54 protein-coding genes and 3 tRNA genes (1 of these 57 running past the window's edge) are annotated in these 57,671 nt (G+C 56.4%); 9 read left to right on the top strand and 48 right to left on the bottom strand.

Going from position 1 to position 57,671, the window contains the following annotated elements; all coding sequences use genetic code 11:
- The 14 genes from rpoB to AB1644_00730 form a co-directional block, all read right to left on the bottom strand.
- On the bottom strand, positions 1-1,800 hold the beginning of the coding sequence (gene rpoB, locus AB1644_00795; GenBank protein MEW6049593.1) for a DNA-directed RNA polymerase subunit beta. It extends 1,968 nt beyond the left edge of the window; 1,800 of the gene's 3,768 nt are visible here — the first part of the coding sequence; the start codon lies at positions 1,798-1,800; its stop codon lies beyond the left edge, outside the window.
- Between the two features lie 269 nt (positions 1,801-2,069).
- Positions 2,070-2,444, bottom strand: a complete 375-nt coding sequence (gene rplL, locus AB1644_00790) for a 50S ribosomal protein L7/L12 (protein ID MEW6049592.1) — start codon at positions 2,442-2,444, stop codon at positions 2,070-2,072.
- A 152-nt stretch (positions 2,445-2,596) separates the two neighbouring features.
- Complete coding sequence (gene rplJ / locus AB1644_00785) at positions 2,597-3,121, bottom strand: 50S ribosomal protein L10 (protein MEW6049591.1); 525 nt, start codon at positions 3,119-3,121, stop codon at positions 2,597-2,599.
- 16 nt (positions 3,122-3,137) lie between these two features.
- Positions 3,138-3,842, bottom strand: coding sequence for a 50S ribosomal protein L1 (gene rplA / locus AB1644_00780; protein MEW6049590.1), 705 nt, complete (start codon positions 3,840-3,842; stop codon positions 3,138-3,140).
- 68 nt (positions 3,843-3,910) lie between these two features.
- On the bottom strand, positions 3,911-4,333 hold the full coding sequence (rplK, locus tag AB1644_00775; protein MEW6049589.1) for a 50S ribosomal protein L11: 423 nt from the start codon (positions 4,331-4,333) through the stop codon (positions 3,911-3,913).
- A gap of 32 nt (positions 4,334-4,365) precedes the next feature.
- Complete coding sequence (gene nusG, locus AB1644_00770; protein MEW6049588.1) at positions 4,366-4,908, bottom strand: transcription termination/antitermination protein NusG; 543 nt, start codon at positions 4,906-4,908, stop codon at positions 4,366-4,368.
- Complete coding sequence (gene secE, locus AB1644_00765) at positions 4,909-5,109, bottom strand: preprotein translocase subunit SecE (GenBank protein ID MEW6049587.1); 201 nt, start codon at positions 5,107-5,109, stop codon at positions 4,909-4,911.
- An 18-nt stretch (positions 5,110-5,127) separates the two neighbouring features.
- Positions 5,128-5,204 (bottom strand) — tRNA-Trp (locus AB1644_00760).
- A gap of 17 nt (positions 5,205-5,221) precedes the next feature.
- On the bottom strand, positions 5,222-5,374 hold the full coding sequence (gene rpmG, locus AB1644_00755; protein MEW6049586.1) for a 50S ribosomal protein L33: 153 nt from the start codon (positions 5,372-5,374) through the stop codon (positions 5,222-5,224).
- Positions 5,375-5,405: 31 nt separating this feature from the next.
- The gene (tuf, locus tag AB1644_00750) at positions 5,406-6,614 is read right to left on the bottom strand and encodes an elongation factor Tu (protein ID MEW6049585.1); all 1,209 of its coding nucleotides are present in this window, start codon (positions 6,612-6,614) and stop codon (positions 5,406-5,408) included.
- 39 nt (positions 6,615-6,653) lie between these two features.
- Positions 6,654-6,726, bottom strand: a tRNA-Thr gene (locus tag AB1644_00745).
- Between the two features lie 178 nt (positions 6,727-6,904).
- A complete protein-coding gene (locus AB1644_00740) occupies positions 6,905-7,498 on the bottom strand; it encodes a hypothetical protein (protein MEW6049584.1) in 594 nt (197 codons plus the stop codon).
- A gap of 19 nt (positions 7,499-7,517) precedes the next feature.
- A tRNA-Gly gene (locus tag AB1644_00735) sits at positions 7,518-7,590 on the bottom strand.
- Between the two features lie 70 nt (positions 7,591-7,660).
- On the bottom strand, positions 7,661-8,527 hold the full coding sequence (locus AB1644_00730; protein MEW6049583.1) for an NAD(+)/NADH kinase: 867 nt from the start codon (positions 8,525-8,527) through the stop codon (positions 7,661-7,663).
- Positions 8,528-8,688: 161 nt separating this feature from the next.
- On the opposite strand from AB1644_00730, the gene AB1644_00725 reads away from it, so the two are divergent.
- Positions 8,689-10,722 (top strand): tetratricopeptide repeat protein, encoded by a 2,034-nt coding sequence (locus tag AB1644_00725; GenBank protein MEW6049582.1) that lies wholly within the window; start codon positions 8,689-8,691, stop codon positions 10,720-10,722.
- A 37-nt stretch (positions 10,723-10,759) separates the two neighbouring features.
- Positions 10,760-12,814, top strand: a complete 2,055-nt coding sequence (locus AB1644_00720) for a hypothetical protein (protein MEW6049581.1) — start codon at positions 10,760-10,762, stop codon at positions 12,812-12,814.
- 13 nt (positions 12,815-12,827) lie between these two features.
- On the opposite strand, the gene AB1644_00715 is transcribed toward AB1644_00720, so the two are convergent.
- From AB1644_00715 to AB1644_00665, 11 genes are all read right to left on the bottom strand, one after another.
- Positions 12,828-14,399 (bottom strand): OmpA family protein, encoded by a 1,572-nt coding sequence (locus AB1644_00715; protein ID MEW6049580.1) that lies wholly within the window; start codon positions 14,397-14,399, stop codon positions 12,828-12,830.
- Positions 14,400-14,504: 105 nt separating this feature from the next.
- Positions 14,505-16,472: a 1-deoxy-D-xylulose-5-phosphate synthase gene (dxs, locus tag AB1644_00710; GenBank protein MEW6049579.1), complete on the bottom strand. Its 1,968-nt coding sequence runs from the start codon at positions 16,470-16,472 to the stop codon at positions 14,505-14,507.
- Positions 16,473-16,490: 18 nt separating this feature from the next.
- Complete coding sequence (locus tag AB1644_00705; protein MEW6049578.1) at positions 16,491-17,375, bottom strand: polyprenyl synthetase family protein; 885 nt, start codon at positions 17,373-17,375, stop codon at positions 16,491-16,493.
- Positions 17,375-17,623: an exodeoxyribonuclease VII small subunit gene (xseB, locus tag AB1644_00700; GenBank protein ID MEW6049577.1), complete on the bottom strand. Its 249-nt coding sequence runs from the start codon at positions 17,621-17,623 to the stop codon at positions 17,375-17,377. Before xseB ends, AB1644_00705 begins: the two co-directional genes overlap by 1 nt.
- Before the next feature lie 4 nt (positions 17,624-17,627).
- Complete coding sequence (gene xseA / locus AB1644_00695) at positions 17,628-18,881, bottom strand: exodeoxyribonuclease VII large subunit (GenBank protein ID MEW6049576.1); 1,254 nt, start codon at positions 18,879-18,881, stop codon at positions 17,628-17,630.
- 32 nt (positions 18,882-18,913) lie between these two features.
- Entirely contained in the window at positions 18,914-20,755 is a 1,842-nt protein-coding gene (uvrC, locus tag AB1644_00690) for an excinuclease ABC subunit UvrC (GenBank protein MEW6049575.1), read from the bottom strand.
- A 22-nt stretch (positions 20,756-20,777) separates the two neighbouring features.
- Positions 20,778-21,287 carry an NlpC/P60 family protein gene (locus tag AB1644_00685; GenBank protein MEW6049574.1) on the bottom strand — a complete coding sequence of 170 codons (510 nt, stop codon included), beginning with the start codon at positions 21,285-21,287 and terminating at the stop codon, positions 20,778-20,780.
- Positions 21,288-21,290: 3 nt separating this feature from the next.
- Positions 21,291-22,202 (bottom strand): UbiA family prenyltransferase, encoded by a 912-nt coding sequence (locus tag AB1644_00680; GenBank protein ID MEW6049573.1) that lies wholly within the window; start codon positions 22,200-22,202, stop codon positions 21,291-21,293.
- Complete coding sequence (locus AB1644_00675; protein MEW6049572.1) at positions 22,199-23,080, bottom strand: phosphatidate cytidylyltransferase; 882 nt, start codon at positions 23,078-23,080, stop codon at positions 22,199-22,201. Before AB1644_00675 ends, AB1644_00680 begins: the two co-directional genes overlap by 4 nt.
- A complete protein-coding gene (locus AB1644_00670) occupies positions 23,077-23,841 on the bottom strand; it encodes an isoprenyl transferase (GenBank protein ID MEW6049571.1) in 765 nt (254 codons plus the stop codon). Before AB1644_00670 ends, AB1644_00675 begins: the two co-directional genes overlap by 4 nt.
- A gap of 56 nt (positions 23,842-23,897) precedes the next feature.
- The gene (locus AB1644_00665) at positions 23,898-24,527 is read right to left on the bottom strand and encodes a hypothetical protein (protein ID MEW6049570.1); all 630 of its coding nucleotides are present in this window, start codon (positions 24,525-24,527) and stop codon (positions 23,898-23,900) included.
- Between the two features lie 180 nt (positions 24,528-24,707).
- On the opposite strand from AB1644_00665, the gene AB1644_00660 reads away from it, so the two are divergent.
- From AB1644_00660 to AB1644_00640, 5 genes are all read left to right on the top strand, one after another.
- On the top strand, positions 24,708-25,148 hold the full coding sequence (locus AB1644_00660) for a CBS domain-containing protein (GenBank protein MEW6049569.1): 441 nt from the start codon (positions 24,708-24,710) through the stop codon (positions 25,146-25,148).
- 111 nt (positions 25,149-25,259) lie between these two features.
- Positions 25,260-26,156, top strand: a complete 897-nt coding sequence (locus tag AB1644_00655) for a hypothetical protein (protein MEW6049568.1) — start codon at positions 25,260-25,262, stop codon at positions 26,154-26,156.
- 83 nt (positions 26,157-26,239) lie between these two features.
- Positions 26,240-27,136 carry a hypothetical protein gene (locus tag AB1644_00650; GenBank protein ID MEW6049567.1) on the top strand — a complete coding sequence of 299 codons (897 nt, stop codon included), beginning with the start codon at positions 26,240-26,242 and terminating at the stop codon, positions 27,134-27,136.
- A 47-nt stretch (positions 27,137-27,183) separates the two neighbouring features.
- Complete coding sequence (locus tag AB1644_00645) at positions 27,184-29,487, top strand: S8 family serine peptidase (protein ID MEW6049566.1); 2,304 nt, start codon at positions 27,184-27,186, stop codon at positions 29,485-29,487.
- An 8-nt stretch (positions 29,488-29,495) separates the two neighbouring features.
- Positions 29,496-29,921, top strand: a complete 426-nt coding sequence (locus AB1644_00640) for a T9SS type A sorting domain-containing protein (GenBank protein ID MEW6049565.1) — start codon at positions 29,496-29,498, stop codon at positions 29,919-29,921.
- Between the two features lie 99 nt (positions 29,922-30,020).
- Here AB1644_00640 and frr read toward each other — a convergent pair whose 3' ends face one another.
- The 16 genes from frr to AB1644_00560 all read right to left on the bottom strand — a co-directional run bounded on the left by frr (position 30,021) and on the right by AB1644_00560 (position 46,426).
- Positions 30,021-30,578 (bottom strand): ribosome recycling factor, encoded by a 558-nt coding sequence (gene frr, locus AB1644_00635; protein ID MEW6049564.1) that lies wholly within the window; start codon positions 30,576-30,578, stop codon positions 30,021-30,023.
- A gap of 35 nt (positions 30,579-30,613) precedes the next feature.
- The gene (gene pyrH, locus AB1644_00630) at positions 30,614-31,339 is read right to left on the bottom strand and encodes a UMP kinase (protein MEW6049563.1); all 726 of its coding nucleotides are present in this window, start codon (positions 31,337-31,339) and stop codon (positions 30,614-30,616) included.
- 3 nt (positions 31,340-31,342) lie between these two features.
- Positions 31,343-32,212 carry a translation elongation factor Ts gene (gene tsf / locus AB1644_00625; protein MEW6049562.1) on the bottom strand — a complete coding sequence of 290 codons (870 nt, stop codon included), beginning with the start codon at positions 32,210-32,212 and terminating at the stop codon, positions 31,343-31,345.
- An 18-nt stretch (positions 32,213-32,230) separates the two neighbouring features.
- Positions 32,231-33,007, bottom strand: coding sequence for a 30S ribosomal protein S2 (rpsB, locus tag AB1644_00620; GenBank protein ID MEW6049561.1), 777 nt, complete (start codon positions 33,005-33,007; stop codon positions 32,231-32,233).
- 132 nt (positions 33,008-33,139) lie between these two features.
- Positions 33,140-33,532 (bottom strand): 30S ribosomal protein S9, encoded by a 393-nt coding sequence (gene rpsI, locus AB1644_00615; GenBank protein MEW6049560.1) that lies wholly within the window; start codon positions 33,530-33,532, stop codon positions 33,140-33,142.
- 11 nt (positions 33,533-33,543) lie between these two features.
- Positions 33,544-33,981: a 50S ribosomal protein L13 gene (gene rplM / locus AB1644_00610; GenBank protein MEW6049559.1), complete on the bottom strand. Its 438-nt coding sequence runs from the start codon at positions 33,979-33,981 to the stop codon at positions 33,544-33,546.
- A gap of 191 nt (positions 33,982-34,172) precedes the next feature.
- Positions 34,173-34,793 carry a SprT-like domain-containing protein gene (locus AB1644_00605; GenBank protein ID MEW6049558.1) on the bottom strand — a complete coding sequence of 207 codons (621 nt, stop codon included), beginning with the start codon at positions 34,791-34,793 and terminating at the stop codon, positions 34,173-34,175.
- A gap of 70 nt (positions 34,794-34,863) precedes the next feature.
- On the bottom strand, positions 34,864-35,880 hold the full coding sequence (gene mtnA, locus AB1644_00600) for an S-methyl-5-thioribose-1-phosphate isomerase (protein ID MEW6049557.1): 1,017 nt from the start codon (positions 35,878-35,880) through the stop codon (positions 34,864-34,866).
- A complete protein-coding gene (locus AB1644_00595) occupies positions 35,877-37,601 on the bottom strand; it encodes an AMP-dependent synthetase/ligase (GenBank protein ID MEW6049556.1) in 1,725 nt (574 codons plus the stop codon). Before AB1644_00595 ends, mtnA begins: the two co-directional genes overlap by 4 nt.
- 115 nt (positions 37,602-37,716) lie before the next feature.
- Positions 37,717-39,813, bottom strand: coding sequence for a hypothetical protein (locus tag AB1644_00590; GenBank protein MEW6049555.1), 2,097 nt, complete (start codon positions 39,811-39,813; stop codon positions 37,717-37,719).
- A 156-nt stretch (positions 39,814-39,969) separates the two neighbouring features.
- The gene (gene pilQ / locus AB1644_00585) at positions 39,970-41,241 is read right to left on the bottom strand and encodes a type IV pilus secretin PilQ (GenBank protein MEW6049554.1); all 1,272 of its coding nucleotides are present in this window, start codon (positions 41,239-41,241) and stop codon (positions 39,970-39,972) included.
- Between the two features lie 30 nt (positions 41,242-41,271).
- Positions 41,272-43,092 (bottom strand): hypothetical protein, encoded by a 1,821-nt coding sequence (locus tag AB1644_00580; GenBank protein MEW6049553.1) that lies wholly within the window; start codon positions 43,090-43,092, stop codon positions 41,272-41,274.
- 19 nt (positions 43,093-43,111) lie between these two features.
- Positions 43,112-43,741 carry a type 4a pilus biogenesis protein PilO gene (gene pilO, locus AB1644_00575; GenBank protein ID MEW6049552.1) on the bottom strand — a complete coding sequence of 210 codons (630 nt, stop codon included), beginning with the start codon at positions 43,739-43,741 and terminating at the stop codon, positions 43,112-43,114.
- A gap of 12 nt (positions 43,742-43,753) precedes the next feature.
- Positions 43,754-44,548: a PilN domain-containing protein gene (locus AB1644_00570; GenBank protein MEW6049551.1), complete on the bottom strand. Its 795-nt coding sequence runs from the start codon at positions 44,546-44,548 to the stop codon at positions 43,754-43,756.
- Between the two features lie 7 nt (positions 44,549-44,555).
- Complete coding sequence (gene pilM, locus AB1644_00565; GenBank protein MEW6049550.1) at positions 44,556-45,608, bottom strand: type IV pilus assembly protein PilM; 1,053 nt, start codon at positions 45,606-45,608, stop codon at positions 44,556-44,558.
- 305 nt (positions 45,609-45,913) lie between these two features.
- A complete protein-coding gene (locus AB1644_00560) occupies positions 45,914-46,426 on the bottom strand; it encodes a prepilin-type N-terminal cleavage/methylation domain-containing protein (protein MEW6049549.1) in 513 nt (170 codons plus the stop codon).
- A 360-nt stretch (positions 46,427-46,786) separates the two neighbouring features.
- Between AB1644_00560 and AB1644_00555 the strand changes: the two genes are divergently transcribed.
- Positions 46,787-49,186, top strand: coding sequence for a S8 family serine peptidase (locus AB1644_00555; GenBank protein ID MEW6049548.1), 2,400 nt, complete (start codon positions 46,787-46,789; stop codon positions 49,184-49,186).
- 67 nt (positions 49,187-49,253) lie between these two features.
- On the opposite strand, the gene AB1644_00550 is transcribed toward AB1644_00555, so the two are convergent.
- The 4 genes from AB1644_00550 to AB1644_00535 are packed head-to-tail and all read right to left on the bottom strand — an operon-like array spanning position 49,254 to position 52,350.
- A complete protein-coding gene (locus tag AB1644_00550) occupies positions 49,254-50,354 on the bottom strand; it encodes an aminopeptidase (GenBank protein MEW6049547.1) in 1,101 nt (366 codons plus the stop codon).
- Between the two features lie 37 nt (positions 50,355-50,391).
- On the bottom strand, positions 50,392-50,904 hold the full coding sequence (locus AB1644_00545) for a methylated-DNA--[protein]-cysteine S-methyltransferase (GenBank protein MEW6049546.1): 513 nt from the start codon (positions 50,902-50,904) through the stop codon (positions 50,392-50,394).
- A 4-nt stretch (positions 50,905-50,908) separates the two neighbouring features.
- Positions 50,909-51,568 carry an HAD family hydrolase gene (locus tag AB1644_00540; GenBank protein ID MEW6049545.1) on the bottom strand — a complete coding sequence of 220 codons (660 nt, stop codon included), beginning with the start codon at positions 51,566-51,568 and terminating at the stop codon, positions 50,909-50,911.
- Positions 51,565-52,350: a hypothetical protein gene (locus tag AB1644_00535; GenBank protein ID MEW6049544.1), complete on the bottom strand. Its 786-nt coding sequence runs from the start codon at positions 52,348-52,350 to the stop codon at positions 51,565-51,567. The genes AB1644_00540 and AB1644_00535 overlap by 4 nt, the downstream gene beginning before the upstream one ends.
- A gap of 342 nt (positions 52,351-52,692) precedes the next feature.
- Here AB1644_00535 and AB1644_00530 point away from each other — a divergent pair, with 342 nt between their 5' ends.
- Positions 52,693-54,498 carry a S41 family peptidase gene (locus tag AB1644_00530; protein MEW6049543.1) on the top strand — a complete coding sequence of 602 codons (1,806 nt, stop codon included), beginning with the start codon at positions 52,693-52,695 and terminating at the stop codon, positions 54,496-54,498.
- 85 nt (positions 54,499-54,583) lie between these two features.
- Here the strand turns inward: AB1644_00530 and AB1644_00525 are convergent, their stop codons facing one another.
- From AB1644_00525 to rlmN, 3 genes are read right to left on the bottom strand one after another with little or no spacing between them, the layout of a single operon-like run.
- Positions 54,584-54,997 (bottom strand): hypothetical protein, encoded by a 414-nt coding sequence (locus AB1644_00525; protein MEW6049542.1) that lies wholly within the window; start codon positions 54,995-54,997, stop codon positions 54,584-54,586.
- Positions 54,994-56,400: a hypothetical protein gene (locus AB1644_00520; GenBank protein MEW6049541.1), complete on the bottom strand. Its 1,407-nt coding sequence runs from the start codon at positions 56,398-56,400 to the stop codon at positions 54,994-54,996. The genes AB1644_00525 and AB1644_00520 overlap by 4 nt, the downstream gene beginning before the upstream one ends.
- Complete coding sequence (gene rlmN / locus AB1644_00515; protein MEW6049540.1) at positions 56,401-57,441, bottom strand: 23S rRNA (adenine(2503)-C(2))-methyltransferase RlmN; 1,041 nt, start codon at positions 57,439-57,441, stop codon at positions 56,401-56,403.
- Positions 57,442-57,671 lie beyond the last annotated feature (230 nt).

Here is a 57,671-nt window from a genome sequence, read left to right as displayed (position 1 = left end):
ATCCATGTATTGCACTTCGTCGCGAGCTATCAGCGGATAGTCGGAGCGACGGCGCGCCACCACCATGTCGCTGGCGAACTTGCCGTCTTTGCCGAGCGGCTCGTTGGCACCCGCGATATAATACCGGTCTTCCTGGTCGGCGGACAGATACTCGATGTCATTGGTCACTTTGCCGTGAACCACTTTGCGATACGGTGTCTCCAGGAAACCGTACTTGTTGATGCGGGCAAACGTGGCCATGGAAGTGATCAGCCCGATATTCGGACCTTCCGGCGTCTCGATCGGACACATGCGACCGTAATGGGTATGGTGCACGTCGCGCACTTCAAACCCGGCACGCTCCCTGGTGAGACCACCCGGACCAAGAGCCGACAGGCGGCGCTTGTGCGTCAACTCAGACAATGGATTCGTCTGGTCCATGAACTGTGACAGCTGCGACGAACCGAAGAAGGTCTCGATAACGGACGATACCGTCCGGGCATTCACCAGCAACTGTGGGGTAACGTTTTCCTGGTCTTTCAGCGACAGCCGCTCACGAATGGTCCGGGCGATACGCGACAAGCCCACTGAGAACAGATTGGCCAGAAGCTCCCCAACCGTGCGCGCCCGCCGATTCCCCAGGTGATCGATATCATCGGTGAAACCGGCGTCGTTGCGCAGACCGATAAGATAGCGCGTGATCGCAAAGAAGTCCTCGGGGTCGAACACCGTCTTGTCGAGTGGGATCGAAAGGCCGAGACGCTGGTTGATCATGTACCGGCCAACTTCGCCGAGATCATACCGCTTAGTATTGAAGAACAGTTTGTCGAGGAGCGATTCGGCCATCTCAAGCGTCGGCGGTTCGCCGGGGCGGACCATGGAATAGATCTTGATCAGCGCTTCTTCCCGTGACTTGGTGGGGTCCTTGCGCAGTGAGTTCAATATGATGCGGGCGTCGTTTTTCTCGTCGGGCGGCACGATATGGACACTCTTGTAACCGGCGTCGATCAACTTGTCGACTATCTTCTCGGTCAGCGGCTCGGCAGCCGGGTACAGCACTTCTCCGGTCTCTTTGTTGATGACATTCTCGGCGAGGTGCGCCCCCTCAACATCCTTGGCCTTCTTGCCGCTCAGGTTTAGTTTCTCGGTTTTGTAGAAGAGATTGATCAGCTCTTCATCGGACGAACGTCCAATGGCCCGCAAGAGCATGGTTACGGGCAACTTGCGCTTGGAATCGACATACACGTACATGATGTCGTTGATGTCGAGCGAAAATTCCAGCCAGCTTCCCCGGTAGGGAATGACGCGCGCTGAGTACAACTTCTTGCCGTTGGGATGGATTTCCTCGTCGAACGAAACACCGGGGCTGCGGTGCAGCTGGCTCACGATCACGCGCTCGGCGCCGTTGATAATGAACGTACCCCACTCGGTGATCAAGGGGAGTTCGCCAAGGTACACATCCTGTTCGATGATGTCCTTGACTTCCTTTTTGTCTCCTTCGCCCTGACGTGTCACCAGTCGCATGGTCACTTTCAGGGGAGCGGCAAAGGTCATGTTCCGCTCGCGGCATTCGTCGATGCTGTAGCGAGTCGGTCCGAGATAGTAATTGACGTATTCCAGCGAGTAGTTCTCGTGGATGTCCGTCACCGGGAAGATCTCGGAGAAAATCTGGTGCAGTCCCTTTACGGCCCGCTTGTGCGGCGGGACATAGGCCTGCAGGAATTCTTCGTATGCCGCGACCTGGACCTCGAGGAAGTTGGGCATGTCGCACGCGTCCGGGATCGTCGCGTAGCTCTTTCTGTTCACATCTGGTTCGGCCAAGACAGAACCCTCCTACAATACAGAACGCCCGCGCCAAGCAGGGCATTCCCGCTCCGGGCTGACGCCATTCGCACTATGTTCGAAACGACTGGTGATCCTGCCATTTATTTCATGAGTCTCCCCGGCGGTCACGCCATCAGGGGAGCCAGTTCATGCAGTCAATCAACCATCACAAAAACAACAAACCGGGAAATTGTAACTACCTTCGCTCTCGTGCTGTACAACCGGCCGGGAACCGGTTGGTTCCCGGCGCGGCGTTATCAACAAGACTACTTGATCTCGACAGTCCCGCCAACCTCTTCGAGCTTGGCTTTGGCGGCCTCGGCCTCCTGTTTGGAGACTCCTTCCTTGACCTTCGCCGGAGCTGCCTCGACCAGGTCTTTGGCCTCTTTCAGACCCAGGCTGGTCAGCTCGCGGACCACTTTGATGACCTGGATCTTCTTCTCGCCGGCTGAGGTCAGGACGACCGCAAACTCGGTCTGCTCCTCAACCTTGGCAGCGGCAGCGCCGCCGCCGGCCATCATGCCCGGCATCATAGCCATCGGGGCAGCCGCTTTGACGCCGAACTTATCCTGAATCGCCTTGGACAACTCCGCCAGGTCCATTGCGCTCAGACCGGCGATCTTGTCAACAATCTCTACAATCGCTGCGTTTGACACGTCGCATTCCTCTCACTCTACGTTCAACTATTGCTCGTCGTTTTAACTTTTCTATCGGGACCAGGCCTGCCCAAACGGTGAGACGAAACCGCTTAGAAGCAAGGGAGGCATCTGTCCCCAACGTCTCGGTCAGTTCATCACGCGGCCGTCTTTTTCTTTTCGGCAAGGGCGTCGATCGTGCCGATCAATTCGGTGAAGACGGCATCGACGGCTCCGACTAGCGCCGAGAGCGGCGATTCGACCGCCGCCACCACCTGCGACAGAAGCACCTCGCGCGACGGCAGATCGGCCAGGCGCTGTATGTCCGCGCCATCGTGCACGTGGTTGTCCACCACGAACACCTTCACGCGGGGGAGCTGTTTTTCCTTGAAGGAGTCGTTGAGGATCTTGGCTGCGACCGACGCATCCTTTCGGACAAAGGCAACTGCTGTCGGACCGGTGAAAAACTGGTCCAGGTTCGGTGCCCCCGCCTCTTTGGCCGCCAGCTTGAACAGCGTGTTCTTGGCAACCAGATACCGGACACTCCCTTCACGGAGGTTCTTCCGAAGCACCGTCATATCGGCCACGTTCAGGCCCTGATACTCGGTCACAAAATAGGAACTCGACTCGCCGAAGAGCTGCTTGATCTCGGTGACGGCGTCTACTTTTTCCTGTTTGGGCATGTCTCGCTCGTCCTTTCTACTTCTTCGTCGCCGCGGTCAGTTCCGAAATGTCCAGCTTGATACCCGGGCTCATGGTCGAACAAATCGACGCGCTGAGCACATAGGTCCCTTTGGCCGATGCCGGTTTGGCCCGCATGATTGCCTCCAGGAACGCGTGAACATTCTCGACGATCTGAGGTTCGCCGAACGACAGCTTGCCGACCGAGACGGCCACGTTTGACTGGCGGTCGACACGGAATTCAATACGTCCGCCGCGAAGCTCTTTGACGGTACGGGCGATGTCCATGGTCACTGTCCCGGTCTTGGGATTCGGCATCAGGCCGCGCGGCCCCAACACCTTTCCCAATGGGCCGAGCACCCGCATCATGTCGGGCGTGGCCACCGCCACATCGAAATCGGTCCAGCCTCCCTTGATCTTTTCGGCCAGGTCATCGGAGCCGACAAAATCGGCGCCCGCCTCTTTGGCCTCGGCCGCCTTCTCGCCCTGTGCGAACACAGCTACGCGAACACTTTTGCCGGTGCCGTTGGGCAATGCCACTGTGCCGCGTACCATCTGATCCGCATGCTTGGGGTCCACCCCAAGCCGCATGGCCACCTCGACCGATTCGTCGAATTTGGCGTACTTGTTCTCCTTGAGCATCTTGACCGCGTCCGGCAACTGGTACCGCTTTCGCCGGTCAACCTTCTCACGAAACGACAAGTATTTCTTAGAGTGTTTCATGTTCTCCTATTCTCCCTGGAACCGGACATGCCGCACCAGGTGATAGCGAATGTGAACCTTTGCGTGTACTATACGATCTCAATTCCCATCGAGCGGGCGGTCCCCTCGACCATCTTGATGGCGGTATCCACGTTGGCGGCGTTCAGATCCGCCATCTTGGACTGTGCAATCTCGCGCACCTGGTCACGGGTGACCGAGCCGATCTTGTCTTTGTTGGGGACGCTTGACCCCTTGGGCACTTTGGCCGCCATTTTCAACAGGGTCGACGCCGGCGGCGTCTTGGTAATGAACGTAAACGACTTGTCCGAATACACCGTGATAATCACGGGAGTCAGCAGGCCGTTGCCGCTCTGCGTCTTGGCGTTGAACGCCTTGCAGAACTCCATGATGTTGACGCCGCGCTGGCCAAGCGCCGGCCCCACCGGCGGCGCCGGATTGGCCTGACCGGCCGGTATCTGCAATTTCACTAACGCTGCAACTTTCTTTGCCACGTGTCTCTATTCTCCGAAAATACGATCTTATCCTATACCTTGACCTTGGCCAACTCTACCTGCAAATAATCCAGTTCCACCGGTGTGGGACGGCCGAAAATCGATACCATCACCTTCACCTTGCGCCGCTCCATATTGACCTCGGCGACGGTGCCCGAGAAATCCATGAAGGGACCATCTTTCACTTTAACAGGGTCGCCCGCCTGGAACGGCACTTCCTGCACTTCCTCAGTGCGACTGCGGTCGATCTGACCCACAATGCGCTGCACCTCGTCGTCTTTTAGCGGCGTCGGTTTGCCGCTCGGCCCCACAAAATTGGTAATCCCAGGCGTGTTGGTCACCAGGTTCTGCGTTTCCTTGTCCAGATCCATCTGCACCAGAATGTAGCTGGGAAGGAACTTTTTCGTGCTGGTGGCACGTTTCCCCTGCTTCATCTCCGTCACCTGCTCGGTGGGAATGAGGATCTGGCCGAATCTCTCCTGCAGGCCGGCGTTCACCACCGCCGACTCCAGATACCGCTTGGCCTTCTGCTCGTGACCCGAATAGGTGTGCGCGACGTACCAGCGTAACGCCACTTAGCCTCCGATCCCGCCACCAAAAATGGTACGGACAAGCAAGGTCAGTCCCCGGTCAACTGCGCCGATGAACACCGCGACAATGAGTGAGACGACGATCACGATGATTGTGGAACCGACCAGTTCGTCTTTTGTGGGCCAGGTCATTTTCTGAAGCTCGGCCAGCGTTTCTTTCAGATACTTTTTCAGTTTCTCTATCATAGTCCGTACCAGTCGATTTGGCAGGCCAGGAGGGACTCGAACCCCCAACCACCGGTTTTGGAGACCGGCGCTCTACCAATTAGAGCTACTGGCCTACTCGGGCAGTTTGCGACTATCTGGTCTCCTTGTGCGCCGTGTGCTTGTTGCAGAACGGACAGAACTTGCGAAACTCCACCCGCTCCGGGTGCAACCGCTTGTTCTTGGTCGTGTCGTAGTTGCGACGTTTGCACTCGCCGCAGGCCAGGGTGATTCTGTCTCTTGGCACTGTCGTATCGCCTTCTTGTTAGCTCTTTCGTCTATTCCAGGATCTCGTGGATGACGCCGGCGCCGATGGTCCGCCCACCCTCACGGATGGCGAACCGCAGCTCCTTCTCCATCGCTATCGGCGTGATCAACTCGATCTCCATCGTCACATTGTCCCCAGGCATCGTCATCTCCACCCCCGACGGCAACTGCACCACCCCCGTCACATCCGTCGTCCGAAAATAAAACTGCGGCCGGTACCCGTTGAAAAACGGCGTGTGACGACCCCCCTCCTCTTTCGTCAACACGTACACCTCCGCCTTAAACTTCTTGTGCGGCGTGATACTCCCCGGCGCCGCCAACACCATCCCTCGCTCCAGATCATCCTTGTCCACCCCACGCAGCAACAACCCCACATTATCACCCGCCTGCGCCTCATCCAACAACTTCCGGAACATCTCCACCCCCGTCACCACCGTCTTCCGCGTCTCCCGTATCCCCACTACCTCCACCTCCTGTCCCTGCTTGATCACCCCACGCTCCACACGACCCGTCCCCACCGTCCCACGACCCGTGATCGAAAATACATCCTCCACCGGCATCAAAAACGGCTTGTCTATCTCTCGCTTCGGCTCCGGGATGTACGTGTCGCACGCCTCCACCAAATCCAAAATCGGCTTGAACACCGCATCCTGCGGATTGAACGTCCCCGTCGCTCCCGCCACCATCGCCTGCAACGCCGACCCACGTATGATCGGTATATCATCCCCGGGGAACTGGTACGTCGTCAACAAATCCCTCACCTCAAGCTCCACCAGATCCAGCAACTCCGGGTCATCCACCATGTCCACCTTGTTCAAAAACACGATGATGTACGGCACCCCCACCTGACGAGCCAGCAAAATGTGCTCCCGCGTCTGCGGCATCGGGCCATCCGCCGCACTCACCACCAGGATCGCTCCGTCCATCTGCGCCGCCCCCGTGATCATGTTCTTCACGTAATCAGCGTGACCCGGACAGTCCACATGCGCATAATGTCGCTTCCCCGACTCGTACTCCACGTGCGCCGTCGCTATCGTGATCCCACGCTCCCGCTCCTCCGGCGCATTATCTATCGAATCAAACGTCCGGATCGCACTCCCCGTCAACTTGTTCATCACCATCGTGATCGCCGCCGTCAACGTCGTCTTCCCATGATCCACGTGACCTATCGTCCCCACATTCACATGCGGCTTCTTCCGTATGAACTTCTCTTTTGCCATCGCCGGACTGCCTTTCCTTCACACCCTTATCACAACACAAGCCCAGAACCAGGATCGAACTGGTGACCTCATCCTTACCAAGGATGTGCTCTACCAACTGAGCTATCTGGGCTTCCGTTAATCATTTATTATCAACAAAAAGCCAAGAACGCGCAAAAAGAGACAGACCTCTCCTTTGAGCGAACCCTGAAAATATGCCCCCTCCTCCGGGCTGTCAAGCCTATTTTTGATACTCTAAGTCAAATCCCGGCAAGCTCTAACAACGGTACCCAGCGCCCACCAGCGAGCCTTTATTTGTTCTTAATGGAAACAAGCAGTTTGAGGCTGTCCAGCGGTGGTACTCCCCAAATGGCGCGTTCCGAATCGCCCGTCAAAGTGTCGAAAAATGGTATGAACCACCGCCCAAATCTATCCCTATCGCATTGCGTACCATACTTTTGGGCAAGTCCCTGTCGCACCAGATAGCGGTCCAGGGTGGCGGCCGCAAGATGCCTGGCAGCATCGTATCCCTTCCGTGCAGACTCCATGGCGAGCAAATGAGCCAGCAAAAGTGTTTCTGTCTCGCTCGGCCGACTCGTTTCATAAAGCACCAATGAAGCACGGTACAGGTCGACCGGTTCGACCAGCAGAGACTGAGCGAGAAACTGGTAGATCGTGCGGCGAAACTCCATCTCCTGACGAATGCGAACTTCTTGCGACAACAGTGTGTCGGCGGGCATGGCCTCAAGCTGCCGAACCATGGACGCCAGTTCGCCTGTAACCGGCGATTCGCGCTTGGTGAGGCGCTCCGGTTTTCTCTCGATGCAACTCGCGAACAGGAGAAGTAACGCCCACAGCGTGGCTAGGGCGTGATATCTGAGCGGAGCAAGGTAACGGATATTCATGCCAACCGGTCGCAATAAAAGCGGGAGACGGGACTCGAACCCGCGACCAACAGCTTGGAAGGCTGTGACTCTACCACCTGAGTTACTCCCGCGTGTCGCGTCGAAATAGTACCGGATACGGCGGTCGGTCGCAAGGGGTTTTTGCGAGACGCTGAACCACTATCAAATGTGGTAGTTGGCCGGTCGGCCCCAGTGCAGCTTGTTGCGAAGCAACTTATAGAAGGAACGGTCAGGAAACGTGATCAGCTTAAGGCGAAAATCCGCACGCCTGATGGTGACCGTCTCGCGCGCGTTTACAGCCACGCCGACCTGGCCATCGAGCGTCAGGTTCGCTTCTTCGTTTCTGTTGAGCACCGACAACTGCAATACATCAGCGCCATCGAAGATCATCGGGCGGGTGGTAAGAGAAAACGCGGCGATCGGCGCCGCGATCATTGCCTCCATTTTTGGGTGCATGATCGGTCCGCCAACGGCCAGCGCATAGGCGGTGGAACCGGTCGGTGTGGCTATGATCAAACCGTCCGACTTGTATGTGACCACATCCTCGTCGTTCACCCGCAAGTTGATATCCAGGATGCGACTGCCAGGTCCCCGGTCCAGAACTATGTCGTTTAGCGCGAATGGTTCCGTCAGGCGATATCGACCATCTGTCTCCGCTTTCAGCAGCATCCGTTCTTCGATCTGGAAGTTACCGGCCACAACCGCTTCAAGACTCGAGATCAGTTCCTCCGGCGTTTGCTGAGTGAGAAAGCCAAGTGATCCGAGATTGATACCCAGTACCGGTTTACCCGATGCCCCGACCGCCCGTGCCGTGGACAGCAGTGTGCCGTCGCCACCCATTGAAATGACGATCTCCGACTGTGCGGCCAAGTGACTTAGCTTGAAAAGTCGGAACCGTTCCGGCGCCGCCGACCTGAGGGAATCACTGAGAACCAGATCGTGACCATGTTTGTCCGCCCAACCGACTACTGCGTCGATTGCCTCACGGGCGCCGATTCTATGAAGGTTGGCTGTCAGGCCGAATCGCATAATATCCTCGTCGCGATCAACATAAGGGACTTGTCCCGACAAAGGCAAGCGCCTTGTGTGACAGTTCCCAAGAAGGATCGGAAAACGCTTTGAGCCTTAGTGCCAAGCTCTTATCTTCCAACTGCCAGGTGCATCCAACTGGTGTTTCGGATTCACGTACTATGACACACCCCGCGCCCCGCCGGACAGTATCTACAGGCATCGTGGCGTACGTCTGCACCGTGGCACTGTTTGCCGGTGCATCTTTTCTCCCCGACCAGCGCCTTTGGGGAATAGCCGTTTGGGCCTATTCCCCGCTGTGGTCGAGGATCGTTCTCCTGACATGCGGTCTGGTTGGTCTGTACGCTGCGATGCGTGTGGTCGGTAGAACGGATCGGGCGGCGGAGTCTTCCCGATCCGATTCGCAATACTGGCTTATCAGTGCGTCGATTCTCGTGGCGCTTGGAGTCTGTTTTATCCTGCTTCGAAATCGGACACACTTTTTAGGTGATGGGTACACGCTGTTGGCCAATCTGGCGGACCAGAATCCAGTCGCAAAAGGACGCAATCTGGGAGAGCATATGGTGCATGTATGGCTGAAAGACTTGCTGGGCGGAGACCCCAAAGCCGCCGCACTCTCCAGTTTTCGGATGATCTCAATCGGCTCTGGTTTGTTATTCGTGGCCGCATCAGCGATAACGGCGCGATTCCTTTACACCTCGAATCTCAAGCGCGTACTGTTTACGCTTGGCCTGGCCGGCGGGGGATGGGCGCTTCTGTTTTTCGGCTACGCGGAGAATTACTCGCTGTTCACGCTCTCGATCGCTCTGTTCCTGCTTGCGGGAGTGCTTCATACTCGCGGCCGGATATCCCGGTGGTGGATCCTGTTGCCATTGGCACTGGCGCTGTTTTTCCACAGCCTCGGCGCGACCCTGCTGCCGGCGGCCGCCTACCTCCTCATGAAGGATACATCGTTGGGCCTGGCGATCGGACAGATAAGCCGACAAACTCGAACCGGTGTGATCGTGATTTGCGGCGTGATCGGCGTCGCGATCTTCATACAATTGTACACGACCGACTATTTCTTCCGATTTGCCTTCGTGCCATTTATTGCCAACCGCTTCACGATCGATGGGTACACCCTGCTGTCCGCGCGACACCTGATCGACTACCTCAATCTGCTGATGCTCCTCTTTCCCGGCCTGCTTGTGCTGCTCTCCCTGCTACCGGAGGTTTCTTTAGGGAAAATCCTGCACCACGCTGAGATCCGGTTCGTACTAATCACAGTTGCCGTTACGATGGGGACGATGTTCGTACTCGACCCCAAGCTGGGCATGCCGCGTGACTGGGATCTGTTCTCGCTTCCAGGAATACCGATTGTCCTCTTTGCCCTGCTCGTCTTGTTGGCATCGTCCAGGCGTAATCTTATCGGCGCGACCGTGCTGATCGTGTTCCTTGGATTTCTCTCCCTTGGTCCGAGAGTAATCGGGCAGGTGCAGGCGGACATGGCTATCGCGCAGTTCACCGATTATATCTCGATTGATAAGCAGCGGAGCCGTACCGCCTGGTATTTGTTGAGCAACTACTACTACGAGCGCGCCGATACGACCCGGACCATCCAGATCGAAAAGCAACGGGAGATACTGTATCCTGAGGAACGCATGGTGATAGCCGCGTCCATGCTATGTCGCCAGGGGAAATGCGCTGAAGCAAAACCAACTCTGGACCATGTATTAGTCGTGAATCCGCAGTACGCGGATGCCTGGGCATCTCTCTGTACCTACTTCATCGGGGCAAATCGGTTCGACAGCGCGCTGACCTGCATCAAGATCGCCGATGGGCTCAATCCGTACAATCCCGGATATCTCAACGAGATGGGACGGGCCTATTCGTTTCTGAACGATTTCGACGGCGCCCGCAAGGCGTGGGGGCGCTCCTCACAGATCGACACGGTCAGCTACGCGCCTGTGTTTAATATTGCCCGGATGTACCAGGTGCTGGGGGATAAGAAACTGTTTCTTCAGTATCTGACTGAGGCTTCCCTCCGGCGGGATGCCCCTTACAACATCTCGCGCGAGGTTGGTCAGGTCTGTCTTGAGAATGGTGATATACCGGCTGCTGCCGAAGCGCTCAGCCGGGCCTTGCGTCGCGGCATGGATACCGCCGAAGTACGTCAATTCGCCGAAAAGTACCCGTCACTGAACGTGATCTTCTGATACTCGACCACCAAATCACTACACAAGTGAGAAGCGGGTGACATCAGATAAATCCTCGTTCGTCCAGATCGACAACCGTGCAATGTATGCATACCTGACGACACTCGCACTGTTCTTCGTTGCTTCCTTTTATCCCGAGTTGAGGTTGTGGGGAATTGGACACTGGGCGTTCTTACCGGCTTGGGGAAGGTTGGTCTTATTGGTGGTCGGCCTGCTGATACCCTTCCTTATTCGACATACTCTGACGTTTCGTTCCGTCGGGATCGAGATGACCGACAAGGACATTTCAGCAAAGACATATCTTGTGTTCGCCTTCGCGACCGTGGTAGTGCTTGGATCGCTTTTCTACTTGCTGCGTGCGCGTTATTACTTCCTCGGAGACGGGTACACGCTGTTGTCGGAATTATCGGCAGAGACCCCGTTGGTCAAGGGGCGTGGCATTGGCGAAGGGTTGACGCATGTGTGGCTGAAGTCGCTGATCGGCGGCGATACCAGACGGGCCGCGCTTCTATCGTACCAACTGCTCTCGATCGGTAGTGGGCTTCTGTTTATGTCGTTGACCTTTCTTTCTGCTTCCGCGCTGTTTGACCGGCACAAAGATCGGCTGATTTTCGCTGTCGGAATACTCTCGGGTGGTTACATGCTTCTGTTCTTCGGCTATGTGGAGAACTATGCTTCGTTTTGCCTTTCGATCTGTCTTTTCACGTTGGCCGGTTTGTTGATCGCCATCGGGAAGCTTCGGCGGTGGCTGATCCTTTTGCCGCTGGTGCTTGCGCTGTTCTTTCACGTTTTAGGACTTACGCTGATCCCAGCGGCGGCATATATCCTGTTTCGGGAAACGAAAATGCATAGAATTCTGGCGGATCGGAACTGGCTGCTCCGAGCTGGGGCGGCGCTAGTCCTCATTACCGGCGCTGCCCTGTTGTTCACATATCTCTATCGTACTGAGTACTACTTCCGGTTCGCCTTCGTGCCGATCTGGTCGAGCCTGTTCACGGTCGAGGGGTACACGTTGTTTTCGGCAGCCCATTTGTTGGATTTCGGAAACCTGATTCTTACCTTGATGCCCGGCCTGTTGGTAGCGCTCGTCGCATTCAATCGAAGCGACTTGCGGCAACGGGCGACTCGGCCACCGTTTCGCTTCCTTCTGCTACTGGCGGTTCCAACCCTGGTCGCTGCATTTGTGCTTGATCCCAAACCGGGAATGCCGCGAGATTGGGACCTGTTTTCATTCCCGGGCGTGCCGATCATGGCACTATCCGCGATCGGACTGCTCGCGTCGCAACGTCGATGCCGTTACAGGTACAGAACGGCAACGCTGGTGATCGCGCTGGGAGGACTGTCACTCATCCCTCGCGCCATTGTGATCGCGGATTTCGATACCGCAGTGACACAGGTCCGAACCTATTACGCCCTGGATAAGGCCAAGAGTGCGCCGATCCGCTCAGTGTTATCCGATCAACTTGCCCTGGAAGGGAGACTGAGCGAGGCCCTGCGAGAGGCGGCGTTGATGCAACAGGATTATCCGGAAGCAGAGTTGATGAGCAAAACCGACACCCTTCTCCTCAGAGACAGTTGCGAGACGGGGATCGCCTTGTCAGAAGAGGTAATCAGACTCAACCCGCTCCGGTCGGGCGCCTGGGCAAGTATCGGATACTGTCTCAACCGCATGGGTCAGCGCGACAGCGCCCTTCTCATGCTGCGTATCGCCGACGGCCTTAACCCGTACAATCCCAAGATCCTGGTCCAGCTGGCGCGCGTGTATTTCAACTTAGGGGATACGACCAAGTCGGAGCAACTGTTGTTGGAAGCGCATCACCTGGACCCTAAGATGCTCCCTCCTATTCAGGGGTTGACGGCTGTTTATCGCTCACGAGGGGACACCGGGGCCTTTCGGGTCTTCTTCACTATGCTGCAGGCCGCGGCGGCCACCCCGAAAGAATACTTCGTGACCATAGGTGACGATATGGCCCGCAACAGAGAATTCAAGGATGCGGCTGTTTGTTATCAGGAAGCGCTTCGGCGCGGGCTGGACAGCGCTGTAACAAGGCAACGAATCAGCCAATATCCCGAACTTCAGAAATATCTTTGATCCGGGCCGAGCATTATTGAAGTATCACTATGTCAATACGACGGTTCTTAGCGCGACCTTCGGCTGAGATGTTCGATGCGATCGGTTTTTCCGAACCATAACCGATCGCTTTGATCCGGTCGGCACCGATAGTGAGCGCCTGTCTCAAATACTGCATCACCGCCATCGCGCGCTTTTCGGACAACTGCTGATTCCCCATCTGTTCCCCCTTGTCGTCGGTGTGTCCCTCAACGATAATCTGGCGGTCCGGGAACAGCGCGACGATCTCCTTCACTTTCTCCAAAAGTGGGAGATGCTCCTCGGTGATCTCACTCTTGCCGACAGCGAATGACAGGCCGGAGAGCCGTAGCACCATATCGTTGGTGGCGTTCAGAAGCACTTCCCCCTCAGTAGGGTTCAGCATCATCTTGGCCTGATTCAGTATCTCTTCCTGTTTCTGCCGTGCTTCAAGCTCGGCAGAAACCTCTTTGTGTGCCTCGGTGAGTTCGCTCATTTTCCCTTGTTCAGCAGCAATTTGTTCTGCCAGCCGTCCCCTTTCAGCCACCATGGCCGTGACGGCGCTGTCGATTGTTTTGGCCAGGACGGCGGCATCACCCGACTCAGGACCATCGAGTTTTCGCACCGTCCCCTGAAGTGAGGTTGTCAGCGCATCGTATGCGCTCGTAATCTCGTCAAGCTGCGTGCTCAACTTCCCTTCGGTCGATTTGCTCGATGCCTGGCCGCGCTGGGCGGCAGCGATAAGGGTGTCGGCCGCGGCCAGGGCACCAATGTCGTATGGGAGCTGCGCGATACCGAGGGCTTCGCCCACGCGGCTCATTTGTATCTCATAGAGGAGCATGAGCTTTTCCCATGCCTGATCGTTGCGCGGAAGGGATCGGACTGATTGCGCAATATTGGAGGCATGGCGCCCCTCGAACTCGGCTCGCGCCGCCTCGATCGACGCTTTCTCGCGAGCGTAGCGGTCCGCGACGAGTATCCCATCAGCCTTCTCGCGCGCGGTGCGCGCTTTGTCCAGCGTAGAAAGCGCATACTTGGGCGCATCGTCGGCGACCGCCTTGGCAATTGCCATATCGGCGCCACCGAGAATATCGACGCGAATCGCCTCGAACTCGGCTGTATCGAACAGTGGCGATGCCTTGTCCGCTTCTTTGAGGGCTCCCTTGACATCCCCACTCTCGACTTTGGCAGTTGCTTGCGTGAACTGCTGCTCGGCTTTGTCATATAGAGCCGGCACCAGCGATGGCGCCCGAGCGGCGCGTGCTTTGTCGCGAGGTGATTGATACTCTTTCAAAGATAACTTGACGACTTCGGTTGTCTTAAGCGCATTCTCCGCGAACTCGCGCGCCTTGCCGGCGTACCCGTCGATAACTTTCTGACCCCGCTTGAGATTCTGTGCCTGCTTAGCCTGGTCGAATTCTCGTTTGGCCTTGTCAAATGTCTTTGGCGCATAGACCGGTGCCTCGACCGCAATGGCCGAATCCATGATTTTGCCGACCGTTTCGATGTCAGTACCGGACTGACCGCTGGTTGAAACAGCCAGTGCCAACATCAGGACAACACTTATACTAAGGTATCGTACACGCATCACGTAACTCCATGTTGGGTGGTCCATATTTGATGGGTGAAGCTATGTGCGTAAGGCAGGTGCCTGCAACTTAAAAACGAACTCTGCAGGAAAGGCGAAGACGTATCAGCCGGCGTTCTTGAGCAAGTCGCGCTTTTTGGCAGCGCCGTTACGGCGAAGGACCAGACGCTGGAACAGATTTCCTTCGCCCCGCGCCTGGTCGGAGAAAAACTCTTCGAGCGTGGCCGCGATCCCATCGGCATCCAGACCGACTTCACGAAGCAACTGCGCCCGGTTACCGTGTGTAATGAACCGATCGCCGATACCGAGCGCCTTGAAACGACCATCGTAACCGTCGGACAACAGATACTCCGCCACCGCCTGGCCGAATCCTCCCCGCAAAGAAGCTTCTTCGACAGTGACAATCAGCCGTCCGTTCGCCCGGATTGCAGCCAGCATATTATGGTCGAACGGCTTGACGAACCGCGCATTCACAACCGCCACTTCAATCCCCCGCTCCGAAAGAGCCTTCGCTGCTCTGAGGGCATTATGCACCATGGTACCTACCGCCAGAATGATGGCTTCGGACTGGGGTGTCAGCCACTCCCACCTCCCCCATTCCAGTTGCGCAATTTCAGGTGTAATAGGCGTGGGAACGGTGTCGCGCGGATACCGGACGGCGACAATCCCATCGACCTGATGTTCGAGCGTATGGTGCATGACCGCGCGAAGTTCATTCCCGTCTTTCGGCGCCACGACCGTGACATTCGGGATCGTAGAGAGATACGCCAGATCGAAAACGCCGTGATGCGTAGGCCCATCGTCCCCCACCAGACCGGCCCGGTCCATACAGAGCACGGCAGGAAGCTTCTGGATGGCGAGGTCGTGAATCAACTGATCATAGGCACGCTGCAGAAAGGTCGAGTAGATCGCCACATACGGTCGCACCTGCCCGCTCGCCACAAGTCCGGCCGAGAAACAGGTGGCGTGTGCCTCGGCGATACCGACATCGAAGAACCGTTCCGGATATTTTTCCGAAAACTCGACCAGACCGGTACCGGAGCACATGGCGGCAGTGATCGCGACCACGCGCGGGTTTTTCTCCGCCAGTTCGAGCATCGTGCTGCCGAACACCTGCGTGTAGGAGGGGAGCTGGCTCGCCGATGAGGCCGCTTTACCCGTGACTTTGTCGAATTTCCCGATGCCGTGATACTTGAAGGCATCTTCCTCGGCAGGGGTGTATCCCTTACCCTTCTTGGTCGCCACGTGAAGGAGCACCGGACCGTTAATATGGCTGAGGTCCTCGAGCGTCCGGACCACCAGCGGCAGGTCGTGACCATCAATAGGGCCAAAATACCGAAACCCGAGCTTCTCGAACAACATCCCCGGCACCAACAACCCTTTGATGGAATTCTCTATGCTTCGGATTGTCTCGCGGATACGGTCCCGCCGTTTGAATCGGCCGGTCAACTCCCATACCTCGGCCCGCAGTTTCTGGAACTTCTCATCGGCCATGATGCCGGTGAGATACTTGGAAATGGAGCCGACATTTTTGGAGATCGACCACGTGTTGTCATTAAGAATCACCAGCAGGTTCTTCTTGAGTGAACCGGCGTTGTTCATTCCTTCGAATGCCAACCCGCCCGTCATGGCGCCGTCGCCGATCACCGCAACGACTTTGTATTCTTCTCCGGCCAGATCGCGCGCTACTGCAAATCCGAGCGCTGCGGATATCGAGGTCGAAGCATGTCCGGCCCCGAAGTGATCATACTCGGATTCAGCCCGCTTGGCATACCCGGCCAACCCCCCGTATTGACGGATCGTATGGATCTGTTCCCGCCGGCCGGTGAGCATCTTATGCGCGTAGGTCTGATGACTAACATCCCACACCAGCCGGTCCTTGAGGAAATCGAAGACGTAATGAAGCGCCACGGTCAGTTCGACCGCCCCCAAATTAGAGGCCAGGTGCCCGCCGGTCTCCGAAACTGTGGAGACGATTTGCTGGCGGATCTCCTCTGCCAGTTCGGTCAGTTCCTCCACCGATAGTTTCTTGAGATCGGAGGGGTCTTGAATATTCGGAAGGTACTTCATCATCAGTCTATACGATTACGTTCAGCGTTCCCGTTGGCCGATGAACCGGGCCAGAAATTTCAGCATGTTATCATCGCCGCCATCCACCAGCGCCAGCGCCTCATCAATCAGTTGCTCGGCATCCCGACGCGCTTCTTCGATACCTACTGCACTCGGGTAGGTTGCCTTTTGGTTCTTACAATCAGAGCCGACTTTCTTGCCCAGTTTTCGCTGGTCTCCCTGAATATCAAGAATATCATCAATGATCTGAAACGCCAGCCCGATTCGTTCCCCATACGCGGTCAGCAGGGCGAGCTTTTTTTCATCGGCGTCCGTCAGGATAGCCCCTATTCTCACGGAAGACCGGATCAGCGCACCCGTCTTGCGGGTATGGATCTTGATAACATCAGACTTGGTGACCGGTTTCCCTTCGGCTTCAATATCCGCCACCTGGCCGCCGAGCATCCCCGATGTACCGACCGCCTCCGCCAACTCTATGACCGCGGGGATCGAACCGGTCTGGGCCATCAGTCGGAATGCCACGTCATGGAGTGCATCGCCGGCCAGAACCGCCAGCGCTTCGCCGAACTTCTTATGGCAGGTGGGGATGCCCCGGCGAAGGTCGTCATCATCCATGCAGGGAAGGTCATCGTGGATCAGTGAGTAGGTATGGACCATTTCGATGGCAGCCATCGCCGAGTGTATCCGCCCGGAATCTTGTGCCGTGCTGCCACCACAGTATTCATATGTCGCCAAAGCCAGGATCGGTCGGAGCCGTTTGCCGCCCGCGAGAAGCGAGTACCGCATCGCCGCATGAAGCGACTTCGGCTCAATATCGTCCGATGGGGTATACGACTTGAGCAGCGAATCAACCAGGCGCTGTCCTGCCTGCAGATAGCCCGGCCCGTTGACGACCGCTGTTGGCATCACGGCGTTTCCTCTTCCTCGTCCGATTCGAAATCCCCTTCGGTCGGCACGCCGTTCTTGTCCGTTATGATCTTGATCTTCTTTTCCGCCTCGGCCAGCTTTCGGTCGCAGAACTGCGCGATTTCAAGCCCTTCGGTGTACAGTTCGATGGCTTCTTCGAGTTTCGTATCGCCCGATTCAAGCAACCCGGTGATTTCCTCCAGGCGTTGGATCGCCGATTCGTAGTCCTTGTATTTCTTCTTCGTCATCACGCTACACCTGTTTCTTTGCCGATGTCTCCCGCACCACCGACACCAGCCGCCCATCCGACAGCAGTGTTTCTATCACCGTGCCTGCCGCCACCTGACCGGCATTAGTTATCACCAGTCCATCGGAGGCCCGCCTTGTGACGGAGTAACCTCGACTGAGCACACGCAGCGGGGAGAGATCCTGCAGACGAGCCAGCAACAAAGATAAGAGATTTTTGTGCTGCTCAAAACGGTTTTTGCCGGCAGCAACCAGGAGGCGATTCAGACTGTCCAGATACTGCTGTCGTTGAAGGATACTCTCCAATGGCCGCCGAAATGCCGGACGGACATACAGCGCTGACAACCGCTGCCGGGCATGTTTCACCAGAAACCCGAGCCGACTCGCCTGCGTGTACACGAGCGACCTTATCTGCTCTTCAAACTCCCCCTTCGACCAAATGACCAACTCCGCCGCTGCCGATGGCGTAGGGGCGCGCAAATCGGCCGCAAGGTCGGACAAGGTCATGTCGATCTCGTGCCCGACCGCCGAGACGACAGGTTTCCCTGAACGTGCAATCGTGCGGACTGTTATTTCGGTGTTGAACGGCCAGAGATCCTCGAGAGAACCACCGCCACGTCCTACGATTATCACATCGATGTCATCCCGGCTGTTGAAATAATCCAATCCGGCTGCAATGGTTCGTTCCGCACCTTCCCCTTGAACCTGGGCCGGATAAACGATGAGCTGGACTGAGCTGTTGCGGCGACGAGTGATCTGGATTATGTCACGAATGGCGGCGCCGGTCGGCGACGTGACGATACCGATTGTCTGAGGATACCGTGGGATCTCATGCTTCCGGGATTCATCGAACAGTCCTTCTTTGGACAGCTTCTCGTGCAGTTGTCGGAATGCCAGTTCGAGTGGCCCCACACCCACCGGATGAATCTGCCGGCAATTGAGCTGGTAGTTGCCCCCTTTCTCATAGACCGAGATGTCACCCAGTATCCTCACCTTCTGACCATTCTCCGGCTCGAATCGCAGCGATGCCCCCACCGAACGCCATAGCGTTACCTTGATAACCGCGTTTTCGTCTTTGAGGTTAAAATATCGATGACCCGATGTATGGTGAAGGTAGTTGGATATCTCCCCTTCCACCCAGAGGTCGAAAAACGACTCCTCCAGCGCGGTCTTTATCATCCGCGTGATCGCGGTAACGGTATAGGCTTTGGATTCGGTCCGCACATTGGTAGTATAGCCGATGTAGCGCCTGCGGTGCAACCAGAAGAAACTGCCCCGACGACCGATGTGACTCAGGCAACTGGTGCGGCATTCAGGTGCTGGAGAATTGTCCTGGCGAGGTCGGCCGTTATTCCCTTCACGCGGCTGATTTCCTCAACGTTGGACTGCCTGATCTGCTCGACCGAGCCAAACTGTTTCATGAGAGCGGAACGCCGTGAAGGCCCAACCCCCTTGATGTCGTCAAGCACCGAGCGGACTGTCCGCCTGGTGCGAACTTTGCGGTTGTAAGTAATAGCAAAACGGTGCGCCTCATCTCGTATCTGCTTGAGCAACAGAAGCGCCGGCGCCCCTTTGCGAATAGTGATCGGCTCCTGATGATCCGGCAAATACAATTCTTCGAGCCGCTTGGCCAGTGCCGCCAGCGGCTGGTCACCAAGTCCGAGCGAAACCAGTTCCGCTTTCGCCGATGACAACTGCCCTTTGCCACCATCGACCACCACCAAGTCGGGCATTGGCTTGTTTTCTTCCCGACGGCGGTAGAAATATCGCCCCACCACCTGCCGCATCATGCTGAAATCATCCTGCCCTCTCATCCCCTTGATCCGGAATCTCCGGTACTCGCTCTTTTTCGGTCGTCCGTTCTCGAAAAAAACGCACGACCCCACGGCATCGGTTTCACCAGTATTTGAAATGTCAAAGCAGACCATCGTGCGCGGAGAGTTTGACAGATGCAGCGCCTCCTTGAGACTCGTTACCATCTTGCTGGTTCGCTCGGCATGGGTGCGGCGCTGGATAAGGATCTCGTCGAGCAGCAACTGAGCGTTGCGGGCAGCCAGATCGACCAGGCGAACCTTCTCGCCCACCTTCGGGACACGAATCCGCACCACCGAACCCTTTTCCTGTTTCAGCCAGGCGGCCAGCAGTTCTGCATCCGATAGCTCCAACGGAAGTAGCACCTCCTCGGGGAGATTGGGCTGGTGATTGTAGTACTGTGTGACAAATGTCTCCAGAACCGTTTCGTTGCTGTCATCAACAGCGGTGTGTAATTGAAAATCCTGCCGCCCGATCAAAACGCCTTCCCGAAGCTGCATGACCACCGCTACGGCATCGACGCCATCGCGCGCAATCGAGACGATGTCCCGATCCACCACTTCGCCAACATCCACATTCTGCTTTATCATGATGGAACCGAGCGCGTCGATCTGATCGCGGAATTGTCGGGCGTCTTCAAAACGCAGTTCTTCGGAGGCCCGGTGCATCCGCTCGGTCAGGCGCTCCCGCAGCTCTTTTGTCCTCCCCCGCAGCACCATGGTGAGCGAATTAACTAGTTCGGCGTATTCCTCGCGACTCTGCAACCCCTCACAGGGCCCGCCGCATCGCTTCATCTGATAGTCCAAACAGACTTTGTATTGCTTTCCTTCCGGAGGCGGGATAATAAGATCGCAGCTTCGAATGGTGAACAGCCGCGTCAGCAGTGTGAGCGTCCGTCGCATCCCCTGTCCCTGGGTGAATGGGCCAAAATAGGTCGCCCCGTCTTTGGCCAGGCGCCTGACGATCATCACCCGCGGAAACGACTCGTTGGTAGTCACCTTGATGTACGGGAAATGCTTGTCGTCTTTCAGGCTGACATTGTATTTCGGCTTGTGCTCGTGAACCAGGTTGGCTTCGAGGATCAACGACTCCACTTCATTGGCGGTGAGCATCAATTCAAAGTCAGTTACCTGTGGCACCAGCCGCGCTGTCTTGGCGTCCGCCGGGCCGCTTGGATGAAAGTAGGTGCGGACCCGGTTGCGCAGGTTCTTGGCCTTGCCGATGTAGATGATCCTCCCCTGGGCGTTCTTGAAGAGATAGACGCCGGGAGAGGTCGGAAGGTTCTTGAGCTTTAGCTCGAAATCTTCGGACCGTTTTACCATACCTTGCCACTGTCTGAAAGAATCAGCGGGTGTCGGTACCGATTATACGCCGGGCGCCAACATACCGCTTGCCCCAATACGAGTCATCGATGTAGCTGATAATAACTCCCTCCGATGATGACGCGTGTATGAACTGGTCGTTGTCGATATAAATGCCCACATGCGATATTCGTTCCCGTTCGGTCTCGAAAAAGACCAAGTCGCCGAACTGGAGGGGGCCGCGGCGAAGTTCGATGCCGGAAGCGTACTGGTCCATGACCGTACGGGGAAACTCGCGTCGGAGGTACTCACGATAAACCTCGCGGGTAAACTCTGAACAATCCATGCCGGAGCCCGAATCGAACCGATCATGGTAAGGCCGGCCCAGGTATTTCTGGAGTATGACACCGAGCCGGAGATATTCGTTGGTCGATATGCCTGTTGCGAGTTGCTTCCTCTCCTCTGAGCGAACCGATTTCTGTTTTACGAATCGAGGGGACGGCGTACAGCCGCTCAGGAAAACCAGTGCAATAATGACGGCAGCGAACTTCATAGTCTATGCGAGTCTGGGGTACACCGTGCCAAACCGACGGCGATAGTATAGACGGGTACCGGCGATCAGAGCAATCATAAACACCAGATAGAGCGGGAAGAAGTAACCGGCAAGACATGTCAACATCAGGATGGGAATCTTAGCGGCAAACAGCACGATCTTCGACGAGGAGCTGAAGAATGCTATGACTGCCATCAGGAAGGCAAGCGAAGACACTACGAGAAGTAAATGACGCTCAGATCGGAGCGCGATGAACCCGGAGTACGCCAAAATCACGGCAGCCGCCCCAACCGCAGCCTTTGATCCAAAAAGTACCGGCACCGTCTTCTTGCCGGTAGCGGCATCTCCCGCAAGGTCAGGGACAGTGGTCAGCAGATACACGCCACCCACAGCCGCCGCAAAGTAGAACGGATTGTCCCAACCCATCAGTCCGATATTGTTCATCGTCAGGTCCGGCATGACGGCAACTGAAGGCAGAAATCCGGCCCCTGCGGCGTTCACCAGCAGGCCGGCAATAGGTCGGTCTTTCAGCCGAAACGGCGGAGCTGAATACAGGTACCCCAAAACGAAAGCGAACATGAGGATACAAACTGTCAGCCAGGAGAGCGTGAGACCGATGGCGATTGCGAACACGCTTGCAATCAGGTACGCTCGTGTGAGCGAACGCTCGCTCAGAATGTCGTTCTGAAGGAAACCCACTTTCGCATTGATCCGGTCCGACTCTGCATCGTGCACCTGATTAAAGTAGAATGCACCGGCGGCGATCAGGCTCATGGCGAGCAGAAGCCGGAAATCTGACAGGCCGAATCGCTCCCCCGACAATTGCAGATGATAACGCAGTGATACCAAATAAACCGACCAGAGCGGCACATGCAAAAGCGGCCGCGCCGCAAAGACGTAGTCCAGCAGCCTCATGCCAGAACGAAGTAGATGTAGCCGTACATGAACGGAGCCGCGAACAGAAGCGAGTCGAACCGGTCCAGCACGCCGCCATGCCCCGGGATGATGGCTGACGAATCCTTGATGGCCAGTGAGCGCTTCCACATCGATTCCACCAGATCGCCAAGCTGGCCGAAAATGGAGCATCCCAGCCCGAGGACGAGCAGATGCCCGATTCGCAGTTCAGGGAATTTCCAGAAGTGCATCAGGAGCGCGATAGCGAGCGCACCGACAACACCGCCGACAAATCCCTCAATCGTCTTGCGGGGTGAAACTCCCGGCGCCAGCTTGTGTTTCCCCAGCCAGGAACCGAACCCCATTGCTGCCGTATCTCCCACCCAGAGAAGACCGAACAGAAACAAGAGCAGATCACCCCCACTGGCCGGGGTAACCGTCTCGACAAGTTCGGCATCATTCCCGATCGCATACACGAATGGATACAACATTGCCAGGTAGGTGATCCCCCACATCAGTCGGCTGTGTTTGGTGAACAGCTCCGACGGTGGCTGTTTGCCGACTGAAAACATCATGCTGGTTATCAGGAAAAACAAGACCAGGAGCGGCGAAGTCAGCAGCACAAATGGGATGCGAAAGAAGCCAATGCTCTCCGTCTCCGCATCGAACGGAATGCTGTCCAGGGTCGCCGTCAGGCAGACCACGATCATCGCGAGCGCGAACCAGAAAAACGGGCTTCTCGTGCCATATCCTTCGTTTAGGAGAAACTCGATCCCGGCAGCGACGGCCAGAAGCATCACCATACCAAAAAGCCATGCCCCCCCCTGATACGATATCCAGAGAATAATGGGGATTGCTATAGCCGCTACAAGGGTCCTGATAATTAGATTGCGACTCATCCTCCCACCGTCCTGGTCACCTCACCGAACCGCCGCTCCCGTTTCTGATACTGGCTGACCGCTTCAAAGAGTTCCTTTCGCCCGAAATCCGGCCAGAGCGTATCGATCACATATAGCTCCGTATAGCTGGTCTGCCACAATAGGAAATTGGAAATTCGCATTTCGCCCGATGTACGAATGAGCAGATCGGGGTCCGGCAGATTGGCGGTGTAGAGAAAGTCGGAAAACAGTGGCTCATCGATATCATGAATATTCAGCACGCCCGCTTTCACGGCGTTGGCGATTGCCTTGACGGCATCCAGTATCTCCGTCCGGCCGCCGTAATTGAGCGCCAGATTGAGCACCAGCCCCTGGTTGTCGCGAGTTCGTTTGACGGCATCGTTAAGCGCCAGGCGCCGCGCCGCCGACAAGGCGCCAATCCGACCGGTTGTGATGAGTTTAACATCGTTCTTGATGAGCTCCTTTAGTTCGCGGCGGGTGGTGCGGGACAAGAGCGACATCAGCGCGTCGACTTCGGCCTTCGGGCGTTTCCAATTCTCGACCGAAAACGTGTACAGTGTGAGATACTTGATCCCAAGCTCGCCGGATGCCTTCACAACGTCTTTGACAGCCTTCACCCCCGCCTCATGACCAAACGTACGGGGTTTGTTACGAAGCGCCGCCCACCGCCCGTTGCCATCCATGATGATAGCTACGTGCGAGGGGATCCGCTCCGGCTGTCGAAGAATGCGGGCTTTCAGATGTTCGATATTGACCGTCATACCAAAGTCAAACTACAGAGCCGGTCGAATATCCGCAAGCGTTGACCTGCGGACCCTCAACGGTAAATCTGTATCTGACTGATGCCGGTCTCGAGACGGTAGGTGCTGCTGAAAAAGAACTCGTCCTTGGTAGCCACTTCCCAGACGGAATCCGGGAAGATGAGCCCCTGCTCCGCGATCAGCCGATAGGAACGAGTGAAGCGCCGATAACCGGGTCTATTCGGGTAATAAAGATATGCCCACCTCGGCAAGTAAGTCAGTCGGTCGATCAGCGCCAGCCCGACCGGGTCCTTATGCTTGGCGGAATCGGTATCAAAGCCTATTGCTATTGATGGGCCCCCTGTATCATTTGGGAAACCATGGACAACATAGCTGGAGTCGAATATGTTGGGAAACAGAAGCTCAACTGCGTGCAGACGCTTGGGGTCCCCGCGCAGTACCGTTGTCGAATCAAGATGACCGAAACTGTAGTAGTACGCCACCGTAGCTGAGTCTACCGAAACGATCTCCCCCTTCTTACCGAGCTTCTTCTGAAAGCTGCGCGCCACGTATGAGAATCGGGCGCCTGTTTCAATGGGATCGCGCCCTTTGAGCGTCGCATGGGCGCGGTTCCAGTAATACGCCAGAATCTGGTCACTCTGCGCCACCAGAGTCGCCACCGCTGACGCAAGCACAAGCGGAATCAACAGTACTGCTAATTTTCTTGTTGACAAGTTTGACCTTTTTACTCTCTCTTATAGCAGGCGACTTTCACGGCCGTTGCCGGATATCAGAAGATATGCACCGTCGCCGGTCCGTTCCAACCTCTTTTTCTCCGGCGGCCCGGTTGCCTCGACGCAAAAAACCTGTCAGCAGGAGGGTTTGGTATGCGAGTCAGAGAACTTCTGGAAAGCCGGATGCGCTCGGTTATCACGACGGCTCCGAGCACCGCGATCATGGAAGCCATGGAGCTTCTCATCGTCAACCAGATTAGCGCTCTTCCGGTGGTCGATGATACCGGCAGCCTGGTCGGGATCATCAGTGACAAAGACATTTTCAAACGCATTTTCACCGAGCCGGCTCATTTCCAGCAGACGCAGGTCCGGGACCTGATGACCACCGATCTGATCATCGGCGTGCCCGATGACGAGATTCCCTACATCGCCGGTGTGATGACCACCAATCGCATTCGCCACGTGCCGATCATGGAGGGAGACCGACTCGTCGGTTTGATTTCCGTTGGGGATATCGTGAAGACGCAGATGGAAGATGCCCAGATCGAGAACCGCTATTTGTGGCAGTACATCAATGGGACGTATCCGGGCTGATACCGGCTGGCTGGACCGCTATTGCTTTTGAAAAAAACGGCGAATTCCTCTTGACAATCTTACCTCCATACCCGTCTCTATTTCTGGAGCAAGTTAACTATGGAGGGATTCATGGATACTCGAATCGCAGTTCCCAAGTACGGGAAGATATTCAACTGGGGCAGCTCACTATCACTTTGCCTGTGGTTGCTTCTGCCCGGCATTGCCGGGTGTGACGGCGACAACAAGGCCTTTGTACCGACCCCGCCGCCACCGTTGTATGACAGCGGCCCTTCCTGGACACAAGCAGGAAATAAGATAACCTTTACGCGTTTTATGGCTTCTGGCGACTCAATCGGATACTGGCTATGCGTAGTCGATACTCTGGGAGGTTCACCGATTTTTCTACGCTGCTATGCCTTCGATGCCGTATGGCTTCCCGGCGATTCAGAATTCATCTTCTTTAGTGGATTTAAGTTGTACAAGCTGCATCTCCCTACTATGCAGGAAACCGTTATCTGCGACTGTATCTTCTCCCGCTTTCCGGAGCTCGATCCGAAAGGCCGCTTTCTATACTACGAGGATCAGGGCGTGGCGAACGGTTGGGCCACCTCCGTCTATCGCATGGACTTACAGACTGGCGACACAGCACATATCGTCGGGGGTGGGTTTCCAGCCGTGTCTCCCGATGGCCAGTATCTGCTCGTTAACCGCCACGACTCGGTGCTTCGCTACGATTTGCAGACACTGAATCAACTCTCGGGAGTTTCCGCAGACGCTCAGGTATACGACTGGACAGCAGACGGCCAGAGCATTGTGTATGGGTTTTTCTATAACAAAGCGCGCACCGGTAAGCTGTATATCAGCAATGCCGATGGCAGCAACTTCCGCTATCTCGCTGTCGGAGATTGGCCAAAGTGCGCGCCTTCGGGAAGCCGTATCGCCATCAGCCGGCGCGGCACCGACAACAAACCCTATATCTGGCTGATCGATCGGCAAGGAGGAAACTTGAAACAGATCACGTTTTAGAAACAAAACAGAAAGTTCTTTTTGACAAACCGCGCCGGGAGTGCATCAATTTGAATGGAGCTATATAGAAAACGGAGGGCCTAATGAACATGATCAGGGCAGATGGCAGGCGCAGCGCACGCAATAGCAGGGCCGTAGTGATACTATTTATGGTCATCGTGTTGCTCACTGGCATGGGCGGGTGTGATGGCAATGACCATGTTGGGCCGCCGACGAAGCCGCCACCGTTGTATGACAGCGGCCCTTCCTGGACACAAGCAGGAAATAAGATAACCTTTACGCGTTTTATAGCTTCTGGCGACTCAATCGGATACTGGCTATGCGTAGTCGATACTCTGGGAGGTTCACCGATTTTTCTACGCCGCTATGCCTTCGATGCCGTATGGCTTCCCGGCGATTCAGAATTCATCTTCTTTAGTGGATTTAAGTTGTACAAGCTGCATCTACCGGCCATGCAGATTACACTCATTTGCGACTGCGTTGATGCCCGTTTCCCGGAGCTCGATCCGACCGGCAGGTATCTCTACTACGAGGATCAGGGCGTAGCCGACAACTGGGCCACCTCGGTCTATCGGATGGACCTGCAGACTGGTGATACCGTGCACATAGTCGGCGGGGGGTATCCCGCCACTTCCCCTGATGCACGTTACCTGCTCGTCAACCGCCACGACTCGGTGCTTCGCTACGATTTGCAGACACTGAATCAACTCTCGGGAGTTTCCGCAGACGCTCAGGTATACGACTGGACAGCAGACGGCCAGAGCATTGTGTATGGGTTTTTCTATAACAAAGCGCGCACCGGTAAGCTGTATATCAGCAATGCCGATGGCAGCAACTTCCGCTATCTCGCTGTCGGAGATTGGCCAAAGTGCGCGCCTTCGGGAAGCCGTATCGCCATCAGCCGGCGCGGCACCGACAACAAACCCTATATCTGGCTGATCGATCAGCAAGGAGGAAACTTGAAACAGATCACGTTCTAATCTGATAACCAGAATAACTCAAACTTCATTTCTCATGTGGGGAGAATATGAAAATCAATCTCATTGTTATCGTACTTGCAGGGCTGCTGATATGCCCCGTGAGCAAAGGGGACACAACTTCGGTCTATGATCCCTTTACGGTAGTCACTGTTATCAAAGACGCCGTACTGACCGGACCAGTGTCCGGCAAAGTGGCTGTCTCGTCTGCCATTGCCGATACCACGCTGCTCCACTTCCTGGACTCAACTGGTGCCACGAACATTTGTCGGATATTCCCGGACTTCGATCCTGCCGATACGATCTCTACGGATCGACATGGCGAGACAGTCCGCCTGATCAACCTTGCCGAATACTACACGTTGGAGTTTGCGGATTCGGTCTGGTGGCACGAATTAGCAGCCGCCTATGGCGAGGACAGCGCTTTTACAATTGTGGATCAGAAGTACTACCGACAGGTTTGCAAAGTGACACCGAATGATCCCTACTACCAGTATCAGTGGCATCTCCAATCTGTACGCGAGGGCGCTCAGAATGTCGATTCCGCCTGGGAGTATACTACGGGGGACACCGCCATCAAGTTGTGTGTCATCGACGTTGGCGTGCACACGGGACATGTAGACCTGATAAACCGCATCTCCGAAGGATTCAACGGCTTCGACAATAGCACGAATATTCACATGGTATCAATCGGGGACGAACATGGGACTCTGGTCACAGGACTGATTGGAGCCGAAGGAAACAATGCTGCAGTCGTTGCCGGTGTGAACTGGCAATCCCCCATCCTGTACGGAAAGGCCGGAACCGACCCAACCGTGGACCCTGTCGCCGGAGTCAGATGCATCGACTGGGCAAGGAGAAGAGATGCATCTGTGGTCAGTATGTCGTGGGGAACTTATGGAGGTGAATACGCTGGCGAAGAGGCAGCCGCCACCTACAACGCCTGGAAGTCTGACATTCTTCTCTTTGCCGCGAAAGGGAACGACGCTACGGCCACCACTCACTATCCCTCGGACCTGTTTGGCGTCATCGGTGTGGGTGCATGCATTCCCCAAGGTGCGCGATCTTCCTTTAGCAACTACGGACCAAACCTCGACCTGATGGCAGCCGGCGAAGGCATAGTTACTACGTCGACAAGCGGCGGAGTCACGTCAACACAAGGTACTTCAATGTCGACTCCGATAGCAGCCGGTGTGGCTTCGCTTATTCTGTCATACAAGAAGGACCTCACGGCCGATGAAGTCGAGCAAATTATGCAATTGACAGCCTTGGACCGCGGCGATCCTGGCTGGGATCAGTTTTATGGCTGGGGAGTTGTGAAAGCGGACGCGGCTCTTCATTTTGTGGCGAATAACTCATTCTTCAGAAAGGAAGCTATTGGCGGTAACAGGCAGATGGTACAGGGTCTACACGGGCACGTGTTTATCAATAGCCACGGCGACATAGCTTCCGGAGTCTACTTCGTAGAGACCTATTCCGTAAGGTCACATTTTGATTTCGCCGATTACAATTTCACTACCCCACCAGAAATACTCCTTCGGAACAGAGTATCTAATGGATGGAGTGCAGCAAATCCTAACAACGAACAACAGTACATGCAGGTCGTTCCAGGTTCGGTAACAAGCTCCGGCTGCGATGTGGAATCGTTCGCCTATTTCATCAAGTGGGACATTAGCGGTCAGCAATACAACCAATGGTGGCCGTGCGACAATCCACCATGCAACAACGGTCCGGACATCAAGTTCAAGATCACGGTTGCAGGCAAGCCGCATGTTGCAGCAGCCTCCAACCTTACCGCCTTTCCTGTCGTATACGACGCAATGTCTGAGGGGAGATATCAGGCAATTCGCCTGCAGTGGACCGATCCCAACAGCTTCGAGAGCGGCTGGGTGATCCAGCGTCGGGCAGTGGACTCTGTCTCATGGGAGACTCTTGACACTACAGGACCGATGCTAACGCCGTCATTCTATGATTCGTCGTTTGTCGGGAGTGAAACGTATGCCTATCGCATCTGGCCACTTCCGGTAGATGAAACGCCGCAGTATTCGCCTGAGGTGACCGTTACCGCCAAGCCGCGGTGGCCGGATACATTCACCGGTGGTACCGTGATGGCGCCAGGTTGCTTCGTTATCCCTGTTGGAAAGCAAGTGGCCGGTAAGATAGCTACGCCCGCGCCGCCCGACTCCATGCCAGATGACCCGTGCCTGACCAACAAAGTGGAACTCAATTGGACAAGGTCCTCGAGACAAAAACCGGGAAATCTCACATACAAGGTAAGGCAATTGTATATGAGCGGGCCTTACATGTTTGAGTATTACACTACTCCGGACGAACACCTGGAGATAGCCCGCTGAATCTGGGGGTGTGGTACCGGTACGAGATCGAGGTCACCGATTGGAACGGCAAGCACTCCGACTGGTCCGATACACTTGTCTGGGCGGAAACCGGCTACCTCGACTACTGTCCTGATCCGGACCCCAACCCGCCCTATAAAACTGCAGATTCTGCGAGGCAGACTACTCTGTCGGAATGCTATCCTAATCCGTTCAACGCGGAGACGGTGATCTCATTCTCGGTCTCTGTTCCCGGTCCTGTTCAGTTGCGGATTTTCAATCTGCTCGGCCAGACAGTGCGGACACTCGATCAGGGCTACGCCGAATCCGGAAAACACACTGTCATATGGAATGGTCGCGACGATGTCGACAATCCGGTTAGCTCAGGCGTGTACTTCGTGAGGCTTGAGGCATCCGACTACAGCGCCACAAAGAAAATCATCATGCTGAAGTAGTCGTGTAATGCCCAAAACAGAGACTCCGGCTCGGTTAATGCCGGGCCGGAATCTCAAAAAGCAATTCCTCAATTGACAGATGGGGCGGGCACTCCCCCCTCACACCTCCATTACTTCTTTTTCCTTCTTGGACACCATGTCGTCGATCTGACGGATGTAGTCATCGGTCATCTTCTGGATCTTGTCGTGTGCTTCTTTTTCGGCGTCCTCGGATATCTCGTGTTCTTTCATGCCTTTCTTGATATGCTCGTTGGCGTCGCGGCGGACATTCCGCACCGCCACTCTCCCCTCTTCAGCGATGTGCTTGCAGTGTTTCACGAGCTCTTTGCGCCGCTCTTCGTTGAGCGCCGGCACCGGGATCCGGATCAGCCCGCTTTCCGCCAGCGGATTGAACCCCAGGTCCGCCTTTTGTATCGCCTTGACAATCTCACCCGCCAGCGATTTGTCATACGGCGTGACCATCAGGAGGCGCGGCTCCGGCGCCGTCACCGTGGAAACCTGATTGAGCGGCATGGTGGTGCCGTAGGCATCAACCCGCACGGTGTCCAGAAGGTGGACCGAGGCCTTGCCGGTGCGGATGGCGTTTAATTCCTTGTGGATTGTCTCCACTGTCTTGTGCATTTTCTCTTTGGTCTGCTTATAGATTTCATCGAGCATAGCGGCTTCTCCTTACCCAAAACCGTTATACGGAATCAGCTTATCAACGTCCCAACCGGCTCGCCCATCACTACCCGTTTGAGCACGCCCGGGCTGTTCAGGTCGATCACCCGCAGCGGAATCATGTTCTCTTTAAGAAGCGAGATAGCGGTGGAATCGATAACTTTCAGTTCACGCGTCAACACATCCATGTATTTAAGCTCGGGATAAAACACGGCGTCGGGGTGTTTCTTCGGGTCGGCCGAATAGACGCCATCCACATTGGTCGCTTTGATCATGAGTTCCGCACCGATCTCCATCGCTCGAAGCGAGGCGGCCGTGTCGGTCGAGAAATACGGATTACCGGTCCCGGCGGCCAGAATCACAAGCCGCCCCTTTTCCATATGGCGCACCGCCCGGCGGCGGATATACGGCTCGGCGAACGACTCCATCTTGACGGCTGACATGACCCGCGTGTATATCCCCAGCTTCTCCAGCGTATCCATGAGCGCCAGCGAATTCATGACCGTCGCCAGCATGCCGATATTGTCGCCGGTAACGCGGTCCATGCCGCGCTCGGCGGCTCGCATGCCGCGAAAGATGTTGCCGCCCCCGACTACTAGGCCGATCTCCAGCTTGAGGTCCTTGATTTCTTTTATCTGTCGGGCTATGAATTCGACGGTCGGCGTGTGAATGCCGTACTCTCCGGGACCCATGAGGGCTTCCCCGGAGATTTTCACCAGGACACGTTTATAAATCGGCTTGGAACTATCCGATTCCATGGGTTATTCGCCCAGACGGAAACGCGCAAATCTATTGATCACGAAATTGTCGGCGGCGGCCGCGGAGTGCTCTTTCACCACGTCACCGATCGTTTTGTCGTTGTCCTTCACGAAACGCTGCTCCATCAGGACCACTTCGGCATACCACTTCTCGATCTTGCTATCGGCGATCTTGTCGACGATGTTGGCCGGCTTCCCCTCGTTCTGAGCCTGATGCCGGTAAATCTCGCGCTCTGATGCCACCGCAGTCTGATCAAGTTCTTCACGCCGAACGCACTTGGGACTCATCGCCGCCACCTGCATGGCGATATCGCGCGAGAAGGTGCGGAATTTGTCCATGTCGGATGGTGACTTGGTGGTGGCGACCTCGACGATCACCCCCAGCTTGTCGCCGGGATGAATATAGGCCGTCACCAAGCCGCCCCCCTCGAAACGCACGAACCGCTTGATCTGCGTGTTCTCGCCAAGCGAGCCAATAAGTCCCTTCAGATGTTCCGATACCGTCTTCGCGTTGCTGGAGATCAACTTGGAATTCAGGAGCTCGTCCACGCTTTTGACGGCGGTCGACGCTACCTGATTGGCGATCTCTCTGGCAAACGCCTTGAACTGCTCAGTGCGAGCGACAAAATCAGTTTCGCAGTTTATTTCCACCAGCACGCCCAGCTTATCGGCCTGGCCGATCTGCGAGGCAATGATCCCCTCCGATGTGGTGCGCCCCTCCTTGGAACCCGCTTTGGCGATCCCCTTCTCGCGCAGGAGCGCAATCGCTTTCTCAAAATCGCCGCCGGTCTCGCCGAGGGCGGATTTGCAGTCCATCATTCCGGCCCCGGTCTTCTCCCGGAGCTCTTTTACCATTTTGGCAGATATGTCCATCGTTGTCAGTCCTTAGCGTTAGGGCTTGTTATCGGCCTTGTCGTCCGATACGTAGGTGCTCAGCGACTGCGACCGCCCCGCTTCGACGGTCGCTTCAAGCGCCCGTTGGTCAACCTGAGTGGAGGCCTCGACGGCGGTGTCCACAAGCTCCTTGAGAATGATGCGTATCGACTTGATAGCATCGTCGTTCGCCGCGATCGGAAAATCGATCGGGTCCGGATCGGCGTTGGTGTCCAGGATGGCGATAATCGGTATCCCCAGCTTCCGCGCCTCCGACACGCCGATCTTTTCTTTCCGGGCATCCACCACAATCACCAGACCGGGCAGGAAATTCATTTCTTTGATGCCGGCCAGCACTTTGGTGAGTTTGGCGGCTTCGTTATCCATTCCGGCACGCTCTTTTTTGGTGAATTTTTCGTACGTGCCGTCCTCGCGCATCCGCTCGATATCTTTGAGCTTCTTGATGGAGTTCTTGATGGTCGCGAAATTGGTCAGCATCCCGCCAAGCCAGCGCTCCGTCACATAGAAGCCGCCGCACCGCGGGACCAGTTCCATGATCACCTCGCGGGCCTGTTTCTTGGTGCCGACAAACAGTATCGACTTGCCGCCGGAGACAATTTCGCGCACTTTCTTCTTGGCCTGCTCGAGCGCGTTGATGGTCTTCTGCAGATCGATGATGTAAATGCCGTTGCGCGCCGCGAAGATGAACGGTTTCATCTTGGGGTTCCAGCGGCGGGTCTGGTGACCGAAATGTACTCCGGCCTCGAGGAACTCTTTGATTTTGGGTGTGATCATACTCTTCCTGATCTCACGGTTGTACTTCACCCCGGCGTCATCCCCAACCGGCACCCGATGATTTGGGACCGCTGGCTGGGTCAGCCGGGACTGCTCATTTCCCGGCGTCACCGCCGGGAGTTCATTGTCGGACTATCGCTTCGAATACTGGAAGCGTTTGCGGGCTTTCGGACGCCCGTATTTCTTCCGCTCCACACTGCGTGGGTCGCGCGTAAGCAGCCCTTCCTGGCGAAGCGGCGAACGCAGTTCTGGATTGTACGCTACCAGCGCCCGGCTGAGGCCGAGGCAGATCGCGCCCGCTTGGCCGGCCTTGCCGCCGCCAGTTGTCGAACAGACAACATCGAGTCGCCCGGCCAGCTCCGTCACTTGCAGCGGCTCGCGGGCCTGGTCTACCAGCGTTTCGCGCTGGAGATAATCCACCACCTGCTTGCCGTTGACCGTGAAGGAACCCTTGCCCGGCATGATCAGGACGCGGGCAGTTGCCTCCTTGCGTCGTCCTGTAGCTGAATAAACGGTTTGCTCCATCGTCTCTATACTTAGCTAAGCTTCAGAATTTCCGGCTTCTGCGCCTTATGCGGATGCTCCGCCCCCGAATACACGTGGAGCTTCTTGAACATCTTCCGCCCGAGGCGATTTTTAGGTAACATCCGTCGAACCGCAATACTGAACACGTCTTCCGGCTTCTGCTTCATCCAGTCGTTGTAGGAGATGCCTCGAAGTCCGCCGGGATACCCCGTGTAATGATAGTACATCTTGGCGGCCGGCTTGGCATTGCCGCTCACCCGCATCCCACCGGCGTTAACCGCGATAACGTGGTCGCCGGTATCCAGATGCGGCGTAAAGATCGGTTTGTTCTTGCCGCGAAGGATCGTTGCGACTTTCACGGCTGCCCGCCCCAGCGTAGCGTCATGAAGGTCCACCACCCACCACTTGCGGCTATTCGGTTCGATTTTCGGCACAAATGTCTTCGTCATATATAATTCCCCAAACTGCTTGGGATTCATCCAACAAAGACACACAAAATAGGGTCTCACTCTCCAAAGTCAAGGAGAACTACCAAAATTATATCTGCATTCATATGGGGGCACTAAGCCCACAGGACAAAAATCACGTAACTTATTGTTTGGTAGTCAGTTGTGGCGTTACGTAACTGCGCAGTGACGTGTCAGGCCTTTGACCGAACCGCCCGTAGTTTGTACCGCTCGTCATATCCCCCCTTGGAACATCGGCCGCATGAAGCCATACGAAGCCGCTTCTGTCTCGGATATTCGTAGCCACAAGCAGGGCAAACATACAGATACCGCGGCGGCCGGCGAAGCGAGGGATGCGACTTTGCGCGAATCGAGGCACCTATCCGGGCCGCTTCCCGTTTGAAGGAAGCATCGTGGTGTTCGTGCAGAATGTGGATCATTTCGTGCTTGAGGGTGTCATGGATTTCGTCCGGAAATACCTGGTGGTATTTGCGGCTGATGCGGATCAGTCGCTCATTTGGCGTATACGAACCGGCCGATGTCATGCGCGCGGAGTACTCTATCCGAACTCGCGGCAGCTTGCCGGCAAAATAGAGCCAGTTGAACTCGTCGAACCAGCGCGAAAGCTCATCTTCGGTGGGCAATGATGTTATCGCGGGATTAACTGGCTCGCGCACCGCCTCCGGCAGCCGCTCGGCATGTTGCTTAATGACCGTATACAGTGTAGCCGGCGCCGGTGGGACCATTCCCGGATGCTGAAACAAGTCGTAATTAAGTCGAGCCAGCGCTTTCTGTTGCCGAACTGTCTTTGCCATAGCCGTTTCGAATTGGAACAAACTTGTATTGAGTATCGGCGTCAACGGCAAACTGCTTCAGTTCGACCGATCAATGCTTCAACTCATCGAATCGGCCCCCTGGCTTGATCCCCTGGTCGGTGATGAAGCAGTTGATCAATTCGTTCGGCGTGACATCGAAGGCCGGAGAATAGACGTCGATCCCCTCCGGAGCCGTCTGTCGTCCGAACCCGTTCGTGACTTCCCGGGCCGAGCGCTCCTCAATGACTATCTGATCACCGGAAGGAGTCGAATCGTCGAACGTCGACATCGGCGCCGCCACATAAAACGGCACACCGTGCCATTTCGCCTGCACGGCGACAGAATAGGTTCCAATCTTGTTGGCCGTGTCGCCATTGCGGGCGATCCGGTCCGCCCCCACGATCACGTGCGCAATTCTTCCCCGCCGCATCAATACGCCCGCAGTGTTGTCGCAGATCAGAGTGACATCGATACCGGCCTGCTGCAGTTCCCAGGCGGTTAATCGGGCTCCCTGCAAAAGCGGGCGGGTCTCATCGGCAACTACCTTGACACGTTTCCCCTGCTCGTGGCAGACATAGATTACCCCAAGAGCCGTGCCGATTCCACCGGTGGCCAGCGCTCCGGTGTTGCAGTGAGTGAGGATGGTATCCCCCTTTCTGATCAGCGAAGCACCAAACTCGCCGATACGACGGCACATCTGGCGGTCTTCCTCGTGAATCGCCTCAGCTTCATCCCAAAGCAAGTTCACCGTCTGTGAATGACCGACCGGTGATGATTCTTCAAGTTTACGAAGGCACCGATCTATGGCCCAGGACAGATTTACCGCGGTCGGTCGCGCGGCACGTATTTCTTCCCCCAAACGATGGATGACGTCTATGTCGGCGCTGCCAGACTGAGCTACTGCAACCGCGAGCGCATAGGCCGCAGTTATTCCGATGAGCGGAGCGCCCCGAACCTCGAGTCTCCTGATCGACTGAATTATCTCCCGATAATCCCCCAAATCCCGATAAAGCACCTCAGTCGGCAACTTTGTCTGGTCAAGCAATCGAACCTGGTTGCCAATACGCTGTAAAGGTTGGACCGTCAAACAACTCCTCCGCCCGCGGGAGAACCATCAGCATCCGACCGGTTGTACACGTATCGCTTCACCTTCTTGGTGGAAGTCTTTTCGAGTTCCTGGACCTGCACAATATAGCTGCTTATCCGTTTGAACTCTGCCATCTGGCCGTTGACGGTCTCCACTGCTTCGCCAATGACCCGCTTCAGCAAGTCCGGATCCGAATCGGCCGTGACGAGGTCGTATTCGGCGCGAAACTGCTCCAGGTCCGGCACAATTATGGCGCGTACTTCCTCACCTTGCCTCCCCTCTTTCTTGCGACCGAAAACAACAGTCTCGAGAATATAGGGGGATTCGAGCAGCTTTTCCTCTATCTCCTCCGGGTAAATATTCTTGCCGGCAGCAGACACGATGACATTCTTGCTTCGGCCGGTGATATAAAGATGCCTGTCCCTGATACAGCCTATATCGCCCGTATGCAGCCAGCCGTCGCGAAGCAGCTCGGCGGTCTTGGCGGGATTAGCGCGATATCCGGACGTGACACACCCGCCGCGAACCATGATCTCACCAACCCCGGTATCATCGGGCTGGTCGATCTTCACCTCCACATTAGGAAGCGGCGGACCAACTGAGGCGAACGTGATATCGCTCGGACGATTTACCGATATGACCGGCGAACACTCCGTCATGCCGTATCCCTGTATGAAATCGATCCCCAGGAGATTGAAAAAACGGGCGATCTCAGGCGGTATGGCCGCGCCACCGGAAACAAGCATCCGGATTGTCCCCAATCCGGCTTTCTGCCGAACTTTTGCGAACAACGGTTTTCCCCACCGAAAACCAGCTTTCCAGCCGACGCTGGATACCACATACAGAAAGCGAAACAGCCACCGTCGATGCCGAGGCGCTGCGTTGATCCCGCGCCGCATGGCGTGGTACATCTTGTCGTATAACAGCGGCACCCCGCACATTAGGGTAATACGGTTGGTCGCGATGTCTTGAAGAATCTCCTTTGATCGAAACGAACGGGCGTAGACAATAGTCGCACCGGCCATCAAGGGAGTGAGGAAGCCGCAGGTAGCCTCAAACGCGTGGTGCAGGGGGAGGACAGACAGAAACCGGTCTGACTGCCCAAACGACAGCGCCGCCTGAATCCCCTCGAGATTAGACAACAGATTCCGATGGCTCAACAGAACGCCTCGCGGGTTCCCGGTTGTGCCCGAGGTATAGATCACAACCGCCGGCCGCTCGGTCTTGCCGGAATCGCCATTGGATTCGTCACGGAAAAGCGAACGCCAGGTTTGTCGTGAGTCGCTTTCGAGCGAGTAGATCAGCACCGATGGCGCCAATTGTGACAATTCCTCCTCAAACCTGCCGGATACAAACGCCAATTTCGCTCCTGAGTGGTTCAAGACATAGAGAATCTCAAGTGGTTTGAGATACGAGTCGATCGGCACCACTGTCTTCCCCGCCGCCAAGACCGCCAGATACGCCAGCGGCCATTCAGGTCGGTTTTCCGATAGGATAGCCACCGATTCGACTGCTGCGAAGGCAGGGTCCCGGAGTCCGGCCGAAAGCCTGCTCACCGCCTGCAACAGCTCGGCATAGGTGAAACTCCGCCCGTTACCGCCATCTCCCAGAATAGCCACTTGATTCGGCCACTGGGGTACTCGCTCCGCGAAGGCCTCAACCAGATTGGGCGAAGCGAAAACCTGAGTCCTGCTTGCCTCCGACATGTCTGGAATGTACACCGGCGACTCCCGTTTCGGAAGTGGAATTGGGGTCCAGTCAGGTCTCCGCCAAACGAAAACCGCCGGCAAGTCGCTAAGGGCTCACCGGCGGTTTGACCCGTGTAAGGAGGTGTCTTTAGTTGGACTGCACCGTCACCTTCTTGGTGATGGTGATGCCACCTCGAGGATCGGCATCGACCACCCGGACGGTGAACGAACCGGTGTCGGAGGCAGCCGGTGTCCAGGTGACGCCGTACGCTTCGCCATAGGAATCGGATTCCATGCTGCCAAGCGCGGTCGCGCCGACCGAGACGTTGAGCGTGTGGTCGCCCAGCGGATTGCCCCAGCGATCCTTGATGGAGGCCCCGATATCAATGGTCTCGAGCGGAGCCGCGGAAGAGACGCAATTGACGGTCGACCGCCCGGCGTATGCGTTGCCGGTCAACATCTGGATAGCCACCACCACTCCGGCGCCCGGCTCGCACCAGAACTGGACGTAATCGGTGGCACCGATGCCGTCATCGTTACCGAACGTGCGTGACTGATCCATATCGAGCACCGCTGACTCGATCGTGGCGCGTGACGTCGCAGAAAGACAACCGTCTTCCAGTGTCCCGCCCTGTACAGTCAGATAATTAGCGTCAGCTTTGAACAGTGTCCCACCAATCACCGGGTTGCCGTTCAAGTCGACGCCTCTCAGAATGACCACCGCTTTCGAGGTACCGTCGGCCAACATTGTGGCTGGTGCACCGATCACGGTAAGCGTGTCAGTATAATGGGAGTTGTAGAACATGCTGGTATCGACAACAGTCCCGCCATTGGTCTCGGCGATCACCAGCACCCGGCCGTTGGCCGTGGTCACGTTATTGCCTGAGAACCATTTAGACAACGCGATACCTTCGTGGTCTTTCGTGCGCTCCTCGTGCGATTTCATCGTACCTTCATCGGTGGAGAAATAGACGACGGTTGAGTCGTTCACCGGGTTGAGGTAGACATCCGACACGATGGCGCTAACGATATTCTCACCGACAACATTGTCCCAGTACGCCACGTTGCACTTTTCTGCTCCCACCACGATATACTGCGGCGGACCGGCGGAGATTAGCACCTGGGTTGCCTCAGAAAGCACGGTATCGGCATAGGCGCGGATCCTGACCGTTCCGGATACTGTACCTGAATGAATGGTAGTAATCGCGGTCCCCTGGCTGTTAGTAACCGCTGCAAAAGGACCCATGCCAACATTGGCGAGATGCTCGCCGCCACCTGGGCCGTCGGTAATGATGAAGTTGACTGTCAGGCCCTCGGGCACAGGGTTGCCGTTTGGATCATATGCCGTCGCGCGCAGAAGCGCGGTCTCGATACCACCGGTCTGCTTGACCGCCAGATTCATGGAATCAGAAGCAAGATAAATGGAGGCGATGGTCGCGTTCGGCGACAACTGGAGCGGCACTTCGCCAAAACCAGTGATCCCATTGCTGTTCACCGTCGCCTTGACATAGACAGTCAGAGCATCGTTGCCCGATATGTACTGAACGCTGACCTGGCCGGTGCCGCCGGAGGTCATGGCTGTCGACTGGATAATGCCGAGAGCGTCCCACCGGCCGTTGGCGTTGGCATCGAACACCAGCGAGTCGATCCCCTGTGACCAGAATCCGTTGTCATCGTTGTCGACGAACTTCTCTCCCGCCACGATCAACACGACCGTTGAATCCGGGGCGAGCGCGCCGACGGCATCACGAACGGTGATATTCACCGTGGCCGTGTCCGCACCGTTGGCAAGGAGTAGACTGGGCGCCACCGACACGTTAACGTTGCCCGACCCGGTTTGGCTCTGGTCCTGCTGGATGGCCAATCCCGACGTGGCCGACAACGTCGACCCGGATACCGACGCGGTGATCGTGGCTGCACCCGATGTGGAGGCGGTGAAGATCGTAGCCGCTTCACCATTGGCGTCAGTCGTGTCGACAGCCGGAGTAAAGTACCCGGCGTTGGGCGGACTGACCGTGAACGTAACTACTTCGTCGGCTACCGGCGAAGTACCGGCCGTTATTGTCGCTACCACCACCGAGGTGCTGCCGGTGTTCATGGTGGACGGAGCCGACAAACTGATGTCGCTGTTGGCCGGAACATCGGGCTGCTTGCTCTTGGAATCGCAGCCGCTCAGGCCGAGCAGCGCGAGGGCGAGCAACAGCAGCAGCGACGATGCTACCCGCAGAGTTTTGTGTGTAAACATGGTCTCTCCTGACATATGGCTATCTGTTGTTTTTTTTCAGGAATAGCTGTACCTGCGCTTTTTCTGTATGTATCGGAAGATTTCGCCGCGGTTTTAGACGAAAACGGCCTCTCTCCCTGTGGAGAAAGGCCGTTTTGACGGTCTTTTTAGAAGGTCCTAATTCTTCGACGCCAGATCCTTGTCCACAATGGTCGGCGTCACGAAGATCACCAGGTCCCGGTTCTCTGTCCGCTTGTTACTGTAGCGGAACAACGCGCCCAACAACGGTACGTCCTTGAGCACCGGTATGCCGGTCACTGATTCGACTTCATCCTGAGTCGTCAGCCCGCCTATGACAGCCGTCTGGCCGTCCTCGACGATCACGTGAGTGGCTGCGTTGCTGGTATTGATGATGACGCCGTTCGGGTCGAATTCATAGGTTGACCGCTCTGGCGCCAGATTCATGAGGATCTGGTTCTCGGCAGTGATATGGGGAGTCACGGTAAGAATGGTACCCACTTGCTCGAAACGAGTGACCACGTTACCGGACTGGTCAAACTGCTTGATCGGCACCTTCTGTCCCATCTGGATCTTGGCTTCTTTATTGTCAATGGTGGTGATTTCCGGATGGGCGATGATCTTCCCCTTACCGGACTTCTCAAGCGCCTCGACGATGGCCGAAGCAGTCCAGTCGCCGGTGAGAGCCGTCACGCTGTACCGGGCAGCCACGTCGCTGTTCCGGTTGGCCAGAACTTCGGCGGTCTGCGTGTAGGTGTTCCCCTTCTCAGAGGTGTAGGTCCCCTCGGCCGTCCACTTGATACCGAGTTCGCGCAGGTCGTTGGAAGAGACTTCCACCAGTTGCGCGGAGATCTTGATCTGCCGCGCCGGCTTGTCCAACTCGGCAATATAGTCCAGCACCTTTTGCATGTTGGTGGGGACTTCCTGGATGATTATCGAATTGGAGCGAGCGTCGCTGGTCGCTTTGCCGCGCTCGGTCATCAGCGACTTGACGGCGCTGACGATATCGTCGGACGTCGAGTTGGAGATCTTGATGATCTTGGTCTCGAGGGCCGCCAACTGTCGCTGTTCCTGGTTGTGTTTCTCGAGCTCAGTCACTTCCTTGCGATAGTCGTCCTGGGGAAGCACCCGGATATAGTCCTTCTCTTCCACAACCGACAGGCCGTACGTCCGGCCGATAATGTCCATGGCGTTCCGCCACATGACGTCCTGCAGCTTGATGGTCACTGTCCCCTGTACACTCGGAGCGACAACCACATTGACGCCGCCGTAATCGGCCAGGAACGTCAGGACCGCACGAATATCGGCGGACTGGAACTGCAGGTTCTTGATCGGTTGCGTCGGGTCTTTACGTTCCTCGGCGCCTCCGACCGGCAGCGCCAGTGCAGTTACCAGCGCCAGCATCAACAAAGCTGCAATGGGCCTCTTCATACTACTCCATATCATATCAGCACCAACCTTTCATCGTTCGGACTCGTCGACGATCGTGAGCGCAATGGTCCGGCTCCAGCCGTACTCGAAAATTTGGAAGTACACGCGGTCGCGTTCGACTCGCAGCACGTACCCCTTCTGGACTTTATCCCCGGACTGCAACATGTAGCTGTAGCCGTTCTTGTCTTCAAACAACGCCCGGTTGTCCCCCTCGCTTGACTCGATGATACCGACCAGTTTGAGCCCCTCGACATTGGGGAGGCGCGCCTTGACCGGATTGTTGAACGTGCGCGTATCGTCAAGCAATGGCGCGAACGGGTCGCGATACTCCTGCGCTTCGTACTTCACGACCAGCCGCTGCGGGAATTCAGCCACCATCGTCCCTTTGATCTTTGCCTGGCTGGCGGGGCTGCGGCGGAACCGCGCGGTCGACTTGGTCGTATCGGTTGGCGCGAACTGCTCATCATTCTGGGCCACCTGGGCCGGCTTTTGCGGCTTCTCGGCGCCGCTGTCTGGCTTCGCCGCTAGAGCCTTGGCGGAATCGGTCACAGCCGATTTCAGTGGCTCGGTCCCCTTGGTCTCCACTTTGGCAACGCTGGGGGTAGAGGATGGCGCTATAGGCTTCGTCTCAGTCGGTGTAACCGTCTGAGGTGTTTCCACCTTGGAGACGGCCGGTGCCGGGCCCTTTATCGGACTTGGCTCGACCTTCGTCACCGCCGGCTGAGTGCCGGTGGCAACAGTCTGTGACGGTTTGGGCTCTGCTTTGCTAACCGCTGGTGAAGCCGGTGTCGGTGCACCAGTAGTCGACGGTTTGGATGCGTCTGTCTGCGCGGGCGTATCTTTCTTTGCGTGAGGTGACGCCGGTGTTGTCGGAACCGTCTGCTTCACAGCGGCCTGATTGGGCGTTTGAGTCATCGACGGCGTGGTCGCAGTGGGCGGGGTCGTTGGCGTGGCAGTCGGCGCAACGGGTTTTGTCTCCGCCTTCGGAGTTGCGACTATCGGCTTGGGTTCGACTGGAGTCGACGCCACCGCCGGTGTGCCCGGCTTCGCTTCGGGTTTAGTAGTCGAAGAAGGAGTGGCGGGGGTCGGTGGTTTCTGATCGGCCTTTGCAATCTGCGACGTTACAGGCGACTGGGTTGCGGGAGTCACAGGCGTTGGCGGCTTCACTTCGACCTTTGGCACAGTGTTCGGAGTAGCAGGCGTCACCGCGACCGGCTTTGGCTCAGTCTTGGCTGTGCGTGACGCTGCCGTGACGGCGGGCGCAGCCGGCTTAGGTTCGCTGCCTGACAGACTCGCCTGACGGTCCTGCTCCATTGCTTTGGCCTGCTGTGCTGGGCTGACTGGGCTCACTGCCGGCGTAGTTGTCTGCTGAGCTACTGTCGGCAACGCTGTTGGCTTCGGAGCCGTTGTCGTCGGTGTGGCTTTGGCGGCAGACCAGGCGCTGAACTGCTTCACCGTGTTGTCGGTGAATATCACTTTGATGTTGGTTCCTTCGGACTCCACACGGTAGATCGGCGCTTTCAGCATGTCGAACACGACGCGCGCGATCTTCTCCGGCGTCACCGCGTACTGGCTGGTACGGATGCCACTGATGCCGCAAGCAGGTAGATTGCTGAACGATTTGGCCGCCATCTCATTGGTCGCGCCTATGACGTCCAGGATCATCCGGTCCGGCTTGCCGTCCTTGGGAATCTCGGTCTGGTGCGTGAACCGAATCGGTCCCTGCACCTCGATCCGGGCCACGGTAGCGCCGTTCTCGTAGGACAGGCTGACGTTGGTGACGGTCGAGGCCGACGCCAACCCGGCAAGAGCCAGCGTCCCCAACAACATGATTGACAATACTGCTTTCATCGTCTCCTCATCTCCTATCCTATAAGACCAGTTCCTTGAGCCGCTCCCCTTCCTGTACATAATAGGTGGAGAGGACGAACGTGGCCGTCATGGTCGGCTTCTTTTTGCCAACTTCGAATCGCCCGGTCATGGTCTCCTGATTTGCCGGAGCGGCTGAGATGGCAACATTGGTCGCCTTGATATCCATTTCGGAAAGGTTGGCAATAAACGGGAAATTGGCGACATAACTGACAAAATTGCCGAAGTCGTGGTACGTCCCGGTCATCTCGATCTCGAATGACGCGATATTGTAAAACTCCTCCGACGCCACCGGCTTGGGCTGGATCTTCGTAATCTTGGTGCCGGACAGCGAGGACGCCGTGTGGAGCTGGACCAGCATCGACGGAATCTGCTTCACTTCCGGAAGCAGCGCTTCGATGTCGTGGTACCGTTCCACCAGCGCCGCGTACTCTGTCTGCAGCGCATCCAGCGACTTGGCTTTCATCTCGACGTTTTTGAGATTGGTGGTGATCGTCTCGAATTCCTGGCTCTTTTGGACGATCTGGTTGTCGTAGCGGGTGTACACCCGTGAATACCAGAAATACACGACGATGAAAAACGCCAGGACGGCGATCGCAATCTTCTGTGTCTTGGAATCCTTGAAGTCCATAGCCCATTACTCCTAATTGCGTTTGCCGTCAGGGGCGGCGACGGTTGCCGGCGCATCACTGGTCACCGGCTCATCGGCCTCGTCAAAATCCGCCTCATTGAACTCCGACTCCTCGTCCGCGTTCGCCACCAGGTTGGTGAGATCCTTGTCGGAGAGGTAATGAACGTTCGCCGCTACCACAAAATTGTATGCGCGCTCGTCGTTCTGGCTCTGGAATTTGGTCTCCTCAGACTTGACCAACTCGACACCGTCGAAGAAATCCGACCGCATCATGCTGATCATGAACGCTGCCAGCGCGTTGAGAGTGTATGCATATCCTTCGATCTCGACCGGTCGGAACGCCGGCATGGAATCCGGCACGGCTGCGGCCTGCTGTGGACTCGCCGCGCCCTTGTCCTGTCCGGCTTTCTTCTCCGCACTCTTCGGAGGCTCGGACCTCTTCTCTTTGAACCCGGCCAGCCAGACGAAATCCGGAACATCGGCCGCCACGTCTTCGAGAATACGGACCCAGACAGTGCGGTGACGATCGAGTCGCTCCACCGCTTCCATCCGGCGGTTGATCTTCGTCTTCACGTCGGTGAGGGCGTCGACCACCTTTATATCGCGCTGAAGCATGGCCGCTCGTTCGGATGCCCGTTCGATATTGGATTGGAGCGAGCTCAACTGGCGGATCTGGTAGAACGTGACGGTGATCAACATCACCACCACCGCCACCGCTCCGGCGACGCCATACAGCCCGCCTTTGCCGAGCGCAAAGCTGCGGGACCCCTTGAGGTAATCCTTGGGAAGTAGGTTTATCTCTATCATAGTCCTATTACCTCACTTTCCGCATGGCCAGACCGACCGACACTGCCAGAAGCGGCGCGATTTTCTCCGGCTGCAGATACTGGAACAGCTCGGGATCGTAATCCACGGTGCGCAGCGGGTTGGATAGTTCCAGAGGTATGTTCAACTTGGACTGCAGGTACTCCGGCACGTACGGCACCAGCGCGCCGCCACCGGAAAGCACCAGCCAGTCGATCCGGTCAAGCTTGGCCTGTGACTTGAAATACGAGAAGGCCAGCTCGACACCGGATATCAGTTCGTCACACGCCGACGTGATGGTCGCCTTGAGCATGTCCTGGTCGACCGAGTCCGTCATCTCCCCCTTCATGGCCTTGCTGGTCAGTTCCGGGCTGAGACGGAATTCACGCTGAATGGCGTTGTAAATCTCACGCGTTCCGGCCGACACGTCACGCGTGGCCTTGAACAACCCCTCGGCCAGATAGGTGATATTGGTGACATCGTGCCCGACATTCACCAGGGCCGTGACTTTGGTGGGGTCCGCCTCGTAGTTGTATTCGTACGCGTTCAGGATGGCGAACGCATCGTCATCAACCACCACCGGCCTCAGACCGCAATCTTCGATCAACCCGAGGTACATGCGCAGATATTCCTTGCGGGCCGCCACCAGGAGGACGTCCATCTTGTTGATGTCGTCATCGGTCTTGATGATATGGTAATCCAGCGTGACGTCGTCGACATCGAACGGCGCCCGCTGTTCGGTTTCGAACAGAATCGCCTGCTCCGCTTCCGGCCCGGTCTTCTTGTCGATCGTGAACTTGTCCGTGATCACCCCGTGCCCGGAGATGGACACCACCACGTCCCTGATCTTGGGGTCGGTCTGATCGATCAACGACTGGATGTTGAAAATGACCGCCTCGCGGTCGCGAATCTCGTCGGCCACAATCGCTTCCGGCGGCAACTCGCGGATGCCGATCGCCGACACCGAGTGCCCGTTGCGGGAATGATCCAGCTTGACCAGCTTGATCGAACTGGCGCCGACGTCGAGCCCAACGGTGCTTGTGCTTTTGCGTGAGAACAACATAGCCAACTCTTTATTTGCAGGTATCCTTTTTCCGACTCGTGTGCCTATGCAACTGCTTTCTTTATCGGCATGCCGCCAGGCGAATTAACCGGACCGGCAAAAAAACCTTGGCCGGACGCCCATATATCACCATAGGGGGTCGCGGCCTCCCTTCCGGGCCAACAATCCTGCTATCGGTCCCAAGCGGGACGGACTTTACTGTAATTGTAGTGCCGGACAGTCCAACGCATTGCCCCGCAAATGAAAACCCCGGGGGGTGACCCCGGGGAAATCAGCCAAAGAAAGGAGAGAAGGAGGGTCTCTTGTTAGTAGTACCACTGGTCGCTGTGAACACGCCCGGTGGAGGCAAGGACGTTCAGTGTCTGGATGCCGACAATATCATCGCTGAGAGCCATCGTATAAATATTTCCGCCGCCCGTGAATCCGGCTGAGCCATTGGCTCTGAACGCGATCACGTTATTCCCGACATCGGTCGACATGTACACGAATTCCGTCGGCAGCGTATCGACACGGATGGTTGAGTCACCCGACTCGAACGCAAAATTCGACAGATTGACCTGGTCGCGAAACAGGGTAACCGTGCGCTGGGCCGGATCGAAGAAGATGCCGTACTGGTCTTTGCTGGCGACTGCCATGGACCTGGCCAGCTTCATAGTCGAGGTAATATCCCGGGTAGTCGAGCGGAACTGAATCCGCTTGTAGGCGCGTTCAAACTTCGGCGCCGCCATCCCGGCCACCAGACCGATAATGACCACCGTCGTCATCAACTCGATCAACGTGATACCCTGGACTGATCGTACACGAAACGTTGTGTTCATGGCTACTTTCCTTTCACCGCGGCCGGCGGCCCGCAAACGGCCTTCCCCAGCTCCAGCCGAAGGTTTTACCTGCCACAACCGATGCATTCGGCATGCCTTGCAGGGGAGAAATTGTCCCCACAGCGTCCTTAAGATTCAAGGCGATGAACCCGAAACAGTTAGGTTTACGTCCACAGTTTCGAGCGAACTGGGGAACCTGCCAGAAGTTGCCGACATTGGAGTACAGTATGGGCGCTTTCCCTCACCTGTAGGGGGGCCTCAGGTTGACATTGACAAAATCGGCGATTGATGTAACTTGATTGCAAGATAGTTACTTACCCAAGCGCCACGGCGTTCATACACCATGGAAAGGAAGTGCCGATGAGCAGTCGCGTTGTCACGTTTTCAGCCTCCCTCACTTCCGTCTGCATTGTAACCGCCATTTTTATCATTGATTCGGTTTCCATTTCCGCTGCGACCGCGCAGCTATCACCGGAGCCGGTCGTCATCGCGAAATCGACCGAAGTCGTCAGCGCGAGAACCCGCCAGATCCTTGAACATCGGAATCCCTCGTCCGCCACGGTCTGGATTTTCTTCACTGACAAGGGAGTCACCGATCGACCGGGCTATACACAAAAAGCGGCGGCTGTACATCTCACCGAGCGGGCTCGAGCACGACGGGCCAAGGTGGGACACGAGAACGTGTTGTTTGTCGACCTCCCTGTGGAATCAACTTATCTCCGTGGCATTGAATCTTTGGGCGGCAAACTTCGGCGCGAATCGCGGTGGTTGAACGCGGCCAGCTTTGACCTTCCCATGGATCGACTTAATGATGTCGCTTCCTTGCCGTACGTGGCGCAGATCAAACCGGTTGCCAGATTTGTACGGGAGCCTGAGCCGGTTATCGAAAGCGAGCTTCCGTCGGCACCGACAGCTCCGATGCAGCCGGATGCTCTCAACTACGGATCATCGTTAGGTCAATTGACCCAGATGAACGTGCCGCAGGTTCACGACCAGGGATACAACGGTCAGGGCGTGACACTTGCCGTTTTCGACACCGGTTTCCGCAAGTCGCACGAAGCGTTCGCACAGGCGTATCTGGAGGGTCGGGTGCTCGCCGAATATGATTTCGTTTTCAACGACGGCAACACGGCGAATGAGCCTGGCGATGTCTCGTCCGCCTGGAGTCACGGCACCTCGACCTGGTCACTGGCCGGAGGGATGAAAGACGGTACGATGTACGGTGGGGCGTACAAGGCGAATTTCATTCTCTGCAAGACCGAAGATGTCCGCATGGAATCGCACATGGAAGAGGACAACTGGGTTGCCGCGCTGGAATGGGTCGATTCCATCGGCGCCGATGTGGTCACGTCGTCGCTCGGTTACGGCGTGTTCGATGACAGCACCTACTCATATACTTATGCGGACATGGACGGCAACACGGCTATTATCACGCTGGCGGCAAACACCGCCGACGGTCTCGGCATCATCGTCTGCAATTCCATGGGGAACTCCGGACCGGGCGCAGGCACTCTGACAGCGCCTGCGGATGCCTTCAATATCCTGGCCGTGGGCGCAGTCTCCTCGACCGGCACTATCGCCAGTTTTTCATCGCGCGGGCCGACCTTCGATGGCCGCACCAAGCCGGAGATCTGCGCTCAAGGTATCAACACGTACGCTGCTTCGTCGTCGGGCGACGTTGCCTACAGTTCCAGCTTCAGCGGAACCTCGGCCGCCTGTCCGCTGGCGGCAGGGGCGGTATGCCTGATGGTACAGGCGCATCCCGATTTCACACCGCAGATGATCCGCGATGCCGTCATGCAGACCGCATCGCGCGCATCCATTCCGGACAACAACTACGGCTGGGGCATCGTGAATATCGAAGCGGCGCTGGGCTGGCCGATCGCGATCTCCGCGGACATCACGCAAGGCAACGCACCCATGACCGTGAATTTCACCGGCAGCAGTGCCCTGGCCGCCAGTTCATGGCTCTGGCATTTTGGCGATGGTGACAGTTCAGCTCTTCAGAACCCATCGCACAATTATACGGTGCCCGGCCTGTATGATGTCTCGCTGAGCGTGATGACCACCTACGGCCTGATCACGAATCTGAAGACCGCCTATATTGTTGCTCTCGGCGACACGCTGAACTTCGGTCTCGATTCCGCGTTTGCGGGTCAGCAGGTGGTCAACTCGGTGTATCTCGCCAATTCGCAGCCGTTGAGCCGCATCGTCATCCCGTTCAAACTCGCTTCGACTCCCCTCAATATCACCTTCGATTCCGTGTCGCTCGGCAGTAGGACCTCGTATTTCGAGGCGCTCAATTATCTCAATTTCGATCCGACCAACAAGCGGTACACGATCGAGCTAAAAGCCGACAACGGCGGCGGCGCTCCGGACCTCACGACCGGCAACGGCGAAGTGTTGAAAATCTACTGCACGACCAACCAGTTCGCCTTCGGTGGTCTGGCCAATGTCGTGGATACGACGGATGTCTTCACCAATAAGCTCAATCTCTATTCACCCGCGCTGACCTACAAGCCGGTGGTTAATACTGGCGTGATCGCTACCAAGAACATTCTTCGGGGAGACTGCAACTACGACTTTCTGCTGGACATTTCGGATCTGCAGTTTATAGTCGACCGCCTCTTCTTCGGCGGACCACCCGCCGTGACGATCCAATCGGGCGACTGGACACACGATTTTCTGCAGGATATCAGTGATCTGCAGATGGCGGTCGATTTTCTCTTCTTCGGTGGGCCGCCGCCGACCAATCCATGATCGAATAGACAGAAGGGACCGAGCTTCGAAACTCGGTCCCTTTTTTCGAACTGATTGCGAGGTCACTTTAGATGACGAACTTGCCGTTCCTATAGATCACTTTCCCGTCGGCCACGATCTCTCCCCCCTGCTTGAGGTCACAAACCATATCCCAATGCAGCGAACTTTTGTTCTTGCCGCCCGATTCGGGGATCGAAGCCCCGACCGCCAGGTGACACGTGCCGCCGATCTTCTCGTCGAAAAGCGTGTTGCGACTGAACCGCTTGATCTCATAGTTGGTCCCGATGGCGAACTCCCCTACGAACCGAGCCCCCCTGTCCATGTCGAGCATGGCGTTCAGATATTCCTGATTCTTAGCGGCGGTTGCTTTCACTACCCTGCCTTTCCTAAAATCCAGGCGGACATCCTCAACTTCGCGCCACATGTACACGGCGGGAAACGTGTACCGAATATGTCCCTCAGCGGAGTCTTCGATCGGACCGGTGAAAATCTCTCCATCCGGGAAATTCTGCGTCCCGGCGCAGTTGATCCACTTCCGACCTTTCACCCTAAGTTTGAGATCGGTGTCGTTCGAGCGGACATGCAGGCGGTCGACCGTGTTGAGGATCTTCACCAGACGTGCCTGCTCCTTTTCCACTTTCTGCCAGTGCTTAACCGGATCGGCGGCGTCGATGTGTCCTGCCGAATAGACGAAATCCTCGTAGTCCGCCAGCGACATGTCCGCATCCTGGGCATCGGCCAACGACGGAAACTGCGTGCCGACCCATGATAGGGACTTGTTGCCGATACGCGTGAACAGCTTCTCGACTATTGGCCTCTGGAATTTGCGCTGATACGCCTGCCGTTTGGGATTAGTGCCGGTCAGATATCGGGTGTTCTCTGTACCCCAGATCGAAAGCAGCGCGTCGATCTTGTCGATCTCCAGACGGGTCAGCGGTGAAATGTAGGCCAGTTGCTCGTCGGACGCGTGCTTGAAAAACATCTCTTCGTTGTCGGGAATCTTGAGCATGACATACGGATTGGCTCCGATCTTGACCGCCTCCTCGTACACCGCCTTGATAAGTGGCAGCGCCACCGGCTCTCCTTGTATCTTGAACAGTTGCCCCTTCTTCAATTTGATCGAGTAATGCAGAAGGACCTTGGCCAGTTTCGTCACACGAGGATCCATGAGTCTCTCCCGAATCTGCGCCGCCTGCGGCCGGCTTTCACTCGCCAGCCTGCAGCGCGCCTTCCAATGCCAGTAGTTTCTTTTTCATCGTCAGCCCTCCACCGTATCCGCCCAAACCGTTCGCAGCCACGACCCGATGGCACGGTACGACCAATGGGATCGGGTTGTGCGCGTTGGCCCCACCGACCGCACGTGAAGCTTTCGGATTCCCCACGGCTGCCGCGATCTCGCGGTAGGTGCGGGTCTGTCCGTACGGTATCCGCGCCACTTCCGTCAGCACCCGTTTTTGAAACGAAGAGCCAATCAAATCCAGCTTGAGGGTGAACTTCTTGAGTTTCCCTTCAGAATAAGCAAGCAACTGACGCTCAACTTGTTCGCTTTCGGGCCCTCCCGGCTCGACAATGCTGTCAGGGAAGTGCTTCCTTACGATCGTATGAAAGCGCCCCTCAGAATCACCCGGCAGCGTAACGAGCGCCAGGCCGTCGTCCGTCGAGGCAGTATGGATGGTCCCGAAACGGGTCCGGAACGAATGTACGTAAACAACCTTCATGGCATTACCCTTTCTCTCGTGAACGGTTGGAGAGAATATTCGGCAGCTCGCCAAGGGTCGCAATCACATAATCCGGTCGCAAGGCGCGGACCTTGTCATGTCCGCCATAGGGAGACAACACCGCCGCTATCCTGATGGGTATGGCCCGGGCCGCCAGGATGTCGTTTTCGGTATCGCCGATCACCAGAGCCTGTGTGGCTCGAGCGTTCAGTCGCTCCAAAGCCAGCAGAAAGGCACCAGGGTCCGGCTTGAATCGGGGAACTTCGTTCCCGGCGACAGTCGCCTCGAAGAACCTGGTCCATCCGAGCTTTGCCAGAATGCCGTCGACATGCGCACGCACCTTGGTTGTCGCTACTGCTATGCGATAACCACGTCGATGAAGTTCCAACAGCACACTTTCGACTCCGTCGAGCGGCACAGCCGAGGCGACGATTGTCAATGCCGCCCGCACCTGGAACTGCCGGTACAACTCATCCGGAGGTGCGTCGGTGAAATCGGCAAACATCTTGTGCAGCGGATATCCGATATACGGCTTGATCTCATCCGGCGACCGTTCGGCTTCTCCCAGTTGTCGCAGGGCAAAATTCACGGCCTCCACCACACCGTCGGAAGAATCGATGAGCGTGCCGTCAAGATCAAATATGAGGGTGTCGACGGAGGTCAAGGGAGCCGGCTAACCTTTCCCACAATATCCGAGAACGGTACCTGGTAAAGCTTGTCAACCGCGCCGGAGTTCATAGTGGCGACCAAAATAGAATAGTCGCGTACTACTGTCAACGGACAGTCACCGGTGAGGCTAATACCCTCGGGACCATTCGTAAGGTCCGGCAGGCCGTTGACGACCAGGACCCCCTCGGCCATTTCGATCGACTCACCGGATCGCCCCAGCACGACACCCGCGTGCCGAACCTTGTCGGGCGCCTCAAACCGAACGATATCGTATCGCTGTGGGAGCGAATGCATGATCGGTCGTTCAAAGAACATCAGCTTGACGAAGTACGACATGTGACTGGCTTCGAGCAGATCCCCCCGATGAAAAAGCGGGGTCAGTCGACTGTCCGATTGTCGATACAACTCCGGCAAATTATTGAGCCCGATATTAAGCGGTGCCGAGGGTGACAGGAACTGATACGCTATGCCAACTGCCAGACAGATGAGCATCCGTCTCGACGATATCATGACATTGCTACGACGCATGCGGACGGTGCGCGCCAGATCTACGAAGGAAAAGAGATAGAACACGAGCGGCAGACCCAGAAGCAGCACCTTCACCACCGCCGATAAGGGGACAAGCAACGTCACGACAAACAACACCACCGCGATCAGCATGATGAGAAAGATAAATAGGCCAAATAACCATTCCCGCCATAGAGCGTGCCCGAGTCCCGGCAAGAGAAGATTCAGCAGCCATGCGACTGAAATCCGTTTGGGAACGCCGGGTTTCACTGCAACTCACCTGTTCGATTTACGTACAATCTGCACGCCATTGATACGACCCGGTCGGCCTTAAGCCGATAACAATGAACAACTTATTTTGGTGTTATCAAGTAATGAGACGGCGGAACACTCACAAAAGTTGCCGATTGGAACGCGTGGAAATGGCTAACCGCCTTCAGAGAATGAGGTTACGACAAGACATCGCTGAATGATACGGTTCGATGAAACCAGCGGGGCCGTATAAGTGTTAAAGTGTCAATGAGATACGGGTCGCCGACAAACGCCGGCCAACTTGACAGCAGGTAAACAGCATATAGATTGCGCTATGACAAGTCGCCATAGGAGGATTGCATGATGCGCTACACGGCACAACTTTTCGGTATCACCATTTTCGCTCTGGCCATGATTTGGTTCGCCGGACCAGGTGATGCCGGGCAACTCTCCAAGGCGTCCGAGCCGGTTCTCTACGCGGATACGGTTGAACTAAACGTCGAGGAACTTCCGCGCAGTCAGGATTCCGTTTCACGCAGCAACGACAATTTTCTCCGCGCCGTCAAGAAGCTCACTCAGACGGCTTTCAATATCCGCAATCAGTACATGGAAGATGTGGATATCGACAAGATCGTCAAAGCCGGCATCTCCGGCATGCTGACCGACCTGGATCGTTATTCGGTGGTAATGGAAAAATCCTCGTATGACGCGCTCATGGAAAGCACCCACGGCAAGTACGAAGGTCTGGGGATGATGATCGACGCGCGCGATAACCGCATTGTCATCATCTCGCCGATAGAAGGAACCCCAGCCTACAAGCGCGGCCTGCACGCAGGAGATATAATCTGGGAAATTGACGGTCACTCCACCGACGGCATGAAATCGGCCGATGCCTCCAAGCTGATGCGTGGGAAGGCCGGTACCTCGGTCAAACTGGTCATCAAACGACAGGGACTTCCGGAATTGCAGGAGTTCGAGATCGAACGGGCCGAGATCGAACTGAAGTCGGTGAATTACGCCGGCGTGGTCCCGGGCACGAATATCGGATATATCCGACTGTCGCGGTTTGCCGAGGAGACCTCCGCCGAGCTCCGCGCTGCGATCAACGACCTGAATAATCGAAATGCCTCAGCCCTCGTATTCGATCTCCGCTCCAACGGCGGCGGCCTGCTCGATCAGGCCAAAGAGACGTCGGAACTGTTTCTGAAACAGGGCAGCGAGATTGTCTATACCCGCGGTCGCTACGCCGACAGCGAGCGGCATTACAAGTCCGACCGCCCGCCAATCTTCCCGGACAAACCACTCGTGGTGCTGGTTGACGAGGGGACCGCGTCGGCCTCTGAGATCGTGGCCGGAGCACTTCAAGACTGGGATAGAGCGCTGATCGTCGGCAACACCACCTACGGCAAAGGCCTCGTGCAGCAGATTTTCCCGATCTCCAATGACGGCTCGATGGCCCTCAAGCTGACCACAGCCAAGTACTATGTTCCCTCCGGCCGGTGTATCCAGAAAGCCGACAAACAGGGGAAAGACCATCCGGGATCAATGGCCGATGATTTCGATGCAGAAGACAGCACCGCCGACACGATGAAAGTCACCGACAAGGAGATATACTACACGAACGGCGGCCGCGTGGTGTACGGCGGGGGCGGCATCGTGCCCGACATCGTCATGGATCGCGAGACCTGGAAACCAATCGAGATCAATCTCGAGCGCAAATCCATGTTCTTCGACTTCGCCGTCCAGTACGTGGCAGATCACCCCGATGTCAAGCCTGATTTCGAAATCACCGATCAGGTCTTGAGTGAATTCAGGAAATTCATCAAGGAGAAAGATTTCACGTACAAGTCGGCCCTCCAGGTGGCGCTCGAAGATATGGAAAAGACGGTGAAGGCCGAAAACAAGGACACCTTGTTCCAAAGCCAATTCAATCAGATGTCATCGCTGATAGAGAAAGAAAAGACGGCCGACTTCGACCAATCCGTCGATTACATCAAGCGCGCCATTAAACGGGAGATCGTCTCCTCAATCTCCGGCGAGCGCGGCGTATACGAACAGATCGTGCTGAAAGACGACAAGGCCGTACAAAAGGCAGTTGAGATTCTAAGCGAGCCCAAAGAATACTCGCGGATGATACTCGAAGGTCAAAAGAAAGACAAAATCTGATCGGGGCTTTCGAGTTCACCATCAATTGACAGAAGCGCCGGCAGATTGCCGGCGCTTTTCTTTTTCAATTCACCGGAGAAAGTCCTTAGCGGCCGGGGGCCGGCGTTTTCGACTCGAACCGCTTCAACAGCCATTTCCCCCCTTCATTGACCATCGTCAGCGTAACCGCTGCACCCTCCCGGCCGGCCGTGTCCACGAGCACGCAGTCGGCGCGCGCTTTGTCGTCATTGTAATAAATTTCGCAGTTTCCGAACTGTGCGAATGCAAATTCGCCGCCGGGCGCCGACACAAACCAAAACAGGGAATCCGCCCCGTTCTCGGCACGGAGGTCATCGCTCAAGAGCGAATCCAGAACGGTCCGGTCTCCAGCTTTCACCGCCTCCTGCAAGAGGTAGAGCTGCTGCTTGAGAACCGGGATATAGTCCCGGTTGGGCGTCTTCTCTTTGCAGGAGATGACGGCGAATACTGCCAGCATGACTATCGTCGCGATGTGCTTCACGGTATCAACTCCAGTCGGAATTGTCCGTTGATCGGTCCCCGATGCACGACATTCTCGATCAGCAATTGTCTGAGCGCGTGCGTAGCCACCAGATTCCAGAACCAGTACCTGCACCCCATCGTGAACTGACCGGGGCGATATTTCTCCGAGATCTTCTTGTAATCATCGTACAGCTTCTGCAGCCTGTCATTGGCGCCGCCGGCAAGTATGCGCATCGACGGATACGTGAGACTGGTGTCGAACATATAAACATCCGGGATGTCGCCCCGGACATAGTTCCACTCCGTGCGCTCGGCCAGCGGTTGGGTGAAATTCAGCTTCTCCGGACAATCCACGTCCGGCACCCGGTCTCCCCAGGTGAGAACCAGACGATTCCTCGCGATGGTCATATTGTAGTATTGCGTGCCATTCACCACTTCGCCCCCCTCCACCGCGTACATGTACGACGGCATGAAAGCATTGCAGGGGTCGGTACCCGCGAAGATATCAAGGGGCGTACGCCCCGCAATAAACCCCTGGCCGTAATCGTGCCACAGAAGCAGCGCTCCGACCGCCGGATACAGCTTGTAGAGAATGACCCCCCCGCTCATGAACGCGTTGGTGTCTTTGGGGATTTTGCCGATCACCGCCAGCGAGTCGCGCACTCTCAGGAACGCGGGCATGTTCTTTTTTATCTGCGCCGCCAGGTCGGCTGCGCCCTGTTTTGCCAGAGCCAATGCCTCATCGGCCTCGGCTGCGCGGATCACTGGAACATTCAAACGCAGCGTGCCTGAGTCGTCGGTGAGATATGTCTTGACCTTCAGATTGGCGATCGCCTCAGCGACAAACGCCGAGTCCGCCAGCGCCATGGCGGCGATCTCCGATGGCGTCTTCCGTTCGGCCAGCAGTTCGAGCAATACGCGCGAGAACTCATTGTCAAAATCAGGATTCCGGCCCACCATGGGGGGCATTGTTACCTTTGACTGCAGATACGGCATCAGTGGGTCAGGGATATGAAACATCAGGGTGAATGGCTGTTCGTATATCTTCTGCTGCGCCATCAAGGGATCCAGCGTGTCCACCACATCATACAACGCCACCGTCATCGTCGCCCGGCCGAAATTGCCCGGTATATCAACGGTCGCCTTCACGTTAATTGTGTTCATGGGTTCGAGGATGTAATGAGTGCGGGCGGTGCGCGAAGCGTTCAGGTAGGTCCCCTCGAACTTCATGCGCGTCTCAACCGTGATGAATTTGAGATTTTCGGTCTTGTTCGTGAGATCGAACACGGCCGACTGGCGCCCCCATCGAAGCGTGGGGGTGCTGATCTCGCCGACTTCAACGTCCGGCGATTGTCCCCACGATTGTCCAAAGCCAAACGCTGCGAAAAGAATCGCCGACCCGATAACGTTTTGAAACCGCAATCAAACCTCCTCTGCCACATGGCGCGCCGCCAGTTGACCGCAGGCGGCGGCAATATCCCGGCCGCGGCTTTTCCGCACCGTAACCGCAGGAGCCCGCGGGTACAGCTGCCGTCCAAACCAGTCGACTTTTTCGTCTGAGGGCCGCTTGAACGGAAGGCCCGGAACTTCATTATACGCGAGAATATTGATCTTGCAGGGAATCCCCCGGATCAGTTGCGACAGCTCTCTAACGTCTTCCAGTGTGTCGTTAAATCCATCGAAGAGGATATATTCAAAAGTGACCCGGTCGCCACTCTTCTCCGCGAAATAGCGAACCGCTTCCATCAGCTTCTCCAGACCGAACGTCTCGGCCACCGGCATGATCTTCCGCCGCTTGGCCTGCGTGGCTGCGTGAAGCGAGAGCGCCAGCCGCGCCTTAAGACCCGAATCCGCAAGCTTCTTTATCTTGGGCGTTATTCCCGATGTCGAAACGGTGATCTTCTTGGCGGCCAGTCCCAGCCCACGCGGCTCTTTCATGATCCTGATCGCTTCGATCATGTTGTCATAGTTTTGCAGCGGTTCCCCCATTCCCATAAATACAACATTGCTGAATGCCTCATCGCCATGCAGATCGCGCACATACATAAGTTGACCGACAATCTCTCCCACTGTCAGATTGCGAAGTAACCCCATCGTGCCGGTGGCGCAGAACCGACAGGCCAGGGCGCAGCCGGATTGCGATGATATGCAGAGTGTCCGGCGGCCATCGTCGGGGATCAACACTGTCTCGACCGGACGGCCATCCTCCAGTCGGAACAAGAACTTCTCGGTACCGTCAACCGACCGGGCGCTATGAGCCAAACGCAGATGGCCAAATGCATACTCGCTGCTGAGCCGTCGCCTCAACTCCTTGGTCAGGTCGGTCATCAGATCAAAGTCGTACAACCGGGTATTGTACAACCATTTGAACAGTTGCCTCCCGCCGAACGGCTTGCCGCCAAGAGAGACCACAAGACTCTCCATTTGGGGCATGGTATATCCCATCAGGTTCTGTCGAGACATGGCTGAATAATCTAAGAGAAATCTGTCGTTTGGCAAGGGACAAGGGGGAGCCGACCGCAGACTCAGTTAGAGTCGAAATCCGGTCACCAACAACCGACCAGGTTAGAACCTATCTCAAAATTGCTTTAGCAGGATGAGGGTACAGGCGAGTTGTTGTCCGCTATCGAGAAATCGGACCTCGTAAAGAATCCGGAAGCGGTCGAGGCGGTCAACGCCAGAGAGATTCGCCA

The sequence above is a fragment of the Candidatus Zixiibacteriota bacterium genome (assembly GCA_040753875.1).
Taxonomy (GTDB): Bacteria; Zixibacteria; MSB-5A5; order GN15; family FEB-12; genus DATKJY01.
Note: the sequence above shows the minus strand (reverse complement) of the source record. Positions and strands in the feature narration are given on the sequence as shown.

Bases quoted from the DNA above. Each gene is read 5' to 3' on its own strand.
- rplJ (MEW6049591.1), bottom strand. From the start codon at position 3,121: ATGCCCAAACAGGAAAAAGTAGACGCCGTCACCGAGATCAAGCAGCTC.
- rplA (MEW6049590.1), bottom strand. From the start codon at position 3,842: ATGAAACACTCTAAGAAATACTTGTCGTTTCGTGAGAAGGTTGACCGG.
- secE (MEW6049587.1), bottom strand. From the start codon at position 5,109: ATGATAGAGAAACTGAAAAAGTATCTGAAAGAAACGCTGGCCGAGCTT.
- tuf (MEW6049585.1), bottom strand. From the start codon at position 6,614: ATGGCAAAAGAGAAGTTCATACGGAAGAAGCCGCATGTGAATGTGGGG.
- AB1644_00740 (MEW6049584.1), bottom strand. From the start codon at position 7,498: ATGAATATCCGTTACCTTGCTCCGCTCAGATATCACGCCCTAGCCACG.
- AB1644_00730 (MEW6049583.1), bottom strand. From the start codon at position 8,527: ATGCGATTCGGCCTGACAGCCAACCTTCATAGAATCGGCGCCCGTGAG.
- AB1644_00725 (MEW6049582.1), top strand. From the start codon at position 8,689: ATGACACACCCCGCGCCCCGCCGGACAGTATCTACAGGCATCGTGGCG.
- AB1644_00715 (MEW6049580.1), bottom strand. From the start codon at position 14,399: ATGCGTGTACGATACCTTAGTATAAGTGTTGTCCTGATGTTGGCACTG.
- dxs (MEW6049579.1), bottom strand. From the start codon at position 16,472: ATGATGAAGTACCTTCCGAATATTCAAGACCCCTCCGATCTCAAGAAA.
- AB1644_00705 (MEW6049578.1), bottom strand. From the start codon at position 17,375: ATGCCAACAGCGGTCGTCAACGGGCCGGGCTATCTGCAGGCAGGACAG.
- xseB (MEW6049577.1), bottom strand. From the start codon at position 17,623: ATGACGAAGAAGAAATACAAGGACTACGAATCGGCGATCCAACGCCTG.
- uvrC (MEW6049575.1), bottom strand. From the start codon at position 20,755: ATGGTAAAACGGTCCGAAGATTTCGAGCTAAAGCTCAAGAACCTTCCG.
- AB1644_00685 (MEW6049574.1), bottom strand. From the start codon at position 21,287: ATGAAGTTCGCTGCCGTCATTATTGCACTGGTTTTCCTGAGCGGCTGT.
- AB1644_00680 (MEW6049573.1), bottom strand. From the start codon at position 22,202: ATGAGGCTGCTGGACTACGTCTTTGCGGCGCGGCCGCTTTTGCATGTG.
- AB1644_00675 (MEW6049572.1), bottom strand. From the start codon at position 23,080: ATGAGTCGCAATCTAATTATCAGGACCCTTGTAGCGGCTATAGCAATC.
- AB1644_00670 (MEW6049571.1), bottom strand. From the start codon at position 23,841: ATGACGGTCAATATCGAACATCTGAAAGCCCGCATTCTTCGACAGCCG.
- AB1644_00660 (MEW6049569.1), top strand. From the start codon at position 24,708: ATGCGAGTCAGAGAACTTCTGGAAAGCCGGATGCGCTCGGTTATCACG.
- AB1644_00655 (MEW6049568.1), top strand. From the start codon at position 25,260: ATGGATACTCGAATCGCAGTTCCCAAGTACGGGAAGATATTCAACTGG.
- AB1644_00650 (MEW6049567.1), top strand. From the start codon at position 26,240: ATGAACATGATCAGGGCAGATGGCAGGCGCAGCGCACGCAATAGCAGG.
- AB1644_00645 (MEW6049566.1), top strand. From the start codon at position 27,184: ATGAAAATCAATCTCATTGTTATCGTACTTGCAGGGCTGCTGATATGC.
- frr (MEW6049564.1), bottom strand. From the start codon at position 30,578: ATGCTCGATGAAATCTATAAGCAGACCAAAGAGAAAATGCACAAGACA.
- pyrH (MEW6049563.1), bottom strand. From the start codon at position 31,339: ATGGAATCGGATAGTTCCAAGCCGATTTATAAACGTGTCCTGGTGAAA.
- tsf (MEW6049562.1), bottom strand. From the start codon at position 32,212: ATGGACATATCTGCCAAAATGGTAAAAGAGCTCCGGGAGAAGACCGGG.
- rpsB (MEW6049561.1), bottom strand. From the start codon at position 33,007: ATGATCACACCCAAAATCAAAGAGTTCCTCGAGGCCGGAGTACATTTC.
- rpsI (MEW6049560.1), bottom strand. From the start codon at position 33,532: ATGGAGCAAACCGTTTATTCAGCTACAGGACGACGCAAGGAGGCAACT.
- rplM (MEW6049559.1), bottom strand. From the start codon at position 33,981: ATGACGAAGACATTTGTGCCGAAAATCGAACCGAATAGCCGCAAGTGG.
- AB1644_00605 (MEW6049558.1), bottom strand. From the start codon at position 34,793: ATGGCAAAGACAGTTCGGCAACAGAAAGCGCTGGCTCGACTTAATTAC.
- AB1644_00590 (MEW6049555.1), bottom strand. From the start codon at position 39,813: ATGTTTACACACAAAACTCTGCGGGTAGCATCGTCGCTGCTGCTGTTG.
- pilQ (MEW6049554.1), bottom strand. From the start codon at position 41,241: ATGAAGAGGCCCATTGCAGCTTTGTTGATGCTGGCGCTGGTAACTGCA.
- AB1644_00580 (MEW6049553.1), bottom strand. From the start codon at position 43,092: ATGAAAGCAGTATTGTCAATCATGTTGTTGGGGACGCTGGCTCTTGCC.
- pilO (MEW6049552.1), bottom strand. From the start codon at position 43,741: ATGGACTTCAAGGATTCCAAGACACAGAAGATTGCGATCGCCGTCCTG.
- AB1644_00570 (MEW6049551.1), bottom strand. From the start codon at position 44,548: ATGATAGAGATAAACCTACTTCCCAAGGATTACCTCAAGGGGTCCCGC.
- pilM (MEW6049550.1), bottom strand. From the start codon at position 45,608: ATGTTGTTCTCACGCAAAAGCACAAGCACCGTTGGGCTCGACGTCGGC.
- AB1644_00560 (MEW6049549.1), bottom strand. From the start codon at position 46,426: ATGAACACAACGTTTCGTGTACGATCAGTCCAGGGTATCACGTTGATC.
- AB1644_00555 (MEW6049548.1), top strand. From the start codon at position 46,787: ATGAGCAGTCGCGTTGTCACGTTTTCAGCCTCCCTCACTTCCGTCTGC.
- AB1644_00550 (MEW6049547.1), bottom strand. From the start codon at position 50,354: ATGGATCCTCGTGTGACGAAACTGGCCAAGGTCCTTCTGCATTACTCG.
- AB1644_00545 (MEW6049546.1), bottom strand. From the start codon at position 50,904: ATGAAGGTTGTTTACGTACATTCGTTCCGGACCCGTTTCGGGACCATC.
- AB1644_00530 (MEW6049543.1), top strand. From the start codon at position 52,693: ATGATGCGCTACACGGCACAACTTTTCGGTATCACCATTTTCGCTCTG.
- rlmN (MEW6049540.1), bottom strand. From the start codon at position 57,441: ATGTCTCGACAGAACCTGATGGGATATACCATGCCCCAAATGGAGAGT.